At 70.0% G+C, this 57335-nt stretch carries 46 protein-coding genes and 1 pseudogene (2 of these 47 running past the window's edge); 17 read left to right on the top strand and 30 right to left on the bottom strand.

The features are described 5' to 3' along the window. The 4 genes in view from ABB55_RS22200 to ABB55_RS22185 are tightly spaced (each overlapping or abutting the next) and all read left to right on the top strand, a layout consistent with a single transcriptional unit that may run on beyond the window. A protein-coding gene (locus ABB55_RS22200) for an FAD-dependent oxidoreductase (RefSeq protein ID WP_054360768.1) crosses the window boundary here: on the top strand, window positions 1–1158 show its 3' portion. It extends 279 nt beyond the left edge of the window; the window shows 1158 of its 1437 coding nt (coding positions 280–1437); the start codon falls outside the window, past its left edge; it ends in the stop codon at window positions 1156–1158. Continuing rightward, window positions 1155–2294, top strand: a complete 1140-nt coding sequence (locus ABB55_RS22195) for a glycosyltransferase family 87 protein (protein ID WP_054360767.1) — start codon at window positions 1155–1157, stop codon at window positions 2292–2294. The genes ABB55_RS22200 and ABB55_RS22195 overlap by 4 nt, the downstream gene beginning before the upstream one ends. Continuing rightward, window positions 2288–3334 carry a glycosyltransferase family 2 protein gene (locus tag ABB55_RS22190; RefSeq protein WP_083463849.1) on the top strand — a complete coding sequence of 349 codons (1047 nt, stop codon included), beginning with the start codon at window positions 2288–2290 and terminating at the stop codon, window positions 3332–3334. The genes ABB55_RS22195 and ABB55_RS22190 overlap by 7 nt, the downstream gene beginning before the upstream one ends. Continuing rightward, window positions 3318–4874, top strand: coding sequence for a GMC family oxidoreductase (locus ABB55_RS22185; protein ID WP_054360765.1), 1557 nt, complete (start codon window positions 3318–3320; stop codon window positions 4872–4874). The genes ABB55_RS22190 and ABB55_RS22185 overlap by 17 nt, the downstream gene beginning before the upstream one ends. Window positions 4875–4886: 12 nt before the next feature. Here ABB55_RS22185 and ABB55_RS22180 read toward each other — a convergent pair whose 3' ends face one another. Next, window positions 4887–5804, bottom strand: a complete 918-nt coding sequence (locus tag ABB55_RS22180; protein WP_152982140.1) for a GNAT family N-acetyltransferase — start codon at window positions 5802–5804, stop codon at window positions 4887–4889. 307 nt (window positions 5805–6111) lie between these two features. Between ABB55_RS22180 and ABB55_RS22175 the strand changes: the two genes are divergently transcribed. Together ABB55_RS22175 and ABB55_RS22170 are read left to right on the top strand one after the other, a co-directional pair. After that, complete coding sequence (locus ABB55_RS22175) at window positions 6112–6438, top strand: TetR-type transcription factor C-terminal domain-containing protein (RefSeq protein WP_152982139.1); 327 nt, start codon at window positions 6112–6114, stop codon at window positions 6436–6438. A gap of 13 nt (window positions 6439–6451) precedes the next feature. After that, a complete protein-coding gene (locus ABB55_RS22170; protein WP_054360762.1) occupies window positions 6452–6916 on the top strand; it encodes a macro domain-containing protein in 465 nt (154 codons plus the stop codon). Between the two features lie 334 nt (window positions 6917–7250). Here ABB55_RS22170 and ABB55_RS29960 read toward each other — a convergent pair whose 3' ends face one another. The 8 genes and pseudogenes from ABB55_RS29960 to fdhD form a co-directional block, all read right to left on the bottom strand. After that, entirely contained in the window at window positions 7251–7628 is a 378-nt protein-coding gene (locus ABB55_RS29960) for a hypothetical protein (RefSeq protein ID WP_152982138.1), read from the bottom strand. Between the two features lie 344 nt (window positions 7629–7972). Next, the gene (locus ABB55_RS22165) at window positions 7973–9145 is read right to left on the bottom strand and encodes an isovaleryl-CoA dehydrogenase (protein WP_054360761.1); all 1173 of its coding nucleotides are present in this window, start codon (window positions 9143–9145) and stop codon (window positions 7973–7975) included. Window positions 9146–9181: 36 nt separating this feature from the next. Further along, entirely contained in the window at window positions 9182–11182 is a 2001-nt protein-coding gene (locus ABB55_RS22160) for an ATP-binding protein (protein WP_054360760.1), read from the bottom strand. A 166-nt stretch (window positions 11183–11348) separates the two neighbouring features. Next, a complete protein-coding gene (locus ABB55_RS22155) occupies window positions 11349–12956 on the bottom strand; it encodes a carboxyl transferase domain-containing protein (protein ID WP_054360759.1) in 1608 nt (535 codons plus the stop codon). 136 nt (window positions 12957–13092) lie between these two features. Then, window positions 13093–13446, bottom strand: coding sequence for a type II toxin-antitoxin system Phd/YefM family antitoxin (locus ABB55_RS22150; protein WP_054360758.1), 354 nt, complete (start codon window positions 13444–13446; stop codon window positions 13093–13095). A 49-nt stretch (window positions 13447–13495) separates the two neighbouring features. Next, the gene (locus ABB55_RS22145; protein WP_054360757.1) at window positions 13496–14086 is read right to left on the bottom strand and encodes an NAD(P)H-dependent oxidoreductase; all 591 of its coding nucleotides are present in this window, start codon (window positions 14084–14086) and stop codon (window positions 13496–13498) included. A 188-nt stretch (window positions 14087–14274) separates the two neighbouring features. Further along, window positions 14275–14778 (bottom strand): annotated as a pseudogene (gene mobB, locus ABB55_RS30985) (molybdopterin-guanine dinucleotide biosynthesis protein B); the annotation flags it as partial. Continuing rightward, window positions 14775–15656, bottom strand: a complete 882-nt coding sequence (gene fdhD, locus ABB55_RS22135) for a formate dehydrogenase accessory sulfurtransferase FdhD (protein WP_083463845.1) — start codon at window positions 15654–15656, stop codon at window positions 14775–14777. The pseudogene mobB and the gene fdhD, both read right to left, overlap by 4 nt. Window positions 15657–15862: 206 nt before the next feature. Here fdhD and ABB55_RS22130 point away from each other — a divergent pair, with 206 nt between their 5' ends. After that, a complete protein-coding gene (locus tag ABB55_RS22130; RefSeq protein WP_054360756.1) occupies window positions 15863–16756 on the top strand; it encodes a PepSY-associated TM helix domain-containing protein in 894 nt (297 codons plus the stop codon). Window positions 16757–16762: 6 nt separating this feature from the next. Here ABB55_RS22130 and ABB55_RS22125 read toward each other — a convergent pair whose 3' ends face one another. From ABB55_RS22125 to ABB55_RS22110, 4 genes are all read right to left on the bottom strand, one after another. Next, window positions 16763–17596, bottom strand: a complete 834-nt coding sequence (locus tag ABB55_RS22125) for an ABC transporter substrate-binding protein (protein ID WP_054360755.1) — start codon at window positions 17594–17596, stop codon at window positions 16763–16765. 23 nt (window positions 17597–17619) lie between these two features. After that, on the bottom strand, window positions 17620–18381 hold the full coding sequence (locus ABB55_RS22120; RefSeq protein ID WP_054360754.1) for an ATP-binding cassette domain-containing protein: 762 nt from the start codon (window positions 18379–18381) through the stop codon (window positions 17620–17622). After that, window positions 18374–19081: an ABC transporter permease gene (locus ABB55_RS22115; protein WP_054360753.1), complete on the bottom strand. Its 708-nt coding sequence runs from the start codon at window positions 19079–19081 to the stop codon at window positions 18374–18376. Before ABB55_RS22115 ends, ABB55_RS22120 begins: the two co-directional genes overlap by 8 nt. A 313-nt stretch (window positions 19082–19394) precedes the next feature. Continuing rightward, on the bottom strand, window positions 19395–20528 hold the full coding sequence (locus ABB55_RS22110) for an Mrp/NBP35 family ATP-binding protein (protein WP_054360752.1): 1134 nt from the start codon (window positions 20526–20528) through the stop codon (window positions 19395–19397). Between the two features lie 406 nt (window positions 20529–20934). On the opposite strand from ABB55_RS22110, the gene ABB55_RS31165 reads away from it, so the two are divergent. The 5 genes from ABB55_RS31165 to ABB55_RS22090 all read left to right on the top strand — a co-directional run bounded on the left by ABB55_RS31165 (window position 20935) and on the right by ABB55_RS22090 (window position 27033). Continuing rightward, window positions 20935–21057 carry a hypothetical protein gene (locus ABB55_RS31165; RefSeq protein ID WP_262711596.1) on the top strand — a complete coding sequence of 41 codons (123 nt, stop codon included), beginning with the start codon at window positions 20935–20937 and terminating at the stop codon, window positions 21055–21057. 286 nt (window positions 21058–21343) lie between these two features. Then, window positions 21344–22201, top strand: coding sequence for a dienelactone hydrolase family protein (locus ABB55_RS22105; protein ID WP_054360751.1), 858 nt, complete (start codon window positions 21344–21346; stop codon window positions 22199–22201). A gap of 89 nt (window positions 22202–22290) precedes the next feature. Further along, window positions 22291–22809, top strand: a complete 519-nt coding sequence (locus ABB55_RS22100) for a GNAT family N-acetyltransferase (RefSeq protein WP_054360750.1) — start codon at window positions 22291–22293, stop codon at window positions 22807–22809. An 82-nt stretch (window positions 22810–22891) separates the two neighbouring features. Next, entirely contained in the window at window positions 22892–24142 is a 1251-nt protein-coding gene (locus ABB55_RS22095; RefSeq protein WP_054360749.1) for a molybdopterin molybdotransferase MoeA, read from the top strand. Between the two features lie 74 nt (window positions 24143–24216). Beyond that, window positions 24217–27033, top strand: coding sequence for a caspase family protein (locus ABB55_RS22090; protein ID WP_054360748.1), 2817 nt, complete (start codon window positions 24217–24219; stop codon window positions 27031–27033). 1231 nt (window positions 27034–28264) lie between these two features. Here ABB55_RS22090 and ABB55_RS22085 read toward each other — a convergent pair. The 10 genes from ABB55_RS22085 to ABB55_RS22040 form a co-directional block, all read right to left on the bottom strand. Further along, complete coding sequence (locus ABB55_RS22085; protein ID WP_054360747.1) at window positions 28265–29302, bottom strand: formate dehydrogenase subunit gamma; 1038 nt, start codon at window positions 29300–29302, stop codon at window positions 28265–28267. A 166-nt stretch (window positions 29303–29468) separates the two neighbouring features. After that, window positions 29469–30065, bottom strand: a complete 597-nt coding sequence (fdh3B, locus tag ABB55_RS22080; protein ID WP_054360746.1) for a formate dehydrogenase FDH3 subunit beta — start codon at window positions 30063–30065, stop codon at window positions 29469–29471. 10 nt (window positions 30066–30075) lie between these two features. After that, window positions 30076–33066 carry a formate dehydrogenase subunit alpha gene (locus ABB55_RS22075; RefSeq protein WP_054360745.1) on the bottom strand — a complete coding sequence of 997 codons (2991 nt, stop codon included), beginning with the start codon at window positions 33064–33066 and terminating at the stop codon, window positions 30076–30078. Window positions 33067–33082: 16 nt separating this feature from the next. Beyond that, window positions 33083–33286, bottom strand: a complete 204-nt coding sequence (locus ABB55_RS22070; RefSeq protein ID WP_054360744.1) for a hypothetical protein — start codon at window positions 33284–33286, stop codon at window positions 33083–33085. Between the two features lie 61 nt (window positions 33287–33347). Further along, window positions 33348–34163, bottom strand: coding sequence for a Cro/CI family transcriptional regulator (locus ABB55_RS22065; RefSeq protein ID WP_054362230.1), 816 nt, complete (start codon window positions 34161–34163; stop codon window positions 33348–33350). An 83-nt stretch (window positions 34164–34246) separates the two neighbouring features. Next, window positions 34247–35122 (bottom strand): DUF3306 domain-containing protein, encoded by an 876-nt coding sequence (locus tag ABB55_RS22060; RefSeq protein WP_054360743.1) that lies wholly within the window; start codon window positions 35120–35122, stop codon window positions 34247–34249. Next, window positions 35119–35625 (bottom strand): DUF3305 domain-containing protein, encoded by a 507-nt coding sequence (locus tag ABB55_RS22055; protein ID WP_054360742.1) that lies wholly within the window; start codon window positions 35623–35625, stop codon window positions 35119–35121. The genes ABB55_RS22060 and ABB55_RS22055 overlap by 4 nt, the downstream gene beginning before the upstream one ends. Before the next feature lie 16 nt (window positions 35626–35641). Then, a complete protein-coding gene (locus ABB55_RS22050) occupies window positions 35642–36652 on the bottom strand; it encodes a DUF6352 family protein (RefSeq protein ID WP_054360741.1) in 1011 nt (336 codons plus the stop codon). After that, the gene (locus ABB55_RS22045) at window positions 36649–37206 is read right to left on the bottom strand and encodes a DUF6505 family protein (protein ID WP_054360740.1); all 558 of its coding nucleotides are present in this window, start codon (window positions 37204–37206) and stop codon (window positions 36649–36651) included. The genes ABB55_RS22050 and ABB55_RS22045 overlap by 4 nt, the downstream gene beginning before the upstream one ends. Further along, window positions 37197–37931 carry a biotin/lipoate--protein ligase family protein gene (locus ABB55_RS22040; RefSeq protein ID WP_054360739.1) on the bottom strand — a complete coding sequence of 245 codons (735 nt, stop codon included), beginning with the start codon at window positions 37929–37931 and terminating at the stop codon, window positions 37197–37199. Before ABB55_RS22040 ends, ABB55_RS22045 begins: the two co-directional genes overlap by 10 nt. Before the next feature lie 238 nt (window positions 37932–38169). Here ABB55_RS22040 and ABB55_RS22035 point away from each other — a divergent pair, with 238 nt between their 5' ends. Continuing rightward, window positions 38170–40173: a 4Fe-4S dicluster domain-containing protein gene (locus ABB55_RS22035; protein ID WP_054360738.1), complete on the top strand. Its 2004-nt coding sequence runs from the start codon at window positions 38170–38172 to the stop codon at window positions 40171–40173. Between the two features lie 543 nt (window positions 40174–40716). On the opposite strand, the gene ABB55_RS22030 is transcribed toward ABB55_RS22035, so the two are convergent. From ABB55_RS22030 to ABB55_RS22020, 3 genes are read right to left on the bottom strand one after another with little or no spacing between them, the layout of a single operon-like run. Then, entirely contained in the window at window positions 40717–42141 is a 1425-nt protein-coding gene (locus tag ABB55_RS22030; RefSeq protein WP_083463843.1) for a c-type cytochrome, read from the bottom strand. Continuing rightward, a complete protein-coding gene (locus tag ABB55_RS22025) occupies window positions 42138–44093 on the bottom strand; it encodes a molybdopterin biosynthesis protein (protein WP_054362228.1) in 1956 nt (651 codons plus the stop codon). The genes ABB55_RS22030 and ABB55_RS22025 overlap by 4 nt, the downstream gene beginning before the upstream one ends. A 20-nt stretch (window positions 44094–44113) precedes the next feature. Then, window positions 44114–45532, bottom strand: coding sequence for a molybdopterin-binding protein (locus ABB55_RS22020; protein ID WP_083463842.1), 1419 nt, complete (start codon window positions 45530–45532; stop codon window positions 44114–44116). Here ABB55_RS22020 and ABB55_RS22015 point away from each other — a divergent pair. The 3 genes from ABB55_RS22015 to ABB55_RS22005 all read left to right on the top strand — a co-directional run bounded on the left by ABB55_RS22015 (window position 45503) and on the right by ABB55_RS22005 (window position 51454). Further along, window positions 45503–46663: a cysteine desulfurase family protein gene (locus ABB55_RS22015; RefSeq protein ID WP_054360736.1), complete on the top strand. Its 1161-nt coding sequence runs from the start codon at window positions 45503–45505 to the stop codon at window positions 46661–46663. The two genes, ABB55_RS22020 and ABB55_RS22015, sit on opposite strands and share 30 nt — an antisense overlap. A 219-nt stretch (window positions 46664–46882) precedes the next feature. Continuing rightward, window positions 46883–51196 carry a protein kinase domain-containing protein gene (locus tag ABB55_RS22010; protein WP_054360735.1) on the top strand — a complete coding sequence of 1438 codons (4314 nt, stop codon included), beginning with the start codon at window positions 46883–46885 and terminating at the stop codon, window positions 51194–51196. 66 nt (window positions 51197–51262) lie between these two features. Further along, the gene (locus ABB55_RS22005; protein ID WP_054360734.1) at window positions 51263–51454 is read left to right on the top strand and encodes a hypothetical protein; all 192 of its coding nucleotides are present in this window, start codon (window positions 51263–51265) and stop codon (window positions 51452–51454) included. Between the two features lie 63 nt (window positions 51455–51517). On the opposite strand, the gene ABB55_RS22000 is transcribed toward ABB55_RS22005, so the two are convergent. Further along, window positions 51518–52693 (bottom strand): fumarylacetoacetate hydrolase family protein, encoded by a 1176-nt coding sequence (locus ABB55_RS22000; RefSeq protein ID WP_054360733.1) that lies wholly within the window; start codon window positions 52691–52693, stop codon window positions 51518–51520. A 202-nt stretch (window positions 52694–52895) separates the two neighbouring features. On the opposite strand from ABB55_RS22000, the gene ABB55_RS21995 reads away from it, so the two are divergent. Further along, on the top strand, window positions 52896–53933 hold the full coding sequence (locus ABB55_RS21995; protein ID WP_160321291.1) for a LacI family DNA-binding transcriptional regulator: 1038 nt from the start codon (window positions 52896–52898) through the stop codon (window positions 53931–53933). 183 nt (window positions 53934–54116) lie between these two features. Here ABB55_RS21995 and ABB55_RS21990 read toward each other — a convergent pair whose 3' ends face one another. From ABB55_RS21990 to ABB55_RS21980, 3 genes are all read right to left on the bottom strand, one after another. Continuing rightward, complete coding sequence (locus ABB55_RS21990; protein WP_054360731.1) at window positions 54117–54629, bottom strand: type III secretion system chaperone; 513 nt, start codon at window positions 54627–54629, stop codon at window positions 54117–54119. 74 nt (window positions 54630–54703) lie between these two features. Further along, window positions 54704–56146: a hypothetical protein gene (locus tag ABB55_RS21985; RefSeq protein WP_152982136.1), complete on the bottom strand. Its 1443-nt coding sequence runs from the start codon at window positions 56144–56146 to the stop codon at window positions 54704–54706. A 100-nt stretch (window positions 56147–56246) separates the two neighbouring features. Continuing rightward, on the bottom strand, window positions 56247–57335 hold the 3' portion of the coding sequence (locus tag ABB55_RS21980; RefSeq protein WP_083463840.1) for an efflux RND transporter permease subunit. The gene runs 2172 nt beyond the window's last position; 1089 of the gene's 3261 nt are visible here — the last part of the coding sequence; its start codon lies off the right edge, out of view; it ends in the stop codon at window positions 56247–56249.

Raw genomic sequence — 57335 nt, 5'->3', positions numbered from 1 at the left:
ATCCTGTACCGCCGAAAATTCTACGCCTATCCGCTCAATCTTTGCGACGTCCTGCTGAATTTCGGACTGATCGACCTGGCGCGCGCCGGCGCAAGCTATGCCTGCAGCCTGGCGCGGCCGATCCGGCCGGAGGTGAGTTTTGCCGACTGGGTGTCGAACCGGTTCGGCCACTTCCTGTTCCGACGCTTCTTCAAATCCTATACCGAGAAGGTCTGGGGCATCTCGTGCGATCGGCTGCGGGCGGATTGGGCGGCGCAGCGGATCGCGGGCATGAGCCTGCCGGTCGCCGTCCTGAACGCGCTCGGGCGGGGGCGCGGCGCGCGCAGCCTTGCGGATCGGTTTCTCTATCCGGCCCTCGGCCCCGGTAGCCTTTGGGAAGCGGTCGCCGACCGGGTCGTCGCTGCGGGCGGCGAATTGCGGCTCGAAGAACGGGTGGTCGGCATCGCCCATCGCGATCGGCGGGTCGTGTCGGTCGAGACGGAAGCCGCCGGCGGCACGCGGCGCATGCTGCCGGTGCAGAGACTGGTCACGACCATGCCGCTCGGCGACCTGATCGCGGCCCTCGATCCGCCGGCACCGGCCGCCGTGCGCGCGGCGGCCGCCGCGCTGCGCCACCGCGATTTCCTGGTGGTGGCGCTCAGCGTCGCGCGGCCTGAGCTCTTTCCCGACAATTGGCTCTACATCCATGATGAAGGCTACCAGGTCGGCCGCATCCAGAATGCCGGCAACTGGTCGCCTCAACTCGTCGGCAGTTCAGGCACGTCGCTGATCTTGATGGAATATTTCTGCTCGCGCGGCGATGCGCTCTGGAACCAGGACGACGCCGCGCTGGTTCGGCTCGCCGCCGGCGAACTGGCGGGCCTGGGCTTTGCCGACACGTGCGAGATCACCGACGGACATGTGATCCGCGAACTCAACGCCTATCCGGTCTACGACGAGACCTATCGCAGCCATCTCGACATCATCCGCACCTATCTGGAGCCGTTCGGCAATTTGAGCCCGGCGGGACGCAGCGGCCTGCATCGCTACAACAACCAGGACCACGCCATGCTGTCCGGCATGGCTGCGGTCGATGTCCTCGCCGGGGTTCCGGGCACATCGGCATGGGATGTGAACATCGCGCGCTCCCATCACGAGGAACAGGTCGTCGCGTCATGACGCTCGGCCGAGAGACGCAGGAGAGGCTGCTAAGGCTGTTCACGGCGGCGTGCCTGCTGGTCGCCGGCCTCCGACTGGCGGCCCTGGCCATGTCCGGACCGCTGTCCTGGGACCTGCAGCTTCGCCACAACGAATTGCGGCTGCTCGAGCAGTTCCACTATCCCCGCGAAGACCTCCTGCTCGCCGCGGGTATCGTCTCACCGGCCAACACCGTCTATCCGCCGCATGCCTTTCCGTGGCTCTGGCTGCTCGCGCCCTTCGCCGATTTCGGTCTCAACCAGCTGTGGCATGGCGTCTGGTCTCTGGCGGCGCTGGCCGTCCTGCTCCGCTTCGCCTGGGGGGTCGGTGCGCCCCTCTCGCGCCCCGCCGGCTGGGCCTGCACGAGCGGAACGCTCGCCGTCGCAGCGAATTTCAGCACCTTCAGACTCGGGCAGTACGGCCTGATTCAAATGGTGCTCATGCTCGGCGCCACGCTCGCGCTGTATCGGGGGCACTCCGCCCGGTCCGGACTTCTGTTCGGCATCACACTCTTCAAGCCGACCAATGCCGCGCTGATGACGGCGGTATTCCTGCGCGAGCGTCGTTTTGCAGCCCTGGCGGTCGCGGCGCTCGTGGTGACGGCCAGCGCCGTCGCGGTCGGCTGGTGGAGCGGACACTCGATCGCCGCGTTGCTGGCCATCACCTATCCGCCCGGGGGCATGCGCTTCACCGCGGACGGCACCTCGCTGGTGACGCTGGTCGCGGCATGGGGCGTCCCGCCGCGGGAGGCGAGCCTCCTCTGCGCCATGGCCGGATTTGCCGTCCTTTTTGGCGCCTTGCGCTGGGTCGACGGACCGCGCGATCCCCTGCTCGTGCTGGCTCTCACGGGCTTCGTGACCCGGATCAGCCTGTACCATCGCCCCTATGACGATCTGTTGCTGGTCTTCCTTCTGCTCGCCCTGCTTCGGCTGTGGATCGTCGCGCCGTCGTGGCGGACGACGGCGGTCACCCTCGCGCTGACGACGACACTGCACCTGCCCTCGCGGCTCGTGACCTCTCAAGGCGCCATGCTCGCCATGTTCGCGGTCTGGACGGTCGCGGTCGTCCTGGTCTTGGTCGAAGCGTCCCGCGGGACAGGGGCCGAACGACGATGCTGAGGGACCCGGAGCGCCATCCCAGGACGGCCGTCCTGGTGGATGGGGCGCAATCCTCCATCTCGGTCGTCATGCCGCTCGGAGATTGGAACGAGGACGCGAGGCGGTGTGTCGGGCAGGTGAGCCGGCTGCTGCGACCGGACGACGAGTGCATCCTCGTGGCTGACGGCTTCCCCATGACCGAAGCCGTGCCGGCGGGCTGCCGTGTGGTATCGCTCGCCGCCCATGGCGGTCCCGCGGTGGCCCGCAATGCCGGCGCCCGGGAAGCCCGCGGCGCGATCCTGTTCTTCGTCGATGCCGATGTGCTGCTCGCCCCCGATGCCATGGACATCGTGCGGAGGCATTTCCGGGAGACCGATGCTGCCGCCGTATTCGGATCCTATGACGAAAAGCCGAGCGCGCCGACATTGGTATCGCGCTTTCGCAATCTGCTGCACCACGCCCAGCATCAGAGCCATGCCGGCCCGGTGCGCAGCTTCTGGACGGGTTGCGGCGCAATCCGACGGGGCGCCTTCGAGGCGCTGGGCGGATTTTCCGTCCGCTACGACCGACCCGCGATGGAGGACATCGAACTCGGCGCTCGCCTGGCCCGCGCCGGCGGAGAGATCCGACTTGATCCTCGCCTGCTGTGCAAGCATCTGAAGTGCTGGACGCTGCATTCGATGATCGTCACGGACATTCGGGATCGCGCGATCCCCTGGTCGCGCCTCCTCTACCGGGACGGCCGCTGCGCCGCGGTCCTGAATGCGGATGCCCGCGGCCGGGTTTCGCTGGTCTGCACGGCGATCATCGGCGCGAGCCTTGCTCTCGGCCCCTTTTGGCCCCGGCTTTGGATCACCGCGGCGGCGGCCTGGCTGGCACTGCTCCTGGCCCAACGCGGGTTCCTCACCGTGCTCCAGCGGGTCGTCGGTCTTCGCCTGCTCGCGGCCGGCGCGATCCTGCTGCCGGTTCATTTTGCCTGCGGCGCCGTCGGCTTCGGCTATGTCACCGCCGAAGTCGCCCTGCTGCGCTTGCGCAAGGCCTTCCATGCCGGCAGGGGATGACGCGTTCGACTATGTCATCGCCGGGGGCGGCACGGCGGGATGCGTCCTGGCCCGGCGCCTCTTGGAACGGACCGACGCCCGCATCGCGTTGATCGACGCCGGCAGCGCGGCCCCCAATCGGTGGCTGCAGACACCGCTGACCAGCGTGCGGCTCGGCCGCTGGTGGCATAGCTGGCCGTTCATGACCGTGCCTCAGCCGGCCTTGAACGGCCGCCGCATCGCCTTGCCGATGGGGCATGTGCTCGGCGGAAGCGCGTCGATCAACGCCATGATCGCCCAGCCGGCGCTCGACGCGGATTTCGACGACTGGGCCGGGCTGGGTGCGGAGGGCTGGTCGAGCGCCGACCTTGCCGCCGCCCGCGCCCGGGCCTTCGGGGGCGACGGGGCGCCCAAAGGCATGGTCGCCCTTTCGGCGCCCGCCCACCGTTCAGCCTTCTCGGAGGCCTTCCTGGAGGCCTGTGGCGAGGCCGGCCTGCCGAAAAGGGGGCTGCTGGATGGGCCGGATTCCGCGCGATGCGGCTACTTCCCCGTCCTGCAGAAGGCCGGGAGGCGCTTTTCGGCCTTTCATGCCTATCTGAGCCCCGTGCTCGACCATCCCCGACTGAGCGTGATCACCGGCGCCGACATCCGCCATCTGCTGCTGGCAGCCAATCGTGCGGAGGGCGTGGCGTATGTGCGCGACCGAAGGCTGCAGATCGCACGCGCGCGCCGCGAGGTCATCCTGGCGCTGGGCGCCCTGGAAAGCCCGCGCATCCTGATGGCCTCGGGCATCGGCCCGGCGGCCATGCTGCGCCGCGCCGGCATCCCCGTTATGCACGATCTGCCGGGGGTCGGCGACCGGCTGGCCGACCATGTCCGTATCCCGATCCTGTTCCGATCGGGCCGGACCTCCCCGGCAGCACTGCGCAACCTGCCGGCGGCATTCGTCGCGCGCCTGAGCGGGCGGAACAGCGTCCTGGCGTCGAATTGCTGCGAGGCCGGCGCCTATCTCGCCTCCGGAGCTTCGGCGACCCGACCCGATCTTCAGATCGTCACCCATTTCCAATCCGTCGACGACGGAGGCGCGGTCGATCTCGAATTGACGCTGGCGCGGCCCCGCAGCCGCGGTCGCGTGTCACTCGACGGTGCGGTACCGGGGGGTGCGGAACCGGGGGGCGCGGCCCTCGTCGATCCGCGCTACCTGTCCGATCCCGGCGATCTCGAACGGCTGGTCGACGGCATCGAGATGGTGCGGTCGATCGCCGCCCGGCCGGCGCTGGCGCGCTTTCCGCTGCTCGGCGAGCGGCTGCCGGGCCCTGCGGCCCGAGATCGCGCGGCGCTGCGACGACATGTTCGCGCCGCGGCGACCACGGCGTTTCACCCGGTCGGAACCTGTCGGATGGGCGAGGATGGGCAGGCCGTGGTCGACAGCCGCCTGCGCGTTCACGGCATCGAGCGACTGCGCGTCGTCGACGCCTCGGTGATGCCGGCCCTGCCGGCGGCCAATACATGCTGCGCGGTGATGCTGATCGCCGAGCGCGCCGCGGACGTCATGGTGTGAGCCCGCCGCGCCCTATTGCGGTCGGGTCTTGTGGGCCTGGGCCCGACGCAAAGCCCGGCGCGTGGGGGCGGCGCATTCCAGCACCTCGAGCGCGTTCAGTCCCGGAAAGCGTGGCGCCAGTGTGCGGCGGATCAGACCGAGCAGCCAGGCCGTCGCGGTCCGTTCCAGGATCGGCGCCCAAAGGGGGTGGACCAGCACGCCGACATGACAGGGCGTCGCCTGGAAGCCGGCATGGCGCTTGAACGCGTCGAGCCCGGGATTCTCGGGGATGGACTGCCGGCCGACGCGCAGAATGTCGACTTCGGGCAAAGCCAGCAGGGCTTTGCGCGCCGCGGAATAGAGAAGGTGGGTCGGCCGGAGGTCCGCCAGGGCGTCATCCCAATGGACGAACAGGCCCTGGCAAATGCCGCCCTCGATCCGACACAGAAGATAGGCCGCGATCTCGCCTGTGCCGGTCACGTAGCCATAGAGGATCAGCGCCGGGTCCCGCGCCGCCACCGCGGCCAACCGCCGGCGGCCGTCCTCGTGGAGACAGGGCGCCGCGGCGGTGCCGTGGCGTGCCAGCGACGCCCGGTCGCATGCCAGCGCCCGCGTCTGCCAGGCATCCCAATCGAGCCGCCGGACCTGGCCATGGCCTTCCGCGCGCCGGACATGCTGGGCGAATTGCCTCTGCACGGACACGGACGCCGATTGCTCGGCGGTGAGCGCGAAATGCGCCACCGTCTTGCCGGAGGGGTGCTCCGTGCAGAAGATCGCGGCCAGACGCCGGTGCCGGCGGAGCATGGCGCGGATGCCGGCCTCCTCGCCCACATGCACCGCACCCGAGGGTTCGGAGGCCAGGGCCAGGGCGCCGGCGCTGCGCCAGAGCGTGTCGCCCATCAGGACGACGTCGTAGCCCATGCCGGCGTAGAGCTCAGGCAATGCGTTCATCGGCCGGCAAACCCGGGGCTCGACAGCGTATCGGGGACGCCGTCCGGCCGCACACTCCCCCTGGCATGTACGGAGCCGCGCCGCCCCGGGATGGATGCGGCCTGTCCGGACCCCTGGCGATGGACGCGATCGGTCCGCATGGCCCCCTCCGGATGCTCCACGTGCATGAGCACTTCGGGTGCGTCATCGCACAGTTCCCGCAATCCCGAAACGGCCCCATCGACGGACCTCGCGTCCCGACGGCGGTCTGCGGAGACCGGGAGGCCGCTTGCCCCCCGTTCGAGGCGCGCCGCCTCGGCGGGGATCCATGTCGCCACAGAGAGGGCACCTGACCTACCACATGACCCGCCGCGCCGAGGTCGTGATCGCCAACATGGACCTGCGCAGCCTGGAGCCGGACAACCGCGCCGCCGCGGTCGCCTTGCGCGACGCCTACGAGACGCGCCTGACCGACATCCTGCGCGACGGCGCCGCGCGTGGCCAGTTCCAAATCGAGGACGCCCGCGTCACCACCTTCGCGATCATCGCCATGCTGACCGGCATCTGTATGTGGTACCGTCCCGACGGCCCGCGCGGCCAGGAGGAGCTGATCCGCATCCATACCGACCTGGCGATGCGCAGCGTAACGGGGTGAGCGGAGGCGTTCGATGCAGATCGAATACAGGACCGGTGACCTGCTCGAGGCGGCCGAGCCGGTGATCGTGCACGGCTGCAACGCGCAGGGCTCCATGGGGGCCGGCGTCGTCCGTGCGATCCGCGATCGCTATCCGGCGGCCTATGCGGCCTACCGCGCCGCGCACGAGGCCCGCGCTCTGAAGCTCGGAACCATCGTCTGGGCGGTGTGCGGTCGCCATCGGGTCGGCAACGCGATCACGCAGGAGCGCTTCGGCTCGCCGCGCGGCGGGCGCCGCTTCGTGGACTACGACGCCATGCGGTCCGTCATGCGGATCATCAACGAGACGGTTGAGGACGGCACCCCGGTTGCGATGCCGCTGATCGGCGCCGGCCTCGCCGGCGGCTCCTGGTCGGCGATCGCGAAGATCGTCGAGGCGGAATCGACCCGGTTCCGGCCGGTGGTCTACCTGCTCGACGGCGTCGTGCCGGAGACCTGACAGCACCGCGTCTTTCGCACCCGGCGGATTTTCCACGTCGACGAGAAGGCAGGAGCTGACGCGGACCCCGGTACGGACCGGCGCGCAAAACAGAGTTGCGAGATCGACATCCTGGGCGACGGCGCCGCGGGCGGTCTGCTCCGCATCGAGGACGCCCGCGTCACCACCTTCGCCTTCATCGCTAGGCTGACCGAATTTGCATGTGGTAGCGCCCCGACGGCCGCCTGGGCCAAGAGGAGTTGATCCACATCCATACCGAACTGGCGATGCGCAGCGTGATGGAGGATGAACGGGCGCGCGAAAAGTTCCAAGACTCTTAGTGCTAGATTGACTGTCAACAGGTCTTTAGTAACGTCAGCCTAAATTCATAAAATATCCAACATCTCCTATCAAGATCATAGGAGTAATAGTCATCAAACCCGAATGGTAGCAGTAGCTCCTGCTTCCCAGTCTGCGGGTCAGTTCTCACGGTCAGGCCGAGAGTCTCGGTTTTTTCAGCACCGTATTTCTCGATCATGAAATCGTCGAGCTGTTTTTGCGTATAGGGGCCAGTGGCATAGGTTCTTGTAAATTCCCCAGCCGCCTCGATCTTCTCGGCCCTCAAAAATTCCGGAGGACCTAAAACATAGGTAAACGACAACAAAAATGCGATCGCCGCAGTCGATAGAATTATCGCAGTGATTATCTTGAAAACTGCCTCAGGTATATTCATGACAAAATCTAAAATGACCGGAATACCCGAAGTCGCTTGACAGAAATCGTGAACGAAAACCGACTCAATGGCCGTCCAGCGGCAAACGCTGACGGCCATTGACTCGATGCTATCGAGTCGCGCTTGGCTACACGTCTCGCGTTCAATCCCTCCTCAAGATTGTGGGGATCGATTCGGAGCCAAATGTGGCGTCGCCGACGGAGGCGTCGAGACGACGACGTTGCGCTGGCGGCTACGGCCCAACCGCCGGATCGGCCACTCGGCGGGCCACTTTGTGCCTCATGTCGAACGACCGGATCGCGCCGGCGCGCACGGCTCTGGGCCTGCGGGTCAAACGCCCAAGCTCACTTCGTCCGCTCGAAAATCTGCCGGCCGATCAGCATGCGGCGGATTTCGCTGGTGCCGGCGCCGATCTCGTAGAGCTTGGCGTCGCGCAGGAGGCGGCCGGTGGCGGTGTCGTTGATATAGCCGTTGCCGCCGAGCAGCTGGATGGCGTCGAGCGCGACCTTGGTGGCCTTTTCGGCGGCGTAGAGGATGGCGCCGGCGGCGTCCTCGCGGGTGGTCTTGCCGGCATCGCAGGCCTTGGCGACGGCGTAGACATAGGCCCGGCAGGCATTGAGGCCGACATACATGTCGGCGACCTTGCCCTGGACCAGTTGGAAGGTGCCGATCGGCTGGCCGAACTGCTCGCGGTCGTGGATATAGGGGATCACGATGTCGAGCGCGGCCTGCATGATGCCGAGCGGGCCGGCGGCGAGCACGGCGCGCTCGTAGTCGAGGCCGGACATCAGCACGTTGACGCCCTTGCCGACCGCGCCGAGCACGTTCTCCTCCGGCACCTCGCAATCCTGGAACACCAGTTCGCCGGTCTCCGAGCCGCGCATGCCGAGCTTGTCGAGCTTCTGGGCGATGGAGAAGCCGGCAAAACCCTTCTCGATCAGGAAGGCGGTGATGCCGCGCGGGCCGGCGGCCGGGTCGGTCTTGGCATAGACGATCAGCGTGTCGGCCGAGGGGCCGTTGGTGATCCACATCTTGGTGCCGTTGAGCACGTAGCGGTCGCCGCGCTTCTCGGCGCGCAGCTTCATGGAGACGACGTCGGAGCCGGCGCCGGGCTCCGACATGGCCAGCGCGCCGAGATGCTCGCCGGAGACCAGCTTGGTCAGATAGCGCGTCTTCTGGTCGTCGGTGCCCCAGCGGCGCAGCTGGTTGACGCAGAGATTGGAATGCGCGCCGTAGGACAGGCCGACCGAGGCGGAGGCGCGGGAAATCTCCTCCATGGCGATGCAGTGTTCCAGGTAGCCGAGCCCGGCCCCGCCCCACTCCTCCTCGACCGTGATGCCGTGCAGGCCGAGCGCGCCCATCTCCGGCCAGAGCTCGCGCGGGAACCAGTCCTCGCGGTCGACCTTGGCGGCGATCGGCGCGATGCGGTCGGCCGCGAAGGCCGCGACCGTGTCGCGCAGCATGTCGGCGGTCTCGCCGAGGTCGAAGTCGAAGCCCTTGAAGCTGTTCGGGATCATGGCGGTTTCCTCGGAATTCTGACGTTGCGGCTGGTCTCAGCCTTCCTCGAGCACGACCAGTTCGGCGCCTTCGGCGACCAGATCGCCCGCGGCGGCATTGACCTTGGCGACCTTGCCGTCGCGCGGGCTGCGCAGCGTGTGCTCCATCTTCATGGCCTCGACCACGATGAGGGCCTGGCCCTTCTCGACCTGATCGCCCGGCTTGACCGCGACGGCCACCACCGTGCCGGGCATCGGCGCGGCGATGCGGCCGGCCCCGCCGCCCTCGTCGCCCGCCGCGGCACGCGGATCGACGACGCGCAACACCGTCTCGGCACCGTCGAGAAAGAGCGCGACGCGGTCGCCGTCGAAGGCCGCCGCGGCGCTGCGCCGCCGGCCGTCCGCGGTGAACAGGATGCGTCCGCCCGCCTCCGTCCAGCCGTCGAGGTCATAGGCAAGCGCGAGCGCCTCGCATGTGAGGCCGCCGGGCACGCATTCGACGCGCAGCGGCTGGGTCGCGCCGGCGACCTCGAACAGGAGATCGACCACCCGCGGCCGGTTCAGCCGGAAGGCGTCGGTGCAGGTCCAGGGCGACCAGCGATCGGCCGGATCGGCCTCCGCCACGGCCGCGCCGGCGCGGCGGCCGAGCACGGCGGCGGCAGCAAGCGCCAGCGTCAGGCCGTCCGGGGCGGTCTCGGCCGGCAGCAGGTCGGCCTCGTGGCGCGCGATGAAGCCGGTATCGAGCTCCGCCGCCGCGAAGGCCGGATGGCGCGCGATCGCGGCCAGGAAGGTGCGGTTGGTCCTAAGCCCGACCACCTCGGTGCGGTCGAGCGCGCGGGCGAGCCGGCCGAGCGCCTCGGCCCGGTCGGCGCCGGTGGCGATGATCTTGGCGATCATCGGATCGTAATGGACCGAGACCGTGTCGCCGCCGCGCACGCCGGCATCGACGCGGATGCCGGGCTGGCCTTCGGGGAGGGCGAGATGCGCGAGCCGCCCAGTCTGCGGCAGGAAGCCCTTCATCGGATCCTCGGCATAGAGCCGGACCTCGACCGCATGGCCGGCGATCGCAAGCCCCTCCTGGCCGAGCGGCAGCCTCTCGCCGCGCGCGACCCGGATCTGCCACTCGACCAGGTCCTGGCCGGTGATCGCCTCGGTCACCGGATGCTCGACCTGGAGCCGGGTGTTCATCTCCATGAAGTAGAAGGCGTCGCCCTCGGCGATGAACTCGACCGTGCCGGCGCCGACATAGCCGACCGCCCGGGCGGCCTCGACCGCGGCCCGCCCCATCGCGGCGCGGCGTTCCGGCGTCATGCCCGGGGCGGGCGCCTCCTCGATCACCTTCTGGTGGCGGCGCTGGATCGAGCAGTCGCGCTCGAACAGGTGCACGGTCTGGCCGAAGCTGTCGGCGAAGACCTGCATTTCGATATGGCGCGGCCGGGTCAGGTATTTCTCGACCAGCACGCGGTCGTCGCCGAAGGCATTGGCGGCCTCGCGCCGGGCCGAGGCGAGCGCCTCGGCAAAGCCCGCCGCGCTCTCGACCACCTTCATGCCCTTGCCGCCGCCGCCGGCCGAGGCCTTGATCAGCACCGGATAGCCGATCGCCGCGGCGGCCTCGGCGAGCAGGCCCGGATCCTGGTCGTCGCCGTGATAGCCCGGCACCAGCGGCACGCCGGCACGCTCCATCAGCTGCTTGGCGGCGGATTTCGAGCCCATCGCCCGGATGGCCGCAGCCGGCGGGCCGACGAAGACGATGCCGGCCGCCGCGCAGGCCTCCGCGAAGGCGGCATTCTCGGACAGGAAGCCATAGCCGGGATGGATCGCATCCGCGCCGGCGATGCGCGCCGCCTCCAGGATGGCGTCGACCCTCAGATAGCTGTCCCGCGCCGGCGCCGGGCCGATGCGGATCGCCTCGTCGGCGGCGGCGACATGGGCGGCGGTCGCGTCGGCGTCGGAATAGACCGCGACGGTGCCGATGCCCATCCGGCGCGCGGTGCGCATCACCCGGACGGCGATCTCGCCGCGATTGGCGACGAGCAGTTTTCCGATCGAACGGGTCATGCCTGGGCTCCGAAACGGATCATGGGTCACGGGCGGCTGCCTCATACCAACGGCCCGGGATGCTGACGCATCGGGCCTTTGAAGCAACGCGAATTTCTCATAGGCGACAGAGGTATGAGAAATTCGCGTATCGAATACCGACGATCATTTTCAATGACCGTCGGCATCACATCCGGAACAGGCCGAAGCGGGTCGGCTCCTCGGGGGCGTTCATGGCGGCGGAGAGTGCCAGCCCGAGCACCATGCGGGTGTCGAGCGGGTCGATGATGCCGTCGTCCCAGAGCCGCGCGGAGGAATAGTAGGGGTGCCCCTGCTCTTCGTACTGGGCGCGGATCGGGGCCTTGAAGGCCTCCTCGGCCTCGGCCGGCCAGGTGCCGCCGCGCGCCTCCAGCCCGTCGCGGCGGACCTGGGCGAGCACGTTGGCGGCCTGCTCGCCGCCCATCACCGAGATGCGGGCATTGGGCCACATCCACAGGAAGCGCGGATCGTAGCCGCGCCCGCACATGCCGTAGTTGCCGGCGCCGAAGGAGTTGCCGATGATCACGGTGAATTTCGGCACCTTGGCGGTCGAGACGGCGGTGACCATCTTGGCGCCGTCCTTGGCTATGCCGCCGGCCTCGTATTTGCGGCCGACCATGAAGCCGGTGATGTTCTGCAGGAAGACGAGCGGCGTGCCGGACTGGGCGCAGAGCTCGATGAAATGCGCCGCCTTCTGCGCCGATTCCGAGAACAGGATGCCGTTGTTGGCGACGATGCCGACCGGATAGCCCCAAATCCGTGCGAAGCCGCACACGATGGTGGTGCCGTAGAGCGGCTTGAACTCGTCGAGTTCCGAGCCGTCGACGATGCGGGCGATGATCTGGCGGATGTCGAAGGGCTTCTTCGGGTCGGCCGAGACGATGCCGTAGATGTCGGCGGGGTCGAGCGCGGGCTCGCGCGGCGGCCGGATGTCTTGGGTGTGCTGCTTGCGCCGGTTGAGGCGGGCGACGACATCGCGGGCGAGCGCCAGCGCGTGAGCGTCGGTCTCGGCCATGTGGTCGGAGACGCCGGAGATGCGGGTATGCACGTCGGCCCCGCCGAGATCCTCGGCCGAGACCACCTCGCCGGTCGCCGCCTTCACCAGGGGCGGGCCGCCGAGGAAGATGGTCGCCTGATTGCGCACCATGATCGACTGGTCGGCCATGGCCGGCACATAGGCGCCGCCGGCCGTGCAGGAGCCCATCACCACGGCGATCTGGGCGATGCCCTTGGCCGACATGTTGGCCTGGTTGAAGAAGATGCGGCCGAAATGCTCGCGGTCGGGGAAGACCTCGTCCTGGTTCGGCAGGTTGGCGCCGCCCGAATCGACCAGATAGAGACAGGGCAGATGGTTCTCTTCGGCGATCCGCTGGGCGCGCAGGTGCTTCTTCACCGTCATCGGGAAGTAGGTGCCGCCCTTGACGGTCGCATCGTTGGCGACGATGACGCATTCGCGCCCCGAAACCCGGCCGATGCCGGTGATGATGCCGGCGGCCGGGACCTCGTCGCCATAGAGGCCATGCGCGGCGAGCTGGGAGAATTCCAGGAACGGCGAGCCGAGATCGATCAGGGTGCGGATGCGCTCGCGCGGCAGGAGCTTGCCGCGGGCGAGATGCTTGGCCCGGGCCGCCGCCCCGCCGCCCTCGCCGATCCGGTCGACCACGGCGCGCAGATCCGCCACCGCCGCCGCCAGCGCGTCGCGGTTGCGGGCATAGTCCGCCGAACGCCGGTCGACGGCATCCTCGATCGCCACCATGGCACCCCTCCCCTCGCCCGCCCCGTCGCCCCGAAGGGCCGGCCGGTCATCGTCCGTTCTATGGAAACGATCGTACGTTTTTTTAATTCGGCTGGCAATGGCCGCATGGCTGCGGCCCCGTGGCTTCAGCCACGCGTCAGATAAGGATGATCCGGGAACCGGTGGCAGGCAACACGCCATCGGCGGTGAGCTGGAGGAGATCGTCCGGAAGGGGTCCGTCGAAGTCGTCGGCGATCCAGACGGCGCCGCTCATGAAGCCGAGCTCGGCGCCCTTCTGGCGTTCGGAGTCGGGTTCGGCGAGGCGATCGGGCGAAGCTTCCGGCAAGGCCTTGGACGAGACCGCCGCACGGTCCGCCAGCTCGTCGACGATGGCCACAAGCCGGGCCAGCGGCTTGCCATGGTCCTCGATCACGACCTCGTCGCCGGCATGGGCGGCCTCGATGAGGGCCGCCAGATCGGCACGTGCTTCTGCCAAGGTGACATGCTTCATCGGCATCGTCCTGCTTCTTCGACAAGCGTAGAGCGAAGCGGATGCATCGTCAAAGACGGGCCATTGCCCTCTCGACGCGGGCAAGGTGGCGGGCGAGGCGGTCCGGCGTGACGCGGTCCATGTCGTGCAGGGCGAGCATGCGGAATTTCAGGCCGCGGGCGCAGAAGGCGCCGATGCCGCGCTTCAGGAGGCGGCGGACCGGGTCGCCCATCCAGAGTTTCACGATCCACCAGGGCGAACCGGTCGTGGTCAGCACGACCAGATGGCGGATATTCTCGAGGCGCGGCACGATGCGCCCGCCGGCGCGGTCATGCGCGAAGGCGACACCGGGGGCGAACACCCGGTCGAACCAGCCCTTCAGGATCGCCGGCATGTTGAACCACCATTGCGGGAAGACCAGCACCAGCGCCTCGGCGGCCTGGAGCCGGGCGACATCGCCGGCGACCGCGGCGGTATCGTAGGGCTCGGCGAAATAGCCGGTGCGCTCGGCGGCGGTGAGGCGCGGATCGAAATCCTCGGCATAGAGATCGAGCCAGTCGACGCTGTGCCCGCCCGCCTCCAGGGCGGCGCGCGCTGTCTGCGCGACGGCGGCCGCATAGCTGTCGGCGAGCGGATGGGCGAGGACGAGCAGCACGCGCATCAGGCGTCCGCCCGGGGAGCGCTGCCGGCCGCGGGGGGCTTGCCGGCCGCATCGGCACCGCCAGCCAAGCCGTCTCTGCCGGCCGCGCCCACCTCGCCGGCTCCGCCGGCCAAGCTGGCAATGCCAGCCAAGCTGGCCCCGCCGGCCATACTGGCTCGGCCAGCCAAGCTGGCACCGCCAGCCAGTACGGTCGCCTCGATGAAGTCGGCGATCCGGCCGATCTCGTCGAGGTGGAACACCGGCACGCTTTCGCCTTCGACTGGATGATCGGCCGCGATCGCCACCACGGCTGGGTCGATCGCCGAGAGCCGGTCGTGCCGGACGGCCTCGCGGCGGCGGACCTCGAGCTTGGGATGGGGCTCGCGCTTGTAGCCCTCGACGATGACCAGATCGCAGGGCGAGAGCCTGGCCAGAATATCGGCGAGGCTCGGTTCCTCCGCGCCGCGCAGTTCGTGCATGATCGCCCAGCGCTCGCCGCCGATCAGCGCCACCTCGACCGCCCCGGCGATGCGGTGGCGATGGCTGTCGCGGCCCTTGTGGTCGATATCGACCGTATGATGGGCGTGCTTGACGGTCGAGACGCGGCGGCCGCGGCCGGTCAGCTCCGCGACCAGCCGTTCGACCATGGTGGTCTTGCCGGAATTCTTCCAGCCGGTGACGCCGAAGACCGGCGCGGACTTGCCCTCCGTCACGTCGTCACCCGATCCGGGCAGGCATAGACGGTGAAGCGGCCGTCGCGCACGAAGGCGCACAGGCCGACGCCGGCCTCCTCGGCGAATTCGACCGCCAGCACGGTCGGCGCCGAGACCGAGGCGATCAGCGGGATGCCGGCGGCGGCGGTCTTGTGCACCATCTCGTAGGAACAGCGGCTGGAGACCACGACGAAGCCGTCGCCACCGGAGATGCCCGTCCGGGCCAGATGCCCGATCAGCTTGTCGAGCGCGTTGTGCCGGCCGACATCCTCGCGCACGGCGACCAGGCTCCCGTCGGGCCGTGCGAAGGCCGCGGCATGGATGGCGCCGACCTCGGCATTCAGCACCTGCAGCGGCGGAAAGGCCTTCATGGCGGCATGCACGGCCTCGGCCGGGATGGCGAGACGGGAAGCCACATGGGCGACCGGCCTGAGCGCCTCGGCGATGGTGTCGACGCCGCACAGGCCGCAGCCGGTCCGCCCGGCGAGAGTGCGCTGGCGGTTGCGCAGCGCCGAGAAGCGTTCCGCCGCGATCCTGAGGCGCACCTCGGCGCCGCGCGCGAAGCGCTCGACCTCCGTGTCGTAGAGCTCGTCCGGCGAGGCCAGGATGCCCTCGGTCAGCGCGAAGCCGAGCGCGAAATCCTCCAGGTCGGCCGGGGTCGCCATCATGACCGCATAGGAGAGGCCGTTGAAGACCAGCGCGACCGGCTCCTCCTCGGCGATCAGTTCGCGGCGCGGCTCGACGCCGCCGCGGGTCACGCGCAGGGCGGCGGCCCGGCGGGCACCGGCCGGCGCGGGCGGTTCGGTCTCGGGCCGCTTGGTCTCGGGCCGCTCGGTCTCGGGCGGTTCGCTCTCAAGGCGGGGCGACGGCGGCAGCATGCTGTTCACGGGCAGGACCTTCTTGCGGTTCGCCCGTCAATATAGGGCGAAGCCGCATGGTCCGGCGAGCCCTGGCGGAAAACCTTGTGGAACCAGAGGATTCCGATCGTCCCATGCGCGGGACGCAGAGCTCCAAGCCTTACAGAACCGTAACTTGGAACGTCGGGCGAGAAGGCGTCTTTTCTGCGGTACGAAAGGAGCCCGTCATGAAACCGCTCTTCCTCCGGCTGCACCGCTGGATCTCGCTCGCCTTCGCCCTGCCGCTGCTGGTCGTCATCGCCACCGGACTGATCCTGTCCTTCGAGCCGATCCTGCAATCCGGCGCGATCCAGCCAGGCAGCATCACCGTCGAAAGCCTGACCGCCGCGCTGGCCAAGGCCGATCCGGACGGCAAGGCGACCGGCATCGTCATCCGCCCCTGGGAAAACAGCTTCGGCATCGGCTTCGGCGCGAGCGCCAAGAGCTTCGATCTCGCGACCGGCGCCCCCGTCGCGCCGGGGGGGCTTTCCGGCCTGTTCGGGGCCTCGCGCGGCATTCACGAGCGGCTTCTGTTCGATCTCGGCTGGCTGGTGACGGCCTCGACCGTGGCCATGTTGGTGATCGTGGCCCTCGGTGTGCTGATGGGCCTGCCCCGGCTGCGCAACACGGTGTCGGGCTGGCACAAGGGCACGGCCTGGTTCCTGCTGCCGCTGGTCGTGCTGAGCCCGTTGACCGGCCTGGCGCTGGCCCTCGGGGTCACCTTCACGACGCCCCTGCCGCGTCCCGCCGGCCCGCCGGTCAGCCTCGTCCAGGCGATCGCCAAGGTCGCCGAAGGCCACGATCTCTCCGGCCTCAATTCGATCCGCTCGCGCGCCGGCACGCCGATGGCGCGCCTCTGGGAGGGCGGCGAACTGAAGGCCTATTCGGTCGCCGCCACCGGGCTGACGCCGATCCCGCGCAACTGGCCGCGCCTCCTGCACGAAGGCAACGGCGCCGGCCTGTGGACCGGCCTCGTCGACGTGGTCACGTCCATGGCCCTGCTCGGGCTCCTCGGCACCGGGGTGACCATCTGGACCCGCCGCGCGACGCGCCGCCCGACCCGGGTGCGCGCCGCGGCCTGAGCCCGATCAGTTCGACGGCGCGGCGGCGTTCGGGAAGAACTGCTGCTCGCCGGCGATCTTGAAGCCCGCGATCGCGGCCTGGCCGTCCTTCGACAGCACCCAGTCGATGAAGGCCTGGCCGAGATCGGCCTTGACGTGGGCGTGCTTGGCCGGATTGACCAGCATGATGCCGTACTGGTTGAAGAGCTTGCGGTCGCCCTCGACGGCGATCTTGAAGGTGCCGCGATTGCCGAAGGCGCTCCAGGAGGCGCGGTCGGTCAGCACATAGGCGCCCATGCCGACGCCGGTGTTGAGCGTGGCGCCCATGCCGGACCCGGTCTCGCGATACCAGCCGCCGCTCGCCGCCTTCACGTCGACGCCGGCCTCCTTCCAGAGCGCCAGTTCGGCCTTGTGGGTGCCGGATTCGTCGCCGCGCGAGGCGAAGGGCGCGCCCTTGGCGGCGATCGCCTTGAAGGCCGCGACGACATCCTTGGAGCCCGACACGCCGGCCGGATCGGCCGCCGGGCCGACCACGACGAAGTCGTTGTACATCACGTCGAACCGCTTCACCGCGCCGCCGGCGGCGACGAATTTTTCCTCGTCGGCCTTGGCATGGACGAACAGCACGTCGCCGTCGCCATTGGCCGCGTTCTTGATCGCCTGGCCGGTGCCGACGGCGACAACGCGGACCTCGATGCCGGTCTTCGCCGTGAAGAGCGGCAGCAGATACTTGAACAGGCCGGAATTTTCCGTCGAGGTGGTCGACTGCACGACGATGAATTTGCTGGCCTGCTGGGCGGTCGCCGGCAGGGCCGGCAGGAGAAGCGCGAGGCAGGCGGCGATCAGGTGACGGCGCAGCATGGAAGTCCTCCCGGAGATGGTTTTCAGACGAAGATGCGGCCTTCGAGATAGGCCCGCCCGGCCGCGCTGCGCGGCCGATCGAAGAAGGCATCGGCCGGCGTATCCTCGACGACGCGCCCCGACTGCATGAACAGGATGCGGTCCGCATGACGGCGCGCCTGGCCACGGTCGTGGGTGACCAGCACGGTCGCCGCGCCGGCATGGCGGGCGGCCTCGATCAGCCCCTCCACGGCCAGCGTCGACGCCGGATCGAGACTGGCGGTCGGCTCGTCGAGGAACAGGAGCCGCGGCTGCAAGGCCAGGGCGCGGGCGAGCGCCAGGCGCTGCTGCTCGCCGCCCGACAGGAGCCGTGCCGGCTGGGCGGCCAGCGGCGACAGCCGCGCCATGGCCAGCGCATCGCCGACCCGCTGGCGCCGCTCCACCCCATTTATGCCGCGCGCCGCGAGCGCATGGTCGAGATTGGCGGCGACCGACCGGCGCAGCAGCACCGGCCGCTGGAACACCATCGCGGTCGCAGCCCTGACGGCCATATCGGCCGGACGGCCGTTCCAGGCGATGCGGCCGGCGCTCGGCGCGACGAGGCCGTCGAGCAGTTTCAGGAGCAGGCTCTTGCCGGCGCCGTTCGGGCCGAGAATCACCACCCGTTCGGCGCCGTCGAGCCGGAGATCGAGGCCGTCGACCAGCCGCCGCCCGCCGGCCTCGAAAACGAGGCCCTCGGCGACCAGCGGGAAGATGCCCGCGCGGTCGACCGAACCGAGCCGGTGCTGCGGCGCCGCGTCAAGCATAGGCGGCCCTCGCGGCGGTCGCCCGGAGGCCCATGACGGCGACATTGACCAGGACGGCGATCAGGATCAGCACGAGGCCGAGCGCCAACGCCAGGGCGATATTGCCCTTCGAAGTCTCCAGCGCGATCGTCGTGGTCATCACCCGCGTGACCCGATCGATATTGCCGCCGACGATCATCACCGCACCGACCTCGGCGATCGCCCGGCCGAAACCGGCCAGCACGGCCGTCGTCAGGCTGAAGCGGGCGTCGTAGATCAGCGTCGCCACCGCGCCGGCGCGGCCGAGCCCGAGGGAGCGGAAATAGTCGGCATATTCGAGCGCCAGATCCTCGATCACCTGACGCGACAGCGCCGCGACGATCGGCAACACGAGCAGGGTCTGCGCCACCACCATCGCGGTCGGCGTGTAGAGAAGGTGCAGGACGCCGAACGGGCCGGAGGCGGACAGCAGCAGATAGACCAGCAACCCGATCACCACGGGCGGCAGCCCCATCATCGCGTTGAGCAGCACCAGCACCCCGCCGCGCCCGGGAAAGCGGGCCACGGCCAGCATCGCGCCGAGCGGAATGCCCAGCGCGGAGGCGATCGCGACCGCACCGAGACTGACCTTCAAGGACAGGAGGACGACCGACCACAGCGCCGGGTCGAAACCGGTCAGCATGGCCCAGGCAGTGGCAAAGGCCTGACCGAGATCCTGCATGTATGGTCGATTCCGCGCATTTTTTCCGGAAGTTTCTCAGCTCAGAGAAAAGGCGCCGGCATGCGCGGAAGTCAAGAGGTGTAAATGACCTAGAGCTGACCGGCCCGGGCCGGCACTGGAACTCCGGTCGGGCGCGGCGTCGGATGGGCGGGATGTCGCTCGTCGAGTGTCGCTCGTCGGCGCCGGCGCGTTATACCAACGGCCCAGGATGCCGACGCATCGGGCCGTTGAAGGAACGCGAATTTCTCATAGGCGTCAGAGGCATGAGAAATTCGCGTCTCGAATGCCGACGATCATTCCATGACCGTCGGTATTACTCGATCACGATGCGCGGCGCCGGCCGGCCGGCCGTGCCGGTGGCGAGCTGGCGCCAGACCTTGTCGGCGATGTCGCGATAGACCCGGGCATGCACGCCGTCGGGCTCGACGATCGAAACCGGCGTGCCGGCATCCGCCCGGGCACGGATCTCCATGGTCAGCGGGACCTCGCCCAGGAACGGCACGCCGACCCGGGCCGCCTCGTCGCGGGCGCCGCCATGGGAGAAGATGTCGTGGCGGGTGCCGCAGTTCGGGCAGACGAAATAGCTCATGTTCTCGACGATGCCGAGGATCGGCACGTCGACCTTCTGGAACATGGCGACGCCGCGCCGGGCGTCGATCAGGGCCAGATCCTGGGGCGTGGAGACGATCACGGCGCCGGCCAGCGGCACCTGCTGGGCCATGGTCAGCTGGGCGTCGCCGGTGCCGGGCGGCATGTCGACGACCAGCACGTCGAGTTCGCCCCAGTCGACCTCGCGCAGCATCTGCGTGATCGCGCTCATCACCATCGGCCCGCGCCAGATCATCGGCGTCTCCTCGTCGACGAGGAAGCCGATCGACATGACCGGAATGCCGTAGCCGTCGAGCGGCTCGAGAATCCGGCCGGACTTCAGGCGCGGCTTGCCGCGCAGCGCGAACAGCCGCGGCATGGACGGCCCGTAGATGTCGGCATCGAGCACGCCGACCTTGAGGCCGAGGCTCTTCAGCGCCAGGGCGAGGTTGCAGGCGGTGGTCGACTTGCCGACGCCGCCCTTGCCGGAGGCGACCGCGATGATGTGCTTCACCCCCGGCAGGCCGCGCGTCTGCGGGCTGCGGCCGCCGGCCGCCGGTGCGGGCGACGCGGACGACGCCGGAGCCGCGGCCGGAGCCGCTTGCCCCTTCGGCGCCTCGGCGGTCAGCGCCACGGTGGCGCCCGCCACCCCCGGCACCTTGCGCACCGCCGCCTCGGCCGCGGCCCTGAGGCCTTCCAGCTCTCGCGCCCGGCTCGGATCGACCGCGATCGAGAAATAGACCTTCTCGCCATGCACGATCACCTCGGACAGCGCGCCCGACTGCGGCAGCGGCGTGCGCCCGTCCGGACCCGGAACGGCGGCAAGGGCGGCGAGAACGGCTTCGCGGGTGACGGACATCGAGGCACTCCGGGATGGGACGCAAGGCAGGCGGGATCGGCAGAACCGGCCCGAACGGCAGGCCGGTCCGGCCGGCGGCATCCGCCCCGGCCATGTCGGGCTCTAGATACGCGCTCCCCCGCCGAGGTCAACGATGCAGGACCCGTCCGGCGTTGGAACCAGGCCCGACGACGCAGCGGAACTCAGTGCCGGGCCCTGCGGGCACCCCCGGCTTTACCGGCACATAGGCCGACGCTATGGTGACGGTCGTGGCGTGTTGCCGCGCGCTGGCCCGCAAGGCGCCGGCCTGCAAGCTGTCGACCTGCAAGGTGTCGGCCTTCAGGGCTCGGGTCCTGAGGGCTCTGGCCCGCAGAACGCCGCCCGAGACGACCTGCCGATGCCTGCCCCGAATTTGGAGTTGCCCGCGATGCCGTCCTTCCTCACCGCCCTCGTGATCGCCGTGGCCCTTGCGTTCGGCGCCCATGCGGTGCTCGACACCTACCAGAAGCCGGTCGGCGTCGCCTTCACGACCAGCGGCGCCCGCATCTGATCGGCTCGCCCGTCCGGCGCCCGAACCGTTCGGGCGCGGAGGGGTCGGACACGAGGTGCAGGCAGCACCCGGAGCCGCTTGGGCTCAGGCACACCCGACGGCGAAGCCCGAGGGTCGTCCGCCCGCCCCATGCGGCCGGCGCGTCCAGGCGGGCTGCTGCGAAGGCCCGGTGGCGCAAGGGGATACCGTTGCCGCAATCGTGATGTCGGCCCGCGTTTCCGCGCCTCCCGAATGCCTCCAGATTTGACTCCGAACGGCCCCGGCAGGGCCGCCGGGAGGACAGATCTTGGAGCAAAAATTCATCGATCTCTTCGACAGCTACACCCATGGCGGCATGAACCGTCGGGCGTTTCTCGACCGGCTGGCGACCCTGGCCGGCTCGACCGCCGCCGCGGCCGTGCTGCTGCCGCTGCTCGAAAACAACTATGCCCTCGCCCAGACGGTCGCCGAGGACGACCCGCGCTTGATCGCCGAGACCGCCGCCTTCCCGGCGGGCGCGGCGACGATTTCGGGCCTGCTCGCCCGGCCGAAGGCTGCCGCAAAGGCGCCGGCCGTGATCGTCATCCACGAGAATCGCGGCCTCAATCCGCATATCCGCGACGTGACTCGCCGCATGGCGCTGGCCGGCTTCGTCGCCTTCGGGGTCGACTTCCTGTCGCCGCTCGGCGGCACACCGGAGGATGCCGACAAGGCGCGCGACATGATCGGCACGCTCGATGCCGCGGCCGTGGTCGGCTGGGGCCGCGCCGTGCTGGCCGGCCTGGCGGCACGGCCGGAGACCAACGGCAAGGTCGGGGCGGTCGGCTTCTGCTGGGGCGGCGGCCAGGTCACTGCGCTGGCGGTCGCCGAGCCGAAGCTCGGGGCGGGCGTCGCCTATTACGGCCGCCAGCCGAAGAGCGAGGCGGTCGCCGCGATCCAGGCGCCGCTGATGTTGCACTATGGCGGGCTCGACCAGGGCATCAATGCCGGCATTCCGGCTTTCGAGACGGCGCTGAAGGCCGCCGGCAAGCGCTACGAATTGCATGTCTACGAGAACGTCAACCACGCCTTCAACAACGACACCAACGCCGCGCGCTACGACAAGGCCGCCGCCGATCTCGCCTGGACCCGCACGGTCGGGTTCCTGAAAGCCCATCTCGCCTGACCGGTGTCGCCCCGGCGCGGGGATATGCGCCACAAGCGGACCGGGCCGGACATTGACGCGACACCGCCGCCGGCTCAAGAAACGGCGTCATGAGCCCGCCCTCCTACACCGTCGCCCCCGTGCGGACGCCCGTCGACCTCGCCGCCGCGATCGTCCTGATCCGCGCCTATGCGGCCTCGCTGCCGATCGATCTCGGCTACCAGGGTTTCGAGGCCGAAATGGCCGGGATGCCGGGCAAGTATGCGCCGCCGGACGGCGAATTGCTGCTCGCCCGCGCGGCCGACGGCACCCCGCTCGGCTGCGTCGGGCTCAGGCCGCTGCCGCCGGTCGACGGTCGCGCCGAGATGAAGCGGCTCTATGTCGTGCCCGCGGCGCGCGGCACCGGCCTCGGCGACGCCCTCGCGCGGGCGATCATCGCGGCCGCCATCCGGCTCGGCTATCGCGAAATGGTGCTCGACACCCTGCCCAGCATGGCCGGCGCCCAGGCGGTTTACCGGAAATACGGCTTCGTCGAGGTCGGCCCCTATTACGACACGCCGATCGCCGGCACGGTGTTCATGCGCTGCGAACTGGCGCCCCCCGAGGCCGTACCGCCGGCGCGGGGCTGACCGCGGCGCAGAGGCGCGCCATCCGGGTTTTCACGAAGGCGCCGTTCGTGGCATACCGGCGACGCAACCGGACCGACGAGAGATGCCGCAGCTATCCGACGATTGCTTCGCCCATGGCGGCGGGGCCATGACGATCGACGAGGCGCTGGCCCTGTTCCGCGCCCGCGTCGCCCCGGTCGCCGAAACCGAGGCGGTGTCTCTCGCGGAGGCCGACGGACGCGTCCTCGCCGCCGATATCCATGCCCATACCGCCCTGCCGCCCTTCGACAATTCGGCGGTCGACGGCTACGCGGTGCGCCACGCCGATCTCACCCCCGACCGGGACAGCCGGCTCGCCGTCGTCGATCGCCTGCAGGCCGGCGATGCGGCCGGGACCCTGGCGCCCGGAACGGCGGTGCGCATCTTCACCGGCGCGCCGATGCCGGCCGGGGCCGACACGGTCTACATGCAGGAGGATGTCGAGGCCCGCGACGGGATTGCGATCCTGCCGCCGGGGCTGGCGCGCGGCGCCAACCGCCGCCCGGCCGGCGAGGAGATCGCCGCCGGCGCCATGGCCCTGCCGGCCGGCACGCGGCTGCGCCCGCAGGAGATCGCGCTCGCCGCCGGCATCGGCCTCGACCGGCTGACGGTCCGCCGGCGGCTGCGCGTCGCGATCTTCTCGACCGGCAACGAACTGGTCGAACCGGGCGCGGTCCGTGGCCCCGCGCAGGTCTTCGACACCAACCGCCTGCTGCTCGCCGGCCTGCTCGGCCGGCTCGGCATCGCCGTCTCCGATCTCGGCATCCTGCGCGACGAGCCGGCGGGCCTCGCCGCGGCATTGCGGGCGGCCGCGGCGGACCACGATCTGGTGCTGACCACGGGCGGCGTCTCGACCGGCGAGGCCGATCACGTCAAGCCCGCCGTGGAGGCCTCGGGCCGGCTCGATGTCTGGCGTTTCGCGATCAAGCCCGGCCGGCCGCTGGCGCTCGGCACGGTCGCCGGCACCGCCTTCTGCGGCCTTCCCGGCAATCCGGTCGCCGTCTACGTGACCTTCACCCATATCGTGCGCGGCCTGATCGCCGCGCTCGGCGGCGAGACCTGGCGGCGGCCGCGGCCGATGGCGGCACGGGCCGGATTCAACCACAAGAAGCGGCTCGGCCGGACCGAGTTCGTGCGCGTCACGCTCGCCGACGGACCGGACGGCATCCCGGTGGCGACCCGATTCGCGATCGAGGGGGCGGCGGTGATCCGATCCCTGACCGAAACCGACGCCCTGATGGTGCTGCCGGACGCCACCGAACGGGTGTCGCGCGGCGATCTCGTCGGCATCGTCCCGATCGCCGGGCTCGCCTGACCCGGACCGCGTGACGGGCTGCGGGATCTCGTATACTCTTTACGGTGCGTTACCAATTGCAACCTGGTTGGCCCATGATCCGTGTCCTCGCCGTCTTCGCGACCCTTGTCGGCGTCGCGCTTTTCCAAGTCGGCGGGGCCGGCCTTGGCCATGCCCAGAACCAGGCCGAATTGCGCTTCGGTCTGGTCATCGGCAACGACAGCTACGCGGAGGGACCGCTCGCGACGGCTGCGAACGATGCCGGCCTGGTCGCCGACACGCTCGGCGAGGCCGGTTTCGACGTGACCGGGCTGCGCAACCAGGACCAGACCGGGATGCGCCGCGCCATGCGCGACTTCCTGGACAAGGTCGGCCAGGGCGGCGGCAGTGCGGTCGCCTTCGTCTATGTCAGCGGCTACGGCCTGCAATATGAAGGCGAGAACTATCTCGTCCCGGCCGGCGCGCGCATCGACCGCGACACCGACATCCCGATCGAGGCGATCCGGGTCTCGGACTTCACCCGCGCGCTGGCGGCCTTGCCGATCAAGGCGCGCATGGTCGTGCTCGACGCCTCCCGCCCGTCGCCGTTCGCGCGCAACGGCCAGCCGCTGGCCGCCGGCCTGGCGCTGACCGAGCCGGAACCCGGCACGCTCCTCGCCTTCAATGCCGCCCCGGGCAGCGTCGAGCCGCCCGCGAACGGCGACTACGGCCCCTACGCCCAGGCGCTGGCCGAGGTCATCCGGCTCGGCGGCCTGGAACCCGACCAGGTCTTCGCCCGGGTCCGCCTGCGCGTCGACCAGTTGACCGGCGGCGCGACCGTGCCGTGGCACGCGTCCAATATCGAGGAGCCGTTCCAGTTCTTCGAAGGCGGCGTGCCCGACCAGGGACAAGGCCAGGGCCAGGGCTTCAGTCAGGGCCAGGGTCAGGGCCAGGGCTTCGGTCAGCAGCAGGGCTTCGCGCAGGCCGGCCAGATCCCGCCGCGCCCCGCATCCATGCGTGAGGCCGGTCCTGCCGGCGCCTATGCGATGGCGCTGGAGCGCGACGATCTCGACGCCTTCGAGGAGTTTCTGTCCTATTACGGCAACGATCCGCTGGCCGGGCGCATCCGCGCCCTGATGGCGGCGCGGCGCGAGGCGATCACCTGGCGGCGGACGGTCGAATACGACTCGGCCGAGGCCTACTGGTCCTATCTGCGCCGCTATCCGAACGGCCCGCATGCCGCCGACGCCCGGCGTCGCCTGGGACGGCTTTCGGCCGCCTACGAGCCGCCGTCGCGGTTCCAGGAAGTCGAGTATGACGTGGCGCCGCCGCCGGAACCGGAGGTGGTCTATGTCGGCCGGCCGAATTTCGGCTTCACCGGCTATGCGCCGCCGCCGCCGCCGCCGACCTATCTGCTGCCGCCGACCATCTACGTGCTGCCGCCGAAGCCGGTGAAGCCGCCGCCGTCGGTGATCCTGCTGCCGCAGTTCATCAAGCCGCAGAAGCCGTTCATCCTCAAGCTGCCGGCGAATGTCGTGCAGCCGCCGGTGCAGGGTTGGCAGCTCGGCAAGATCCCCGGCACGGCGCCCAAGCCGAACATCAAGTTCAACCAGAACCCGAACGGCACCTTCGTCTTCAAGCAGGGCGGCCAGGGCTTCGGTCCCGGCAAGCCGGGCCCGGGCTTCGGCCAGGGCCAGGGCTTCCAGGGTCAGGGTTTCCAGGGTCAGGGCGGTCAGGGCTTCGGCCAGGGCGGTCTGCCGCAGGGCGGCGGCCAGTTCGGCGGCAAGGGCAAGCCGGGCGGTCCGGGCTTCGGCAACCAGCAAGGCCAGGGCTTCGGCCAAGGCCAGGGTGGCCAGGGTCAGGGTTTCCAGGGCCAGGGGTTCCAGGGTCAGGGCGGCCAGGGCGCCGGACAGGGTGGCCTGCCGCAGGGCGGCGGTCAGTTCGGCGGCAAGGGTAAGCCGGGCGGTCCGGGCTTCGGCAACCAGCAGGGCCAGGGCTTCGGCCAGGGTCAGGGCGGCCAGGGTCAGGGATTCCAAGGCCAAGGCGGCCAGGGCGCCGGACAGGGCGGCCTGCCGCAGGGTGGCGGTCAGTTCGGCGGCAAGGGCAAGCCGGGCGGTCCGGGCTTCGGCAACCAGCAGGGCCAGGGCTTCGGCCAAGGCCAGGGTGGCCAGGGTCAGGGATTCCAGGGCCAGGGCGCCGGACAGGGCGGTCTGCCGCAAGGCGGCGGTCAGTTCGGCGGCAAGGGCAAGCCGGGCGGTCCGGGCTTCGGCAACCAGCAGGGCCAGGGCTTCGGCCAGGGTCAGGGCGGCCAGGGTCAGGGATTCCAGGGCCAAGGCGGCCAGGGCGCCGGACAGGGCGGCCTGCCGCAGGGCGGCGGACAGTTCGGCGGCAAGGGCAAGCCGGGCGGTCCGGGCTTCGGCAACCAGCAGGGCCAGGGCTTCGGCCAGGGTCAGGGATTCCAGGGCCAAGGCGGCCAGGGCGCCGGACAGGGCGGCCTGCCGCAGGGTGGCGGCCAGTTCGGCGGCAAGGGCAAGCCGGGCGGTCCGGGCTTCGGCAACCAGCAGGGCCAAGGCGGCGGTCAGGGCCAGGGTCAGGGCGGACAAGGCTTCCAGGGCCAGGGTGGCGGTCAGTTCGGCGGCAAGGGCAAGCCGGGCGGTCCGGCCTTCGGCAACCAGCAGGGTCAGGGTCAAGGCCAGGGTCAGGGACACGGCCAGGGTCAGGGTTTCCAGGGCCAAGGCGGTGGCAAGGGCCCGGGCTTCCAGGGCCAGGGTGGCCAGGGCTTCGGCAATCCGAACCGCGGCCAGGGCGGAGGCCAGTTCCAGGGCGGCGGTCAGGGCGGAAAGGTCAACAACCCGCCGCCGAATGCTCCTCCGGGTGTGATCAAGCGCAACAACGGACAGAACTGCGTTCCGGCGCCCGGGAAGGTCTGCTGAGGACGTCGAGGGGTTCGCTCGATACGGATGGTCCCCATCCGTCTCGTGAAACCGAACCGCTCACCCTTTGACGCCGTGGTCCATTCGATCTGACATGTGCGGGCCGCCAATGTCAGATTTCGACCACCAGAGCATTTCCCGATGGGACGGACTCGTCCGACCGCCAAGGAAACGCTCCCGATTCAATGGCCCGATACCAACGGCCCAGGATGCTGACGCATCGGGCCGTTGAAGCAACGCGAATTTCTCATATGCGTCAGAGGCATGAGAAATTCGCGTAGCGAATACAGACGATCATTCCATGACCGTCGGTATGAGCCGGTCCTTTTCGGTCCGATCGTTTCGTTCCGACCGGGACAGGCTCCAGGGGGTGTCGACGGCGCCCCCTCGGTTGACCTGGCCCAAGGGACCATCCTGCCCCCGCCTGCCCCGCGGCCGCGTCGCGGCATCGGGGGCGGCATCGGGGGCGGCATCCGGAGCGCGGTCTCCGCTCCACCCGGCAAGGCCGGCCAGTCGAAACCAACGACCACCGCCGCGGGCTCCAGATCGGACCCGCGGCTTTTTTGTCGGGCCGCTGCACGCCCTGCCCTCGCGGCCGTCGATTGCGAGACCGGAGCCGGCGCAGACCGCACGGCCGGTGCAGGAATCGAGACCACCACAGGACCACGACCCGCGCAGCCCCATCGCCGGCGCCGGACCCGGGCCGGGACCCGACAGGGGGCGGGGCCAAACCGGTGCCGGGGCGAGACCCGGGCCGGCCTTCTCGGACCGGGACCGGCCTTGCTGGGCCGGGGCCGTCTTTGCCAGATCCGGACCGACTGACCTGGCCGGGGCCGCCTTGCCGGATCGGAGCCGGCGCAGACCGGCGCCGGTCGCGGCGCGTCGCTGCGGCCCGCGCTTCTTCATCCCGAACGCATGTCCCCCGCCGCCTCCGGGCGGCGCAGAGCGCAGCGGGCGGACGCGGGCGATCGCCGACGGAGGCCGCCCGCCACGATGGACGGCATCGGCGTCGATCGAGCCCGGCGCGGCGGCCGGTCCGCACCACAGCGGCCTCCGATCCGAGGGAAAACGGATGGCGCTGTGGTGGTTCTGTCGCCGCCCGCTTTTCCGATCGGAACTGGTCGTTCCGATCGGCCCTCGCTCCCGCCCGGCCGAACGAAAGCGGGCGGCTCCCGAAGGACCCGCCCGCTGTCGTCGTCTGCCGTTATGGCTGTCCGGAAGCGATGGCCGGCTATTCGGCCGGGGCCATCCGGCCCGGATTGTGGACGATGCCGGGATTCTTGCGGGTCGCATCTTCGACCCAGAGCGAATGATGCTCCTTGGCCCAGTTCAGGTCGACCTCGCCCGATCCCATCGCGTCGAAGGCGCCTTCCATGCCGACCGAGCCGATATAGATATGGCCGATGATCACCGCCGCGACCGCGACCGCGAGCAGGCCGTGCACCATCTGGGCGGTCTGCATGCCGGCGATGTCGGTGACGTAGAAGGGGAACATCAGCAGGTAGCCGGTCGCCGCGATGGCGCCGCCGCCGAGCACGACCGCCCAGAAGATCAGCTTCTGGCCGCCGTTGAACCGACCCGCCGGCGGATGCCCCTTGCCGAGAATGCCACCCCCCTTGAGGAACCAGACGACGTCCACCCCGTTCGGAATGTTGTCCTTGATCCAGACGAGCAGCATCAGCACGACGCCGAGCGTGAAGGGGAAGCTCAGGTAGTTGTGCGCCAGCTTGGCCAGCTCGGAGACGACGTGGAAGGCGTGCGGCCCGATCGCCGGCAGCAGAATATGCTTGCCGAAGGTGACGTTGAGCCCGGACAGCGCCAGCACGACGAAGGACGAGGCCGTCAGCCAGTGCACGAAGCGCTCGAAGCCGTTGAACCGGGTGATGGTGCGGGTCGACGGGCCGGCCTCGATCCGGATCCGGCCGCGCACCACCCAGAACAGGAGGACGAGAGCGAGCGTGCCGAGCAGACCCCAGGTGCCGACCTGCGGCAGGGTCTTCTCGTGGAAGTCGCGCCAGGCCTGGCCCTCGGGCTGGATCAGCACTCCGGACTTGGCGTCGGGAATCGAAACGCGGCCCTCGACCTTGTGCAGGGACTGCAGAAGCTGCTGTTCCTGGACCGAAAGCGCGGTCGGATTGACGCTCTGCGCATCGGCCGGCAGTGCGGCCAGGCCGAGGCCAAGGCCGAGCCCGATGGCGAGCGCCACGGCGCGAAGGCGGCGCGACAGGACAAGGCGACGCGACAGGACGGTGAGCGGCGTATCGAACATGGACTGTCTCCCGAAGTCCGGAGCCCGGGCGCCGCGCCGCGAAGGGGCGGCCTCGCCGAGGCTCGGTCCGGACGGACCCCGTCCGGGGATAAGGAACCTGCGCAAATTCAAGAACCGGACCGGCCGAGGGTGGCCGATCGGGCCGCCCTGCGGCGATCGGTGGCGCTCAGACCGCGATGGTCTGCTTGTAGGCCGTCTGCCAGCCCCAGGCCCCCGAGCCGTAGCCGCGCTTCATGACGCGCTCCTTGTAGATCTCGGCGATGATCTCGCCGTCGCCGGCCAGCAGCGCCTTGGTCGAGCACATCTCGGCGCAGAGCGGCAGCTTGCCTTCGGCCAGGCGGTTCGAACCGTAGCGATCGAACTCGGCCTTGGAGAGATCCTCCTCCGGCCCGCCCGCGCAGTAGGTGCACTTGTCCATCTTGCCGCGCGAACCGAAGTTGCCGACCTTCGGATATTGCGGCGCGCCGAACGGGCAGGCGTAGAAGCAGTAGCCGCAGCCGATGCAGGTGTCCTTCGAGTGCAGCACCACGCCGTCGGCGGTGGTGTAGAAGCAATCGACCGGACAGACCGCCTTGCAGGGCGCATCGGTGCAATGCATGCAGGCCATCGAGATCGAGCGCTCGCCCGGCTTGCCGTCGTTGATGGTGACGACCCGGCGCCGGTTGATGCCCCACGGCACCTCGTTCTCGTTCTTGCAGGCGGTGACGCAGGCGTTGCATTCGATGCAGCGGTCGGCGTCGCAGAGAAACTTCAATCGAGCCATGGTTTCCCCCTCACGCCGCGCGGATCTGGCAGAGCGTGACCTTGGTCTCCTGCATCGCAGTGACCGGGTCGTAGCCGTAGGTGGTCAGGGCGTTGACGCTTTCGCCGAGCACGATCGGGTCGGTGCCCTGCGGATAGTTCTTGCGCTGATCCTCGCCCATGAACCAGCCGGCGAAGTGGAACGGCATGAAGGCGACGCCCTTCGAGACGCGCTCGGTGACCAGCGCCTTGACGCGGGCCTTGGACTGGCTTTCCGGACCGTCGACCCAGACCCACTGGCCGTCCTTGATGCCGCGTTCGTTGGCGTCGGACGGATTGATCTCGACGAACATGTCCTGCTGCAGCTCGGCCAGCCACTTGTTCGACCGGGTCTCCTCGCCGCCACCCTCATATTCGACCAGACGGCCGGAGGTCAGGATGATCGGGAAGCGCAGGGAGATCCGCTCGTCGACCGCCTTCTTCTGCACCGACGCGCCGACATTCATCATGCGGAACGAGGCGAAGTCCGGACGGGTCGGATATTTGGCGACCAGATCGGTGCGCGGGGTATAGATCGGCTCGCGATGCACCGGCACCGGATCGGGCAGGTTCCAGGCATTGGCGCGCGCCTTGGCGTTGCCGTAGGGCACGCAGCCATGGGCGATCGCGACACGCTGGATGCCGCCCGAAAGGTCGGTCGCCCAGGACACCGTATCGGCGTTGTTGCCGCCGACGCGCTGGATGACCGCCAATTCCTGATCGGTCAGTTCCTTGTCCCAGCCGTTCTTCTTCAGGAACGCCATGGTGAATTCGGGATAGCCGTCGGTCAGTTCGGAGCCGACCGAGGCAGAGCCTTCGGCGAGGAGGTTCTGCTTGACCTCCTTCTCGATCTCCTTGCCCTCGGCGTCCTTCTCCTTGACCTTGACCACGCGCTCGATGCCGAAGCGGGCGCGGAAGGTTCCACCGCCGTCCTTCACATGCAGGTTGGTGTTGTAGAGCGTGTGGGTGCCGGGATGCTTCATCTCCGGCGGCCCCCAGCACGGCCAGGGCAGGCCGTAATAGTCGCCCGCATTCGGCCCGGCCTTGGCGCGCAGCGAGACCAGATCGAAATCGCCCTGGTTGGCCATATGGGCCTTCAGGCGTTCCGGGGACTGGCCGCAATAGCCGGTCGACCAGCCGCCGCGGTTGATCTCGCGCAGGATGGACTCGGCTTCCGGCTCGTCGCCATACTTGCCCTTCGTCATCGCGATGTTCTTGAACATCTTGTCGGCGAAACCGAGCTTCTTGGCGAACTCGTAGATGATCCAGTAGTCGTTGGCGCTCTCGAAGATCGGCTCGACGACCTTCTCGCCCCACTGGATTGAGCGGTTGGACGCCGTGCGCGAGCCGGAGCATTCGAACTGGGTCGAGACCGGCAGCAGGTAGGTGCCGTTGCGACGGTTGGAGATGGCCGCGAAGGTGGTCGGATGCGGATCGCAGACGACCAGGAGGTCGAGCGCTTCCAAGCCCTTCACCATCTCGGGCATGCGGGTCACGGTGTTGCCGCCGTGGCCCATGACGAACATGCCCTTGATGTTGTCGCGCTGGGCCAGCTTGTCCTTGGGCATGGTCACGGCATCGAACCAGCGCGTGGTCGGAATGCCGGGCTGCTCCATCATCTTGACCGACTTGCCGTCGGCCGCCGTGATGGTGTCGAAGCGCGAGGCCAGGTAGTCGTAGTCGACCTCCCAGACGCGCGCCCAGTGCTTCCAGGCGCCTTCGACCAGGCCGTAATAGAGCGGCAGGGTGGTCACGTCGAGGCCGAGGTCGGTCGCGCCCTGCACGTTGCAATGACCGCGGAAGATGTTGGCGCCGGTGCCGTACTTGCCGACATTGCCGGTCGCCAGCAGCAGCGTGCAGTAGGCGCGCACGTTGGCGGTGCCGACCGTCTTCTGGGTCGCGCCCATGCACCAGATCAGCGTCGAGGGCTTCTCGGTCGCGAACTGCTTGGCGACCTTCTCAAGCTGCGCGCCCGGCACGCCGGTGACCCGTTCGACCTCTTCGGGCGTCCACTTCGCCACCTCGGCGCGGACATCGTCCATGCCGTAGACGCGCTGGCGGATGAACTCCTTGTCTTCCCAGCCGTTCTTGAAGACGTGCCAGAGAATGCCCCAGATGATCGGAATATCGGTCCCGGGGCGGATCCGGACATATTCGGTCGCATGCGCGGCCGTGCGGGTCATGCGCGGATCGATCACGATCACATTGGCCCGGTTCAGCTCCTTGCCGGAGAGAACGTGCTGCAGCGACACCGGATGCGCCTCGGCCGGATTGCCGCCCATGATGATCATGGTCTTGGAATTGCGGATGTCGTTGTAGGAATTCGTCTGGGCGCCGTAGCCCCAGGTGTTGGCGACGCCGGCCACCGTGGTGGAGTGACAGATGCGCGCCTGATGGTCGACCGAGTTGGTGCCCCAGAAGGCCGCGAACTTGCGGAACAGGTAGGCGCCTTCATTGGAGAACTTGGCCGAGCCGAGCAGGAAGACCGAGTCCGGACCGGATTTCTCGCGGATGGCGAGCATGCGGTCGCCGATCTCGCTGATCGCCGTCTTCCAGTCGATCCGGGTCCACTGGCCGTCGACCAGCTTCATCGGATATTTGAGGCGCCGGTCGCCATGCACCAGTTCGCGCACCGAAGCGCCCTTGGCGCAATGCGAGCCGCGGTTGATCGGGCTATCCCAGGCCGGCTCCTGACCGACCCAGACGCCGTTCTGAACCTCGGCGACCACCGAGCAGCCGACCGAACAATGGGTGCAGATGTTCTTCTTGAGTTCGACGGGAACGTTCGGCGCCGTGAAGCCGGCCTCCGCCTTGCGCACGCCGGAAACACCGATCGAGCCGAGCGCCGCAAGGCCGCCGGCGGTCAGTCCGGAGCGCTTCAGGAAGCTTCGGCGGTCCATCGCAGCCACGGGTGCGGCGGCTTCGACGAGCGTTTCGCCGAGGCGCGCGGCGCGCTTTTCGGTCGCGTTGCGTCTGGTCAGCATCGGTCGCCCCTCCCCTTCAGTACCGGTTGACCCGGTAATAGGCCTTGACGTGATCGGTCTCGCGATAGCGCGACTTGGTCTTCTCGTCCGCGGTTTCGGCGGCGGCGGCAGGTCCGGCCGAGACGGCGGCTCCGGCGACGCCCGCAGCGGCAGCACCAGCACCGACGCCGAGCGCCGTCAGGAAGCCGCGCCGATCCAATGCCCGGTTTTCGTCAGCCATCGGTGTTCTCCCGCTCCTTCGGGCCGTCCGGCCCGTGACTGCTGTCCGCTGGCTACCCGGCTCAGGAGAGCCGGCTCGCCTCGTCCTCGATGTCCAGATAGAGGCGGCCGAGATCGCCGACCGCCCGGTAGAAGGTTGCCGACTTGGCCTTGGCCAGATCGGCAAAGAAGCGCGACGCCCAGGGCGCCAGATGCCGCTCCCGGAACCGGTCGGCCTCCTCCGGCCCGCCCTCGAAGGTGCCCGCCAGGAGACCCGCGACAACCTCCATCAGGGTGGCGACATGGTCCTCCGGATCGAAGCTCCCCTCCGCGCGCGCGATGCCGAGACGCCCCATATCCTCGCGCACCTTGGCGAGCGGGCGTTCGTTGAGAAAGCCGGTCAGATAATAGGAGGCATAGGGCAGCAGCTCGCCGCGCCCGACCCCGACGAAGAGATCGAAGAACTCGGTTTCCAGATCGTCCGGATCGGCCCGGCGGGCCGCCTGCGCCAGGGCCGCATGGGCGCGACCCAGCGCGGAATCATCGCCCTGCAGCATCCCCAACCGTTCCAGGAACGGTTCCGCCGGCGGCGCGCGCAGGAGCGTCGCGAGCAGCAGATACTCTTCCGCACGGGCACGGTCGATCGGATCGGCGTGGAGAGCGACCACTGGGTTCCCTGATGTGGCGGTGGGCGGAACGGCAGAGACGATCCCGGACGGATAGAGGTCGGGCCTCAGTTCGCTGCGCGGGACACCCGTGAGCAGTTCCACGGTCAGAACCCGCTCGGCCGGCACGCGCGCCCAGTTCGAGACCGACGGCTGCGAAATGCCAAGGGCGCGCGCCAGAGCGCCGACACCCCCTATCGCCACGATCGCCTGACGGAGCCCGTCATCGCGCATCGACATTCCATCCCTATCCGATTGTAGTTATTCTAGTTCGCGGAGACTATGCCGGAAGGTGCCGATGAGGCAATAGCCCCGCCCTATGAATCCCCCGCCGGCAAGGCTCCGCCATGGCGACGGCGCGCGGCCAGCGGTACGGGGGCACCGTGAGCGGGGGCTCCGAAGGTCGCCCCGCGTCCGAAATCGATCGGAGACCCGATGCGCGGGTCCCTTTCGCCCCCCTCGTCCTGCGACCGCGCGTCGCAGGGCTCCGGCCCGCGTGCCGTTCCCGCGTCCAGAGCCGCGGTCCGCCCGCCAGGCGCGGCCGACGCCGCCGTTTCCGGCCGAATCCCCGACGCATCGACGCCCTCGCCAGCAAGGCCGTCCGGGACGGAATGGATATCAGAGGCCGTCTCCCGCTGCGCCGCAGGCGACGGCATCGCGCCGGTCGCCGGCGATCCTTCCGCTTGCGGCAAAGGTGCCGGTCCGGTTTTCTCCGGCAGTCCGATGCCCAGGATGTCGGCGGCCATCTTGCCGGCATCGACCGCCGCCGAGAGTGGGCCGTAGACCGGGTTGCCCTCCGGCGTGTTGAAGTCCCAGGCATAGTCAGCCATCTCAACGAAGGTGCTGATGACCGGGTCGGCCGACCAGGCACGCCGCAACGCGGCATTGCGCAGGTCGTCGGGAACGTGACGGCGCAGGAACAGGCTCATGTCGGTGTCGGCCGTGATCGCATCGAGCGACGGCAGATCGGACAGGTCCGGCACCGGATCGCCGGCCGCCGCCGGTCCGGCGGCATCGACAACGCCGGTTGGATGATCCGCGACCGGCATGGACGCCGTCGCCCCGCCGGCCGGAGCCGGATGCAGGGCCTCGCCGGCCTCGGCCGGCTCGTCCACCGGCGGCGCGCCGCGCGCCACGGCGCGCTTGCGGCGCGACCAGCGCTCCAGGAAGGACGCCTCGTCGGGCGCACTCATTCGCCGTCGATCCCGCAGGCCGGCGCGGCCGGCGCCTCGTCGCGGCGGCGCTTGTAGAAAGCCCGCTCGACATGATGGGTCGCCACGAAGGCCTCCAAGGCGGCCGCGATCTCGGCCGGCATCAGCACCGTGTCGACATTCTCCGACGCGATCCCGGCCAGTGCCTCGCCTTCCGCCGGATCGGCGGTGACGACGCGGATTTCGATCGGCGGCTCGGCCCCGGCCGCGCCGAGGGCAACCCAGACCAGAGGCCGGCCGGTGGCCAGATTGTCGCGATAGTTGGCGGTCTCGGACCGGTGGAAGGCGAGCGCGACCGGGCCGGCATAGAAGCGCTCGGTCAGGCCCTCGGTCCCGAGCGCGGTCCAGGGCGCCGCCGCCGCCGGGGCCGGCAGGATCGCGACCGGCCGCCAGCTCGGGTCCGCCCAGCGGTTCGAGGGCTGCACCCGGCCGACGATCAGGCCGACCTCAAGGGTTTCGCCGAAACCGTCGCTATCGTCCGCCATGGCCTTGCACTCCGGGTCAGTTCGGGTCGGCCTCGGCCGCAAGCGGCAGGCCGGTGATCAGGTTTTGCGGCTTCATGCGCAGCATGCGCGCGCCATCCGCCGCCAGGATCAGCCAGACCGGGCGGCCGGTGACCTTGGGCAGGATGCGCGCGTCGCCCGGAATGTCCATCCGGAACAGGGCGACCACGCGATCGGCATCCTGCGGCGCCAGGGCGGCGCCGTTCCAGAGCGCATTGCCGATCCGCGTCGCTTCCTGGTCGAGACCCACGAACCAGGCCCAGGCCTCGTCCTCGATCCGCTCGACCGGCTCGATCCGCACCTCCAGCGCGAGCATGTGCCGCAGCCAGATTTCCATGGCGCGCGCGAGGCCGCGCCGGGCCGGGCCGCCGGGGCGGAAATCCTGCACCAGGTCGAAGGCGTCGGAATGGTGGAACCAGTGCGCCGCGTTCTCTTCCGTCATCACGTCGAGTTCGCGGGCGCGCGCCTCGCCGAACATGGCGACCAGCGGCGAGGCGTGATCGCGCACCGCGCCGTCGACGCGTTCCTCGTCGGCGACCAGCAACATGCCCTCGTGCAGCGTCAGCCGCTGCGGCCGGAAGAACATCTCGGCCGCGCGCAGCACGAAGGGATCCGCCTCGCCGTCGAGCGCGTTGCGCAGGATGACGTGAACCAGCTGGTCGAGGAACAGCGGCGGGATGCCGCCGGCACTGCGGGACAGGACGAGCCGGCGATAGGCGGCCTCCAGCGTCGGCCCGGCGATCAGGCGGTCGCGGAAGCCGATCATGAAGGCCCAGTTCTCGCGGGCGTCCGGGTCGGCGAGCGCGGCGATCTCGGCCGGCTCGACGGGATCGCGCGGCGCGATGCGCAGGCGCGCCCAGAGCTGGCGCTCGGCCGCGCAGGCCTCCGGCGGCGGCACCAGTTCGGGCCGGGCCAGATAGGCCTTGAGGAACTCGTCGGTCGCCACCAGTCCGCCGCCCTCGGCGCGGTCGAGCAGGTGATGGCCGGAGGAAACCCAGAAATCGGTCACGGCTGTTCGCGCCCCCATGCGGTGATGTCGAGGGTCTCGTCCGGTCCTTCCTCGCCGACCACCTCCAGGAATTCGAAGGCGCGGAAGCCGCCCTTCGAGAAATCCCGATCCGGCCGGGTGCCCGGCCTCAGCGTGCGGAAGCGTTCGCGCAGCGCGCCGTCCTCGACCGTCCGGTGCAGCGCCACGATCGTGCCGTCCGGCTGGTCGGCGAGCGAGGCCGCAAAGGCGATCTCGTCCTCCGCCGCGGTCGTCGCGACGGCCAGGGACGGCGCACCATGCGCCGCGACCAGATGCGCGGCCAGTGCGCCGACCGCCGCCTCGCGCTCGGCCCCGGTCGCCTCGACGACGACCGCGAGGGTCGAGGCACCGAAGCTCGACAGACCGAGGAAGCCGGCGCGGAACACCTGTCGGGCCTTGCCTGTGAGTTGCTCCGGATCGACATCGAAGAAGCGGAAGCCGCCCGGCACGGCCCATTCGCCGGGCTCGGCGGCGCGGTCGAAGACGAAGGTATCGGACGGATCGAGCCGGATGGTGCGCAGGAGCTTCAGAGCCATGGCAGCCCGGTCTCCGGGTCGAGCCAGGCGGGCGCCGCCAGACCGGGCAGCAGGGCATGACGCACCGGCGCGCCGCCGCCGGCCGGCGTCAGCAGGAAGTCGCCGTTGCCGTCGATGCCGCGCCGTCCGGCACCCTCCCGCGGCAGGCGGGCGAGCCAGGTCTCGCCGACCTTGCGGAAGCCGCGGTCCATCCATTCGTGGACATGGACCATCAGGTGGCGGGCGAAGCTTTCGACCAGCTCGGCCATGTCGATCACGTCGACGCCCTCGGCCTCCAGGCTGGTGCCGAAGGACCAGTCGCCGGATTCGGTCTTGGCGCCGACGAAGGTGCGCAGCATGGCGCCGAAGACCAGGAACGGCGGCGGCTCGCCCTCCGGAGCGCCCTCCGGCCAGCCGATCCGGCCGCCGCCGACGATCGCGCCGTCGAACAGCAGCGTATCCGGCCAGCGGAAGTTGACCGGCTTTTCCGGCGGCGCATGGGCGGCGAGCGCGTCGGCGAGCGCGTTCATGCCGGCATAGAGGATGCGCCGGGCGGAGACGAGCGGCTCCTCGGGCTCGAACACCACGGCGACCTCGACCAGATCGAACCGGCGCACCCAGACCAGCGTTCCCGCACCGGCCTCCGCACCGACCGCCATGGCATGCGCGAAGGCATCGCGATGTTCGCGCAGGGTGATCAGCCGATAGACCGGCGGCAGGACCAGTTCGGGCGTCGACAGGTTCACGGCCGGCCTCCGCCGCCCGCTATCGTCGCATCCCGCCGTCGCCCACTCACCACGTCCGCCTCCGCCCTGCGATGCCCGCACGCGGTTTCGATACCGCTGGGCTTGTTCGAATTGGACGATATATAAGCTCTGCCTATGGCCCGTCGAGCCGACCGGCCCAAGAACGAAAACGACCTGACTGGGGGTCTTCATGGATTTGAGCCGCGGAACGGTAATCCTGTGCAGCTGCGAGGACACGATGGCGCCGGATTCGGCCGCCGTCTCCCGCGGCTGCGGGGCCCGCAAGGTCGTCGGCGCGCGTCATCTGTGCCGCTCCGAGCTCGATCGCTTCCGGGCCGCGGCCGGCGAATCCGGTCCGCTCCTGGTCGCCTGCACCCAGGAGGCGCCGCTCTTCGCCGAGATCGCCGGCGCCGAAAACCTGCCGGCGACGCTCGCCTTCGCCAATATCCGCGAGACCGCCGGCTGGTCGGCCGAGGCGACCCGGTCGGGGCCGAAGATGGCCGCCCTGATCGCCGCCGCGGCGGTCGACCGGCCGACGCCGAAGGCGGTGACGCTGGAGAGCGAGGGCGTCGTCCTGATCTATGGGCGCGACGCGGTCGCCATCGAGGCCGGTCGGCGGCTGGCCGAGCGGCTCGACGTGAGCGTGGTGCTGACCGGATCCGCCCAGATCGAGCCGCCGCGACGGACCGAATTCCCGATCCGCCGCGGTACGGTCCGGGCCCTCAAGGGCGTTCTCGGCGGCTTCGAGGTCGTGCTCGACGGCTATGCCGCGCCGGCGCCGTCCTCGCGCGGCACGCTCGCCTTCGGTCCGCCGCGTCAGGGCGCCGTCGCCAAGGCCGATATCGTGCTCGATCTCTCCGGCGGCCCGGCCCTGGTGTCGGCCGCGGATCTGAGGGCCGGCTATCTGCGCGCCGATCCGGCCAGTCCGGCTGCGGTGGCCGAGGCCTGCCTCAAGGCCGGCGACCTGATCGGGACTTTCGACAAGCCGCGCTACATCGATTTCCGCGACGATCTCTGCGCGCACTCCCGCTCGCGCAAGGTCGGCTGCCGGCGCTGCCTCGATCTCTGCCCGACCGGGGCGATCACCCCGGCCGGCGACCATGTGGCGATCGATGCCGGCATCTGCGCCGGCTGCGGCTCCTGCGCGGCGGCCTGCCCGACCGGCGCGGCCGCCTATGACGCGCCCGCCGCCGACGCGACCCTGACCCGGCTGCGCGCCATGCTGACCGCCTATCGGGCGGCCGGCGGCGAATGGCCCGTCGTGCTGGTCCATGACGGCCAGCACGGCGCCGACCTGATCGACGCGCTCGCCCGCTATGGCGCCGGGCTGCCCGCCAACGTGCTGCCCTTCGAGATGGACGAGGTCACCGCGGCCGGCCCCGAACTGGCCGCGGCCGCCTTCGCCTGGGGGGCGGCGGCGATCCGCTTCCTGACGCGCGCCCGGCCGAAGCACGACACGGCCGGGCTCGCCGCCACCGCCGAGCTGGCCGGCACGCTCGCCGCCGGCCTCGGCTATGGCACCGGCACGGCCGCGATCATCGCCGCCGACGATCCCGACCGGCTTGCCGAGGCGCTCGCCCTGACGCCGCGCGACCGCACCGCCGAGCCGCCGTCGAGCTTCATGCCGGCCGGGCGCAAGCGCGACCTGTTGGGGCTCGCCCTGCGCGAGATGCACCGGGTCGCGCCGATGCCGGTCGACGTGATCGCGCTCAGCCCCGGCGCGCCGCTCGGCCGCGTCGCGGTCGACACCGAAGGCTGCACGCTCTGTCTCGCCTGCGTGTCGGCCTGCCCGACCGGCGCGCTGAAGGACAATGCCGAACGCCCGATGCTGCGCTTCGACGAGGCGGCCTGCGTGCAATGCGGCCTGTGCGCGGCGACCTGCCCGGAGAAGGTCATCACGCTGGAACCGCGGGTGAATTTCGCCGCCTTCGGCACACCGCCGGTGGTCGTCAAGGAGGAGGAGCCGTTCTGCTGCGTCGAATGCGGCAAGCCCTTCGGCACGCGCTCCAGCATCGACCGGGTGGTGGCCAAGCTGGAAGGCCGGCACTGGATGTTCTCCGGCGCCCATGCCGGCCGCCTGGCCTTCCTGAAGATGTGCGAGGACTGCCGCGTCTCCGCCGTCACCAATGCCGGCATCGACCCCTACGCAACCACCGAACGCCCCCGCCCCCGCACGACCGAGGACTATCTGCGCGACCGCGAGCGGGAAAAGCGGACGGGGACGGGCGAACGGGACGAGTAGGAACCACAGTCTTGGGTGGCGCAGAAACGAGCGTCAAAGACTTTATGATTCAGCATCAAAATATATCAGGCATTGGTGCTGAAGATGCTCGTATATTGCGGCCCCCGAGGGACATGCACCTACAATGAATGAATTCAAGATGAAAATAGACGATGTATTTCAGGTTGGACTGAGAACAATCCTCACTGGCACAATTTACGCGAGTCCTAAAAATATCCGATCATTGGCATGTGATGTTGAAATTGACGGAAGAAAGGCGGCATCAATTACAATTCATGGCGAAGTGCTATCCAATGGGGAGGTAAGGGACGTTTATACAGATTGTACATTTGACTTTTCAGTTGACCATGTCCAAACACATAGTGTTTGGTTGACTTCAAAGTGAACGATTACCCAATAAACTGCTTGGCCTTGAATTCAAGTGCTCAGTCTCGGCATTTCATGGATCGGGTCGAGAGCGAATTTGAGGGTCTGAAGTCCGGCATTTGCAGATGAATTCTTAGGGCGTCAGGCTTTTTAGGATCTTTGGCCGTCTACCATCTTCTACCGCGTCACTTCGGCCAGCCATTCGACCAGGGCGCGGCGGTCGTCGGGGTCGGCGATGACCTGCTCGGGCATGCGCGTGCCGGGCGTGTAGGCCGAGGGGCCGACCTCGAACAGCCGGGCGACCGTCTCGGGCGTCCAGACGATGTCCATGCCTTTGAGGGCCGCCGAGTAGTCGTAGCCGGCGGCGGTCGCGACGCGCCGGCCCATCAGGCCGTGCAGGGTCGGGCCGGCGCGGTTGGTGTCGTCGGCCTCCAGGCCGTGACAGGCGCGGCAGGCCCGGAACACGACCGCGCCGCGGACCGTCGAGGCCTCCGCGGCCGGGTCGCGCGGGTTGGGGGCGATGGCGTCGACGGGCCGGCCGGTGACCGCATCCCAGCGCCGGACCAGCCGGTCGGCGCCGCCGGTGAACAGGCTGCGGCCGTCGCGCGCGAAGGCGAGCGACCAGACCGGCAGGCCCGGGCCGACCAGCGTGGCGACCGGCCGCCGCGCCGTCCGGTCGACCAGCACCACGGCACCGCCGAGGCCGGCGGCGGCGAGCCGGGTGCCGTCCGCCGTGATCGCCAGCGCCACGACCGGCCCGGGCATGACGTCGAGCCTCTCCCGCGTCGTCAGGCCGCCGCCGGACCGGGCGACGAAATGGAGCGCGCCATCGGCGCCGGCCGCGACGATTTCGCCGTCCGGGGCGACCGCGACGGCGTTGAGCGGCGCCGGCAGGGTCAGGATCGACGGCGCCTCGCGGTCCCCGAGCGGCCACAGGCGCAGCGTGGCGTCGTAGCCGGCGGAGACCACGGCGCGGCCGTCGGGCAGGAAGGCGACGCCGTTGACGTTGTCGGCATGGCCCTCGAACACCCGCGCCGCGCCCGCCCCGGCTGGAGTCATAGCCCCGACCGGCGTCACCGCCACGGTCCGGTCCCAGGAGGCCGACGCGACGAGGCGGCCGTCCGGCGAGACCGCGAGGCCTGCGATCGGCGCCTTGTGGGCCGCGACGCTGCGCTCCGGCGCCGTGCCGGCGACCGGCCAGATCACGATCCGGCCATCGGCGCCGGCCGAGACGACGCGCCCGTCCGGCAGGGCGGCAAGCGCCGCGACCGCATCCTCATGGCCGCGCAGCACCGCCTCGGCACGCGCCTCCGGCAGCCGCCAGCGGATCACGCTCTGGTCGAAGCTGCCGGTGACCAGTTGCCCCGGCGTGGTGGGTTCGACAATCGCCCGCACCGGACCGCCATGGCCGCGCAGGATTTCCGCGCCGGCTGGCGCAGCCGCGCCAAGGAAGACAGCCGGCAACGCCGCGAGCCAGAGGACGAGAGGCAGAGCCGAGCGCAGGCCGACGGCCGGCCGGGGCGCCAAGGGAACCGCACCCGGCAGGATCGCCCGCAAACGCGCGGCCGCGACGGCGCTCGGCTTCGGCGCGGCGTGCCTCATGATCCGGCCGGCTCCAGGCCGAGGGCGGCGAGGCGCGTCCGGACGGCAGGGCCGGCGAGCGCGTCCCGGAAAGCGGCGACCGCCGGATGGCTCGCCCGGGCCTCGACCGAGACGAAGTCGTAATGCTCCTCGGCGAGCGGCAGGAAGCCGAGGCCGTAGAGATCGGCGACGGTGCGGATCGAGACGCCCCAATCGGCCGAGCCGCGCGCCACCGCGGCGGCGACCGCATTGTGCGATTTCGGCTGGTTCCACCAGCCCTTCGGGCGGACCGCGCCGAGCCGCGCGTCGATCAGCGCGCGCGTGCCGGAGCCCGGATTGCGGTTGACCATCACGATGGCGGGGTCGGCGAGCGCCGCCGCGATCGCCTCGGCGGCCTCGCGGCCTTCGAAGCGCGCGTCGCCGGGGCGGAACACGACGCCCTGCATGCGCCGCCAGCCTGGGATCAGACCGAGGCCGGGGACCAGGAACGGCGTGTTGTAGCGCCCCGTCGCGGCATCGAAGAGATGCACCGGGGCGAGATCGCATTCGCCGCGCCGGGCGGCGGCGAGCCCTGCGGCCGAACCGAGCGCCAGGATGCGGGTGGCGAGCCCGCGCCGGGCCAGATGGCCGGCGACCACGTCGAGCCCGAGGCAATGGCTGCCGGCCACGACCAGGTCGGGCGCGCGGCCCGCGGCATCGAACAGGCGCACGGAGACCGGCGTGCCGGCCTCGAGCCCCGTGGTCAGCGCCGGCACCTCGACGAAGCCGTCGGCCTGCGTGAAGGCGGTCACGGCGCCGGAGCCCTTGGCGGTCGGCACCGCGGCGAGCCCGCCCGCGGGCCGCTCGACGAGCGAGACCATGACGAATTCCGACCGACCCCGCTCCGAGGCGAGGCGCGCCGGCAGCACGGCCTCGACCTGCGCCTCGCGCCGGGCGCCGAGCCCGGCCAGCGTGCGGATCACCGGCACCACGAAGCTGTGGAAGGTGAACAGCGCCGAGGTCGGAAAGCCCGGCAGCACGACCAGCGGCTTGCCACGCACCTTGGCGAGGCAGAGCGGCTTGCCGGGCTTCAGGGCGACGCCGTGGACCAGGATGCCGGGGCTGCCGAGCCGGGCGATCACGCGGGTCGAGAGATCGCCCGCGCCCTTCGACGTGCCGCCGGACAGCACGACCAGATCGGCCGCCTCCAGCGCCCGCTCCATCGCGGCGGTGAGGGCATCGGCATCGTCGCCGACGATCCCGAAAGGCAGCGCGACGCCGCCATTCTCGATCACCGTGGCGGCGACCGCCGCGCCGTTGGCGTCGTAGATCGCGCCCGGCCGCAGCACGGCCCCCGGAGCGACCAGTTCGTCGCCGGTCGACAGGACCGCGACCACCGGCCGGCGCACCACCGCGACCCGGTCGATGCCGACCGCGGCCAGTTGCGCCACCTCGCGCGCGCCGATCGTCGTGCCGGCCCGCAGCAGGCTCTCGCCGCGGGCGCTGTCGGAGCCGGCCGAGCCGATGAACTGGCCCGGCGCGGCCGGACGGCGCAGGACCAGGACGGTCGCCGCATCCATCTCCTCGATTTCGGTCTCCTCGACCAGCACGACCGCATCCGCGCCGCGCGGCAGGGCGGCGCCGGTCGCGATCACGGTCGCGGTGCCGGGCTCGACCTCGATCCGGGCGACGACCCCGCAGGCCAGCACCTCGCCGTTGAGGATCAGCCTCTTGGGCGCGGCTTCCGAGGCGCCGACCGTGTCGACGGCGCGCAGCGCGAAGCCGTCGACCACCGAACGGTCGAAGGGTGGCGCATCGACCGGCGCGGCGATGTCGTCGGCCAGCACGCGGCCGAGCCCGTCGAGAAGGGCCACGCTTTCAGCGGGCAGCGGTTCGGGCTCGATCGCGGCCAGGAAGCGGCGCATGGCCTCGTTGCGGTCGACCACCTCCAGGAACTGCTCCTGGCGGGCGATGGCGGCGAGATCAGGACGCATGGGCGCGGCGGCGGCCGGGGTCACCAAGACCGGCCTCCCGGCAACCGGTAGATGCCGGCCAGCGCGCCGACCGGAAAACCCTCGCTGCGCGCCGGCACGACCAGATAGCCGTCCGCCCGCCCGAGCCGGCCGAGCGGGAGGCCGGAGGCGGCGAGCGGCACGGCCTGCCCGTTCTCCAGCGCCATGAACCGCAGTTCGGTCATGCCGAGCGCCGAACTGACCTTGCCGGCGAGCGGCAGGCCGAGATCGGGCAGGGCCGGATCGGCGCCGGCGAGCCGATCGATCAGCGGCAGGCCGACCAGCAGGAAGCCGGCGAGCGCGGCGTCGGGCCGGCCCGGCAGCACCAGCACCGGCGCGTCGCCGATCATGGCCAGCGCCGTCGTCTCGCCCGGCGCGATGGCGATGCCATGGGCCAGCACCTCGCTCGCCGCCGCCAGGCCGATGCCGTCGAGTGTGCGGTCGGTGGTGCCGACGCCGCTGCCGCCGACGGTGATGATCAGATCCGCGACGCTCTCGGCGAGCGCGCCGGCGATGACGGCGGGATCGTCCGCAAGCGCCGCCGGCCGGTCGAGCTCGGCGCCGCGCGCGACGACCAGATCGGCGATCAGCCGACCGGTCACGTCCTGCGGCTCCAGCCCGTCGCCGATCACCAGGATGCGCACATAGGGGCGCCGGACGACGGCCTCGGCGAGACCGACCGAACGGGCGGCGGCCGCGGCGAGCGGCGTCAGGCGGCGTCCTGCGGCCAGCACGACGGCGCCGGCCTCGCCGTCGAAGCCGGCCGGGCGGACGCCCTCCCCGGCTCCGGCGGCAGCGGAAATCTCGACGAACCCGGCCGCCTCGGCGACCGCCTCCGGCGGCAGCACCGCGTCGGTGCCGTCCGGCATGGCGTCGCCGATCTCGACCGCCGCCGGCCGTTCGGCCAGAAAGACGGGCGCACCGGGGGCGGCACCGACGACCATGTCGGCCGCGACGGCCCAGCCGTCGACGGCGGCCAGCGCGCGCGTCGGCACATTGGCGGGCACGCGCAACGGCGCCGCCAACACCAGGCCGACCGCATGGCCGATCAGGGCGGCCTCGGCCGCGACGGGCGCGACGCGCGCGCGGATCCGCTCCAGGATCGCGTCGAGCGGCGTCAGGGACAGGATGCGACGGGTCAGGATGGTCTCCCGGCCGCGGCCCAGACGAAACGCCGATCCTTCGACGTGCCGGCGGGCGGGCGGCTTGCTGACTTGGACAGGGCTTTCGGAACCGGACCCGGCCGGCCGCTCGCGCGGCCCATCGCCGGGTCCCGCCGACCCTGGAGCGATTCTAGTCCTTGGAGCGCCGGGAACAAGCCCGAACTCCGGCAGTCCCCCTCCCCGCCATCCAGGCTGGACGGCGCGCCGTGGCGGACCGATAGTCCGGCCATGCCGCGCCCGATCTATCTCGACCATCATGCCACCACGCCGCTCGATCCGCGCGTGTTCGAGGCCATGCGCCCCTATTTCCTGGAAGCCTTCGGCAATCCGCATTCGGCCGACCATGCCTATGGCTGGGAGGCGGAAGCCGGCGTCGAGGCGGCGCGGCGCGCGATCGCGCGGCTGATCGGCGCCGCGGCGGGCGAGATCGTGTTCACCTCGGGGGCGACGGAGGCCAACAATCTGGCGCTGCGCGGTGCCGCCGCACGCCTGCCCGAAGGCCGCCGGCACCTGGTCGCCAGCACGATCGAGCACCCCTGCGTCGCCGCCGTGGTCGACCGGCTGGAAGCGGACGGCTTCGCGGTCACGCGGGTCGACCCGGGAGCCGACGGGATCGTGCCCGCGGAGGCGGTCGCGGCGGCGCTGCGCCCCGAAACCGGGCTCGTCACCGTGATGGCCGCCAACCACGAGATCGGCACCCTGCAGCCGATCGGCGCGATCGGCGCCCTGACCCGGGCGCGCGGCATCCTGTTCCATTCCGATGCCGCCCAGGCGGCCGGCAAGGTGCCGCTCGACGTGGTCGCCGCAAAGGTCGACCTGATGTCGCTCTCCGCCCACAAGATGTACGGGCCGAAGGGGATCGGCGCGCTCCATGTCCGGCGCGGCGTGGCGCTGGAACCGCTGATCCTCGGCGGCGGCCAAGAACGGGGCCTGCGATCCGGCACCGTCCCGGCGCCGCTGGCCGTCGGCTTCGGCGCGGCGGCCGGCATCGCTCAGGCCGAGATGGACGGGGAAGCCTTGCGGCTCAAGGCCTTGCGCGAGCGGCTTCGCGCCGGTCTCGCGGCCCGCATTCCCGGGCTGCGCGTGAATGGTGAACTTGAACGACGCCTGCCCGGCAATCTCGATCTCGCCCTGCCCGGAATCGCCGCCATCGACCTGATCCACCGCATGAAGGACCGCGTGGCGGTCTCGGCCGGCTCGGCCTGCGCCTCGGCCAGCCTGGAGCCCTCCCCGGTGCTCGGCGCCATCGGCCTCGACGACGCGGCGGCGCTCGGTTCGATTCGGATCGGGCTCGGGCGCGGCACCACCGAGGCCGAGATCGACGCGGCGATCGCGGCCGTTGCGGAGGCCTGGTCGGCGCTGACCGGCCTCGCCTGCGCGATGGCCTGAGCCGAATCCCGCCTCGGCCGCAAAAAAGCCTTGTTCAGCAACGGTTCAGTGGGCATCGGTCATGTCGCAGGATCGATCGCGCCGTCCCCGTCGGGCCTTGCCCCGCGGAACTGACGGTGCGATGCAGCACGCTGGACTCCGGCCCGGCGCGCGATACCATCGCGCGGCCTTGCCGGGTCGGACGTCGCGTCGGTCCAGCGGCCGGGCTTCGAGGGGTTGATGAAGGATCCGCGCTACCCATACGCGCTCGATCTCGGCAGCGAGGTCGGCGGCTACCGGATCGAGGCCGTGCTCGGAGCGGGCGGCTTCGGCATCACCTATCGCGCGTTCAACGAAGTCACCCACAAGACCGTCGCCATCAAGGAATTCTATGTCCGCGACATCTCCACGCGGAGCGGCTCGTCCGTGGTGGTCGATACCGACATCTCGGAAGGCACCTACGAATACGCGCTGAGGAAGTTCCAGGAGGAGGCGCAGTCGGTCGTCTCGCGCTTCAGCCACCCCTATGTGATCAAGGGCGAGAACTTCATCAAGGCGAACAATACCTCCTACGTGATCATGGAATATGTCGAGGGCGGCAGCCTGGAGGAATGGCTGACCGCGCATCCGACGCCGCCGAGCGAGGCCGAGATCCGGCCGCTGTTCGAGAAGCTGTTCCAGGCGGTCGACTACGTCCACTCGCAGAACGTGATGCATCGGGACATCACGCCGCGCAACATCATGATCCGTGGCAATGGCGAGCCGGTGCTGATCGATTTCGGCGCCGCCGGTCACGGCATCGATCGCGGCCGGTCGTCCAAGATGGTCGCCCAGATGCGCTATGCGCCGCCGGAGCAGACCGATTCCGAAGGCCCCGGGCAGCACGGCCGCTATACCGACATCTTCTCGCTCGGCGGCGTTCTCTATCGGACCATCACCGGCAAGCCGCCTGTCGCCCCGATGACGCGCCTGTCGCGGCTCGGCCGGCGCGGCTTCCTCGAAGGCAACGACCCGCATGTCCCGGCCGCCGAGGCGGTCGTCGACCGGACGCGCTATTCGCCGCAATTCCTCGCCGGCGTCGACATGGCGCTGCGCCTCGACGAGCAGCAGCGCCCGCAGTCGATCGGCGAATTGCGCACCGCCCTCGGCTGGACCGGTGCGCCCTCGCTCGAGGAGGCGACGACCTTCATGTCGATGCGCGACGCCTCGACCATGATGGTGTCGGGCCACGAGGGCACGCGCGTCCTGTCGCCCCGCTCGCGGCCGCTCACGGCCTTCGGGCAGGAACACGGACGGTCGGCCCCGACGGAGAACCGGGCCACGCCGAGCGGCTTCCGTGCCGCCGACACCCGCCCGGCCTTCCCGATCCACGAGGAACCGAAGAAGCGCAGCAAGGCGGGCCTGGCGGCCGCGGCCATCGTCTTCGTCGCTGCCGGCGGCGGCGTCGCCTATTTCTGGCCGCAGATCGTGCGGCAGATGGAAGCCGGGCCGCGCATCGTCGCCCCCTTCGCCATGACTGCCAGCATCGACGGACGCACCGTGACGCTGACCGGCTATGCGCCGTCCGAGGCCGTCCGTCAGTCGCTCGGCGACGCGGTCCGGCGCGGCGCCTCGGATACGCGCGTGGACAATCGCCTGGAGGTCGCGGCCGGCGCCCCCGGCGGGTTCGCGGAACGGGCCGCCTTCGCGATCGAGCGGATCGGCAAGCTCGACCGCGGCAGCGTCCGGGTCGAGAACGATGCCGTGCGGATCGAGGGCACGGCAGCCGATCCGGACAGCTGGAGCGCGCTCGAACGGGACTTCGCCACGGCCCTGCCGGGCGGCGGCCATGCCGAAACGGCGATCCGGCCGGCCGTCGTGGCGCCCTATCTGTGGACCGCGCAGGTCGGTCGCGAGGGGCTGGCCCTGGCGGGCTATGTGCCCTCCCCGGAGGTCAAGGCGAAACTGCGCGCCGCCGCCGAACGCGGCCTGCCCAATGTCCCGGTCCGGGACGCGACCCGGGTGGCGGAAGGCGAGCCGCCGGGCTTCGCCGAGGCGGCCGCGCTGCTCATCCCGCGCCTCGCCGATCTGACCGACGGACGCATCCAGTACGAATCCGGGACCGTCCAGATCGAGGGGCGCGCGCGCTCCACCCAGGCCTTCGAGCGTGCCAGCGCCATCGACGCCACCTCGGTGCCGGGCAATCCGCGCGTCTCGCTGGCCGTCCGGCCGCCCGTGGCCAGCCCCTACGAATGGTCGGCGACCTATGACGGGCAGTCGATCGTCCTGCGCGGCTACAGCCCGTCGCGGGAGGTCCGGCGCGACCTGCTTTCGGCCGTGGCCCAGGTGCAGCCCGGCACGCCGGCGCGCGACGAGACCGAGATCGCCGACGGCGCGCCCGCCGACTTCCCCCGCGCCGCGCGCTTTGCGCTCGACGTGGTGCCGCGGCTCGCGCGCGGCCGGGTCGCGATCACCGGCGAGACGATCACCATCGACGGCGCCGCGCGCAATCCCGCCGATTTCGCGGCGCTCTCCAAGACGCTCGGCGGTTCGGTCCCGGGCAGCTTCCGGCTGGCGCAGAATGCGGTCAACGCGCCGCGCATCTCGCCCTATCCGTTCAACATCTCGCTCGGCTCCGGCATCGCCCGGCTGACCGGCTTCGTGCCGTCGGAGGCGCTGCGCAAGGATGTCGTCGCCGCCGTCTCGGCCGGACTGCCGGGCATCCGGATCGTCGACGAAACCCAGCTCGGCGACGGCGCGCCGGAGAATTTCCTGATCGCCGTGCGCTTCGGCGTCGCCCAGGCCGGGCGCCTCGCCTCCGGCCGCGTCGCGCTCGAGGACGGCAACCTGTCGATCGAGGGCACCATCCGGACCATCGACGACCTGAAGCCGCTCAAGGACGCCAGCCGCAACGCGGTGCCGCGCGGCATCACCATCGCGCGGGTCGCGGTCGGTGCCCGGTCGGACGACGTGCCGGCCCAGGATTGCGACCGCCTCGCCCTGCCGGCCGACCATCCGGACAAGCCGGTCGGCGAGACCGGCCTCGATCTCAGCCAGATCGACGCCGAGCGGGCGGTTCCGGCGTGCCAGACCGCGGTCCAGAACTACCCCAACGTGCGCCGCTTCTATACGGCGCTCGGCTATGCGCTGCAGAAGCGCGGCCAGCACCAGGAGGCCTCGCGCGAATATCGCCGTGCCGCCGAGGCCGACGACCCGACCGCGCTGACGCTGCTCGCCGGCGCCTATCGCGAAGGGCTCGGCCTGCCGCAGGACTACGCCCAGGCCTTCGAACTCTACAACCGCGCCGCCGCGCTCGGCAGCCCGGCCGCCACCCACGCGATCGGCTGGATGTACGAGAACGGCCTCGGCCGCACGCTCGATCCGGTCAAGGCGGCGGAGTGGTACACGCGCGGCGCGGCGCTCGGCGTGGCGGAGAGCTATACCCAGCTCGGCTGGCTCGCCCAATACGGTCTCGGCCGCAAGGTCGACTACCAGCGTGCCGCCGACCAGTACGAGCGCGGCGCGAAGCTCGGCTCGACGCTGGCCATGCATCAGCTCGGCACCTTGAACCAGAACGGCCTCGGCCGGACGGTCGATCTCGCCAAGGCCTATGACTGGTATGCCCGCGCCGCCCAGCTCGGCCGGGCGGAGAGCATGGCGGTGCTCGGCACCTTCAATCTGGACGGCATCGGCCGGCCGGTCTCCTACGACAAGGCGGCCGAATGGTTCGAGCGCGCCGCCGCCGCCGGCTCGTCGGCGGCCATGCACCAGCTCGGCGTGATCAACCTGGAAGGGCTCGGCCGGCGCGCCGATACCGCGGCGGCGATCGTCTGGTTCGAGCGCGCGGCCGCGATCGGCCGGTCGGAATCCATGTTCCGCCTCGGCCTCGTCTACCAGAACGGCACCGGCGTGCCGCAGGACTATGCCCGCGCCTTCGAATGGTACCAGAAGGGCGCGCGCGCCAACGATCCCGGCAGCATCCACCAGATCGGCTGGGCCTACGAGAACGGCCTCGGACGGCCGGTCGATCTCGCGCGCGCCTTCGACTGGTACAACCGCGCCGCGGGGCTCGGCTATGCGCCGAGCATGCACCAGATCGGCTGGCACTACGAATCCGGGCGCGGCCGGCCGACCGACTATGTCCGCGCCGCGGAATGGTACCGCCGGGCGGCCGATCAGGGCTACGGCGAGAGCATGAACCAGCTGGGCTGGCTGGCCCTGAACGGGCTCGGCCGGTCGGTCAGCGAGGCCGATGCGCTCGGCTGGTTCGACAAGGCGGCCAATGCCGGCAACCTGTCGGCGATGTGGAATGCCGCGCTCCTGCTCGACAGCGGGCGCGGCGGCCCGGCCGATCCGAACAAGGCGGCAAGCTGGCTCCTGACCGCCTTCGCGCGGCGGGAGGCCAATGCGGTCGATGCGCTGTCGGGCGACATGGCGGTATTCGGCGAGGAGACGCGCAAGGCCGTGCAGCGCATCCTGCAGCGCCGCGGGCTCTATCGCGGCGGCGTCGACGGCCTCTATACCCAGGAAACCCGCCGGGCGGTCTTCGCCTATCCGGGCAGCCTGACCAACTGACGTCCGTCCCCGGGCCGCCTCCGGGCAGCCCCTGTTCGCCCGGATCTGTCGAGAGGATCGCCGGCCATGTCCAAGCTCGCCGCCCTGTTCCTGCGGATCGCCCTGATGCTGGCCGGGCTCGGCGTGGCCGCCCTGATCGGCACCTATTGGATGGGGCCGGGCTGGTATTTCGGCGGGACGATCGCGGCCGGGGTCCTGCTCGGCCTCGCCTTCGCCGCCTACATGCTGGTCCAGGCCTTCCGCAACGCCTCGTCGTAGCCCTATCGGCGACAGTGACCGCGCCGGCTCGCGACGAGCCGGCGCGGTCGACTGGCGAAGGCTTCAGAGCAGGCCGCGCCGGGCCAGATTGTGCATCAGCGCGCCGGGGCCGAAGGTCCAGGGCGTGCATTCGGTCGACAGGCGGACCCGGTTGACCAGCGCACCGAGGCTCGGCGTCGCGATGCGCACGACGTCGCCGAGCTTGTGGGTGAAGCCCTTGCCGGGCGCGTCGCGATCCTCGATCGGCGCGAACATGGTGCCGAGATAGAGCACGAAGCCGTCGGGATACTGGTGATGCGGCCCGATCGCGGCGGCGACCAGGTCATCGACCGGCCGGGCGATCTCGGCCATGTTGGACCGGCCCTTGAGCGCGAAGCCGTCCTCGCCGACCACGTTGAGCGTCACCTCGGCCCGGTTGATCGTCTCGAGCCCGAAGCCGCCGTCGAACAGCCGCACGAAGGGGCCGATCGCCCCGGAGGCGTTGTTGTCCTTGGCCTTGCCGAGGAGCAGCGCCGAACGTCCCTCCACGTCGCGCAGGTTCACGTCGTTGCCGAGCGTCGCACCGACGATTCGCCCGGCCGAATTGACCACGACGACCACTTCCGGCTCGGGGTTGTTCCAGGTCGAGACCGGGTGCAGGCCGACCGAGGCGCCGGTGCCGACCGACGACAGCGGCTGCCCCTTGGTGAAGATCTCGGCGTCCGGTCCGATGCCGACCTCCAGATACTGCGACCAGACGCCGCGGGCGACCAGGATGTCCTTCACCCGGGCGGCCTCCTCGGAGCCCGGCCGCAGTGCGCGCAGGTCGTGGCCGATGATGCCGTCGATCTCGGCCCGGATCGAGGCCGCCTTCTCGGGCGCGCCGCGCGCATGCTCCTCGATCACCCGCTCCAGGAGCGAGATGACGAAGGTGACGCCGGCGGCCTTGACGGCCTGCAGGTCGATCGGCGCCAGCAGCCAGGGCCGGTTCGGGTCTAGACGACTCTCGTCGGAATTGGCCAGTATGTCGCCGATCGAGCCGATCGCCTCGCCGCCCTCGGCGATCAGGCCGACCGGATCGGCGGCTTCCATGAGGTCGCGGACCGTCGGCACGGCGCGGCTGGTCACGTCGACGACGGTATCGCCGCGCAGGGTCACCACGGCCGGGCCGATGCCGGGACGCCAGACGCGGCCGACCAGGCTGGCATGCGCGGCATCCGTCGGCAGGATCGAATCGGCACTGAGATCGAAGTTCGGCATCGTCACGGCTTTCCTCCCGGCATTTGTCTGCGGAAACGCTGATAGCACAAAGTAGGAGATGACCATTGATGGTCCGCAAACAATGTCTTTCTGAGGTATGCTATTCGATGCCGTTATAGCGATTTCCTGCTATGGTCATTGACGGCCGGCACGGGTGAGGCAACCTTGCATGTGTCGACAGAATCCGGGTCGGGATGGGAATATGTCACTCAGACAGATCGCGCAGAGCCTTGGCGTGAGCATAACGACTGTGTCGCGGGCACTTGCAGGCTATTCCGACGTGTCTGCGGCGACCCGGGAACGCGTGGTCGCCGAGGCGCATCGCATCCGGTATGTCCCCAACGAGGTCGCCCGGCGCCTGCAGCGCGGCCGCGCCGACGGGATCGGTTTCATCGTTCCGGGCGGCGCCCGCGGTTTCGACGACCGCTATTTCCTCAATATGGTCGAGGGTGCCTGGTGGCGCCTCGCCGGAACCGAGGTGGATCTTCTGGTCCTGTCGTCCGATCAGGGGCCGACCGAAGCCCTGACCTATCGGCGCATCGTCGAAGGCGGCCGGGTCGACGGTCTCCTCGTCCCACGTATTCGCGAAAGTGATAGCAGAATTGACTATCTGTGCGAGGTCGGCTTCCCGTTCATCGCATTCGGTGCCGAACCGAGCCATCCCAAGGCCTATGCCTATGTGGATATCGACACCGAGGCGGCAACGGCCGAAGCCATGCGGCATCTGGCCGACCTCGGCCACCGGTCGGTGGCGCTGCTGAGCAGCGACGAGGCGCTGGTCTTCGCACGCTCCCGCGAGGCCGCCTTCCTGAAGGCTGCCGCCGGGCTCGGCATCACGACCACGATCCTGTGCGGCAAGCTCGCCGAGGCCAGCGGCTTCGCCTTGATGTCCGAACTGCTCGCCCGGCCGGACCGTCCGACGGCGGCGATCTCGATCACGGATCGGATCGGCATCGGCGCCGTACGCGCGGTGCGCGAGCATGGCCTGACCGTCGGACCCGACATGTCGATCATCACCTTTGGCGACAATCCGGTGGTGGCCTTCATGCACCCGCCGATGACGGCGATCTCGATTCCGGTCCAGGCGATGACCGCCCATGCGGTCGACTATCTGCTCGCGCGCCGCGAACGCCCGGACGCGCCGCTGACGCGCCTCTGGAAGACCGAGCTGGTCGTGCGCGAGAGCACCGCGGCTCCGCGCGGCCGCGGCATGGCGAGCGACCTGCCGCTCGCCGTCTGATCCCACGGCCCCTCGTCTCACGGCCCCTCTCGTTCCACGGGCCCTCTCGTTCCACGGGCCCTCTCGTCCCACAGTCCCCGCGCGAAGCCGCCCCGGTCATCTCGGACGGGCGGCTGGCCTTGCGCGTCTGGTGCGGACGGTGGTGCAGACGCAGACGGTGCTGACGCACCGGCCGGCGTTCGGTCAGACCCGGATCGGAAAGGACGACGGCGCGATCAGCGGACCGTCATCATCGTCGTCCCCGGCTGCGGTGGCCTCGTCCGACCAGTCTTCCGGACCGGCCGTATCGGGCTCCGCTTCGGCCAGCACGAGGTCGGTACCTTCGGTCGCCCAGAAGGCGACGAGTTGGCCGAAGCGATCGAAGTCCTGCTCGACATCGGCCGCCGACATCGGCGCAACGTTCCAGCGCAGGCAATAGAAGGCCCGGCCGCGCTGCAGATCGAGCGCCAGCCGGCCCGCACCGACCCCCATGCCGAGACAGTTGGCCTGCAGCATCGCCCGAGCCATTTTAAGATCCGGGTTGTCGAGCCCGGGCAGCCGGAAGGACAGTTCCAGAATCTGCGGCTCGATGCGGGTCAGGTAGATCGAGCCGGCGTCCGGCAAAATGATCTCGGCCCTGCCGTCGCTGTCGAAGGCCAGTTGCGGCAGCCCGAGCTTGGCCTTCAGGACATCGATCAGATGATTCACGTCGTGCATGCGTCGCCCCCCTTTCGGCCGACAGCGCCGGCCGCCCCATCTCCCAATCTGCGTCTACATCAGTCGGCAGGATCTTACACCACCGTCGGCATGCCGCATTCCAGGAAGAAGGCCTTCAGGCTCGCCTGGGTGTGCTCGAAGATCTCCTTGTAGGCGACCCGCATCTCCCCCGTGACCTGACCGGGGCTGGCGACGCCGTTGGCGCATTTCTGGACGGCATTGGCGACCTGGGTGCCGATCCCAATATCGTTCTCGTGGCCGTTGTCGTATTTCTGGCCGCCTTCGCCGATACCGACCGAGATGTCGCGCAGAACCAGGAAGTTGTTGTACATCTTGAAGATGGCCGTCTCCTTCTGCTCCTTGGAAAGATCCGTGCGCTTCGCGATCACCTCGGCCGCCTCCTTCAGCAGGGTCCGCGAGCTTTCCGGAACCTGGCTGGCCGCCGCTTTCGGATTGCCGTAGAAGCCGTCGACGATGTCCATGGCGGCATCCTTGAAGGCCTTGACGTGGACCGGATCGGAGCACTCGCTCCAGTTGCCGCGCATGCCGCTCCCCTCCGGCATCTTCTCAGTGAAGGGTTGGTTCTTCTGCTTTGCAGCCTGACGACGGTTCTCGTAGTCGTCCAACTCCTTCTTGTCCGAAGCGATCACGCCTTCGAAGTGCTTGACGATCTGCTGAAGGCCCCCGGAATGCTTCTCCAGGATGCTGTTGGACGCCAACTGATAGGTTTCGCGCCCCTTGGACGGGCTGGTCGCATCCATCAGCTTGCCCAGCGCCGTGGTTCCGGAGGAATTCGAGCGGAACGCCGTCGGCTTGCCGATCTCCGGGTCGCGCAGGTAGTCGTTCAGGCTCTTGGAGAACAGCGCCTTGGCGCCCTCCGGATCGCGCGCCCGGGTCAGGCCGTCGCAGATCATCTCGGCGAAGTCGCGCACGCCCTGGCTCTTCGGGCCGTCCTTGTCGTACGATTCCATTGCCTTGCGGATGTTGTCGATCGACATTTCCTGAATGCCCATCAGCGACGTGCCGTCCAGGGAGGTGTTGATTTTCTCGAGCGCCAGCTCCTTCCAGTCGACCTTCTGCTTGGCCGCTTCCTTCTTGATCTGATCGAACATCTGCTTGACGTTGCAACGCAGTTGCGCCGGATCCTTATCCTGAGACAGCGCGGAGGACTTCTTGTAGATGTCGTCCGGCGTCGCCTGCAGGTATTTCTTGGCAGCACCCTTGGTATGGGCCTTGTCCTGGCTCTCCAGACGGCTGTTGGCACCGTCGTGCCGGGCGGTCTCGCGCGCCTCGGCGTTGGCCTGCTTCAGTTCGGCGCGCCACTTGGTGAAGCGCGTGCCGAGATCGGCGAAGGCCTTGGCGATGGAGGCGCCGAAGCTCGACTTCGGCATGGTCCTCGTAGTCGTCGGGGCATCGACGCCGGTGCCGACCTGCGGTCCGGTATTCTTCTCGATGACGGCATTGCGCCGGACACCAATCTGGATGGGATTGCTGTTGTTGCTCCCGATGATCGCCATGTCCGCCCCCGGTGTCTGGATGATGGCCCAGACTACCGGGACGGGCATAACGGCGTTGTGATGTCCGGCACAGACCGAACAGCTTGAATCGAACTGTCGATTACTCCGCCGCCTCGCGCCGGTCGTCGGCACTCGTCGCCGAACCGGACCGCCCGAAGGACGGCCGGACAATGTCGGCCGCCGGTGCGACAGCCCGCTCCGGCACCGGGGTGCTTTCCGGCCCCGGAACGTGTTCCGGCACCGGAGCATGGTCCGGCATGACGGCGGCCGCCGCCCCGCCCGCATCCGTCGCCGGCAGGTCCGGGCGGACCCGGAAGGCGAGCGCGTAGGAGGCCGGCAGCACGAACAGGGTCAGCACGGTCGCGGCGATGATGCCGCCCATCATCGCGTAGGCCATCGGCCCCCAGAAGGCCGACTGCGCGATCGGGATCAGCGCCAGCACCGCCGCGGCGGCGGTCAGGATGATCGGACGGAACCGGCGCACGGCGGAGCCGACGGTCGCCTCCCAGGGCGACAGGCCGGCGGCGCGATCCTGCTCGATCTGGTCGATCAGGATGACCGAATTGCGCATGATGATGCCGGCCAGCGCGATCACGCCCAGAATGGCGACGAAGCCGAAGGCCGAGTTGGTCGCCAGGAGCGCCGCCGAAGCCCCGATCAGGCCGAGCGGGGCGGTCATGAAGACCAGCATCGCCTTGCCGAAATGCTGCAGTTGGATCATCAGCAGCACCATCATGACCAGGATCATGACCGGCGCCTTGGCGGCGATCGAATCCTGGCTCTTGGCCGATTCCTCGATGCCGCCCTGCATCTCGATGCCGTAGCCGGCCGGCAGCGCCTCGCGCAGCGGCTTCAAGGCCGCGTAGATGGCCGGGGTCACGTCGTTGCCCTGGATGCCGTCGGGGACCACGCCGCGCACCGTGATGGTCGGCAGCCGGTTGCGCCGCCATTCGACGCCCGACTCCAGCCGGGTCTCCAGCTTGGCGACCTGGGCGAGCGGGACCGAGCCGCCACGGTCGGTCGGCACATAGATGCCGTCGATCGCCGACAGGAGGCTGCGGGTCTCGGCCGGCTCGCGCACCATGATGGCGACGGTGCGTTCGCCATCCCGGAAGGTGCCGATCTGCGCGCCCGAGAGCGCCCCCTGCAGCGAGCGCCGGATCGTCTGCGAGGAGATGCCGAGGGCGCG

Origin of the sequence: Prosthecodimorpha hirschii, assembly GCF_001305515.1 — a bacterium.
GTDB classification, from domain to species: Bacteria; Pseudomonadota; Alphaproteobacteria; order Rhizobiales; family Ancalomicrobiaceae; genus Prosthecodimorpha; species Prosthecodimorpha hirschii.
This window is presented reverse-complemented; position numbering and strand designations above follow the sequence as displayed.

Bases quoted from the DNA above. Each gene is read 5' to 3' on its own strand.
- ABB55_RS22195 (WP_054360767.1), top strand. From the start codon at position 1,155: ATGACGCTCGGCCGAGAGACGCAGGAGAGGCTGCTAAGGCTGTTCACG.
- ABB55_RS22190 (WP_083463849.1), top strand. From the start codon at position 2,288: ATGCTGAGGGACCCGGAGCGCCATCCCAGGACGGCCGTCCTGGTGGAT.
- ABB55_RS22185 (WP_054360765.1), top strand. From the start codon at position 3,318: ATGCCGGCAGGGGATGACGCGTTCGACTATGTCATCGCCGGGGGCGGC.
- ABB55_RS22180 (WP_152982140.1), bottom strand. From the start codon at position 5,804: ATGAACGCATTGCCTGAGCTCTACGCCGGCATGGGCTACGACGTCGTC.
- ABB55_RS22175 (WP_152982139.1), top strand. From the start codon at position 6,112: ATGTCGCCACAGAGAGGGCACCTGACCTACCACATGACCCGCCGCGCC.
- ABB55_RS22170 (WP_054360762.1), top strand. From the start codon at position 6,452: ATGCAGATCGAATACAGGACCGGTGACCTGCTCGAGGCGGCCGAGCCG.
- ABB55_RS29960 (WP_152982138.1), bottom strand. From the start codon at position 7,628: ATGAATATACCTGAGGCAGTTTTCAAGATAATCACTGCGATAATTCTA.
- ABB55_RS22165 (WP_054360761.1), bottom strand. From the start codon at position 9,145: ATGATCCCGAACAGCTTCAAGGGCTTCGACTTCGACCTCGGCGAGACC.
- ABB55_RS22160 (WP_054360760.1), bottom strand. From the start codon at position 11,182: ATGACCCGTTCGATCGGAAAACTGCTCGTCGCCAATCGCGGCGAGATC.
- ABB55_RS22155 (WP_054360759.1), bottom strand. From the start codon at position 12,956: ATGGTGGCGATCGAGGATGCCGTCGACCGGCGTTCGGCGGACTATGCC.
- ABB55_RS22150 (WP_054360758.1), bottom strand. From the start codon at position 13,446: ATGAAGCATGTCACCTTGGCAGAAGCACGTGCCGATCTGGCGGCCCTC.
- ABB55_RS22145 (WP_054360757.1), bottom strand. From the start codon at position 14,086: ATGCGCGTGCTGCTCGTCCTCGCCCATCCGCTCGCCGACAGCTATGCG.
- fdhD (WP_083463845.1), bottom strand. From the start codon at position 15,656: ATGCTGCCGCCGTCGCCCCGCCTTGAGAGCGAACCGCCCGAGACCGAG.
- ABB55_RS22130 (WP_054360756.1), top strand. From the start codon at position 15,863: ATGAAACCGCTCTTCCTCCGGCTGCACCGCTGGATCTCGCTCGCCTTC.
- ABB55_RS22125 (WP_054360755.1), bottom strand. From the start codon at position 17,596: ATGCTGCGCCGTCACCTGATCGCCGCCTGCCTCGCGCTTCTCCTGCCG.
- ABB55_RS22120 (WP_054360754.1), bottom strand. From the start codon at position 18,381: ATGCTTGACGCGGCGCCGCAGCACCGGCTCGGTTCGGTCGACCGCGCG.
- ABB55_RS22115 (WP_054360753.1), bottom strand. From the start codon at position 19,081: ATGCAGGATCTCGGTCAGGCCTTTGCCACTGCCTGGGCCATGCTGACC.
- ABB55_RS22110 (WP_054360752.1), bottom strand. From the start codon at position 20,528: ATGTCCGTCACCCGCGAAGCCGTTCTCGCCGCCCTTGCCGCCGTTCCG.
- ABB55_RS31165 (WP_262711596.1), top strand. From the start codon at position 20,935: ATGCCGTCCTTCCTCACCGCCCTCGTGATCGCCGTGGCCCTTGCGTTC.
- ABB55_RS22100 (WP_054360750.1), top strand. From the start codon at position 22,291: ATGAGCCCGCCCTCCTACACCGTCGCCCCCGTGCGGACGCCCGTCGAC.
- ABB55_RS22095 (WP_054360749.1), top strand. From the start codon at position 22,892: ATGCCGCAGCTATCCGACGATTGCTTCGCCCATGGCGGCGGGGCCATG.
- ABB55_RS22090 (WP_054360748.1), top strand. From the start codon at position 24,217: ATGATCCGTGTCCTCGCCGTCTTCGCGACCCTTGTCGGCGTCGCGCTT.
- ABB55_RS22085 (WP_054360747.1), bottom strand. From the start codon at position 29,302: ATGTTCGATACGCCGCTCACCGTCCTGTCGCGTCGCCTTGTCCTGTCG.
- fdh3B (WP_054360746.1), bottom strand. From the start codon at position 30,065: ATGGCTCGATTGAAGTTTCTCTGCGACGCCGACCGCTGCATCGAATGC.
- ABB55_RS22075 (WP_054360745.1), bottom strand. From the start codon at position 33,066: ATGCTGACCAGACGCAACGCGACCGAAAAGCGCGCCGCGCGCCTCGGC.
- ABB55_RS22070 (WP_054360744.1), bottom strand. From the start codon at position 33,286: ATGGCTGACGAAAACCGGGCATTGGATCGGCGCGGCTTCCTGACGGCG.
- ABB55_RS22065 (WP_054362230.1), bottom strand. From the start codon at position 34,163: ATGCGCGATGACGGGCTCCGTCAGGCGATCGTGGCGATAGGGGGTGTC.
- ABB55_RS22060 (WP_054360743.1), bottom strand. From the start codon at position 35,122: ATGAGTGCGCCCGACGAGGCGTCCTTCCTGGAGCGCTGGTCGCGCCGC.
- ABB55_RS22055 (WP_054360742.1), bottom strand. From the start codon at position 35,625: ATGGCGGACGATAGCGACGGTTTCGGCGAAACCCTTGAGGTCGGCCTG.
- ABB55_RS22045 (WP_054360740.1), bottom strand. From the start codon at position 37,206: ATGGCTCTGAAGCTCCTGCGCACCATCCGGCTCGATCCGTCCGATACC.
- ABB55_RS22035 (WP_054360738.1), top strand. From the start codon at position 38,170: ATGGCGCCGGATTCGGCCGCCGTCTCCCGCGGCTGCGGGGCCCGCAAG.
- ABB55_RS22030 (WP_083463843.1), bottom strand. From the start codon at position 42,141: ATGAGGCACGCCGCGCCGAAGCCGAGCGCCGTCGCGGCCGCGCGTTTG.
- ABB55_RS22025 (WP_054362228.1), bottom strand. From the start codon at position 44,093: ATGCGTCCTGATCTCGCCGCCATCGCCCGCCAGGAGCAGTTCCTGGAG.
- ABB55_RS22015 (WP_054360736.1), top strand. From the start codon at position 45,503: ATGCCGCGCCCGATCTATCTCGACCATCATGCCACCACGCCGCTCGAT.
- ABB55_RS22020 (WP_083463842.1), bottom strand. From the start codon at position 45,532: ATGATGGTCGAGATAGATCGGGCGCGGCATGGCCGGACTATCGGTCCG.
- ABB55_RS22010 (WP_054360735.1), top strand. From the start codon at position 46,883: ATGAAGGATCCGCGCTACCCATACGCGCTCGATCTCGGCAGCGAGGTC.
- ABB55_RS22005 (WP_054360734.1), top strand. From the start codon at position 51,263: ATGTCCAAGCTCGCCGCCCTGTTCCTGCGGATCGCCCTGATGCTGGCC.
- ABB55_RS22000 (WP_054360733.1), bottom strand. From the start codon at position 52,693: ATGCCGAACTTCGATCTCAGTGCCGATTCGATCCTGCCGACGGATGCC.
- ABB55_RS21995 (WP_160321291.1), top strand. From the start codon at position 52,896: ATGTCACTCAGACAGATCGCGCAGAGCCTTGGCGTGAGCATAACGACT.
- ABB55_RS21990 (WP_054360731.1), bottom strand. From the start codon at position 54,629: ATGCACGACGTGAATCATCTGATCGATGTCCTGAAGGCCAAGCTCGGG.
- ABB55_RS21985 (WP_152982136.1), bottom strand. From the start codon at position 56,146: ATGGCGATCATCGGGAGCAACAACAGCAATCCCATCCAGATTGGTGTC.